The organism is Pseudomonas deceptionensis (assembly GCF_900106095.1).
In the GTDB taxonomy this organism is placed as follows: Bacteria; Pseudomonadota; Gammaproteobacteria; order Pseudomonadales; family Pseudomonadaceae; genus Aquipseudomonas; species Aquipseudomonas deceptionensis.
The window spans coordinates 1567055-1624725 of record NZ_FNUD01000002.1 but is presented as its reverse complement, the minus strand read 5'-3'; the positions used below and the strand labels follow the sequence as shown (position 1 = coordinate 1624725).

Annotated in this window: 50 protein-coding genes and 1 pseudogene (2 of these 51 running past the window's edge); 24 read left to right on the top strand and 27 right to left on the bottom strand. The window is 60.0% G+C overall.

Annotated features, from left to right (window positions below; all coding sequences use genetic code 11):
• Positions 1-825, bottom strand: partial view of a cytochrome ubiquinol oxidase subunit I gene (locus tag BLW11_RS07390; protein ID WP_048359307.1) — the 5' portion only. 615 nt of this gene lie to the left of the window's left edge; the window shows 825 of its 1440 coding nt (coding positions 1-825); it begins with the start codon at positions 823-825; its stop codon lies beyond the left edge, outside the window.
• 405 nt (positions 826-1230) lie between these two features.
• Between BLW11_RS07390 and BLW11_RS07385 the strand changes: the two genes are divergently transcribed.
• Positions 1231-2460 (top strand): MFS transporter, encoded by a 1230-nt coding sequence (locus BLW11_RS07385; RefSeq protein WP_048359308.1) that lies wholly within the window; start codon positions 1231-1233, stop codon positions 2458-2460.
• 105 nt (positions 2461-2565) lie between these two features.
• Here the strand turns inward: BLW11_RS07385 and BLW11_RS07380 are convergent, their stop codons facing one another.
• Positions 2566-3003, bottom strand: coding sequence for a DUF4879 domain-containing protein (locus BLW11_RS07380; protein WP_048359309.1), 438 nt, complete (start codon positions 3001-3003; stop codon positions 2566-2568).
• A 210-nt stretch (positions 3004-3213) separates the two neighbouring features.
• Here BLW11_RS07380 and BLW11_RS07375 point away from each other — a divergent pair, with 210 nt between their 5' ends.
• Both BLW11_RS07375 and trmA read left to right on the top strand, forming a co-directional pair.
• The gene (locus tag BLW11_RS07375; protein ID WP_048359310.1) at positions 3214-4509 is read left to right on the top strand and encodes an NCS2 family permease; all 1296 of its coding nucleotides are present in this window, start codon (positions 3214-3216) and stop codon (positions 4507-4509) included.
• Complete coding sequence (gene trmA, locus BLW11_RS07370; RefSeq protein ID WP_048359311.1) at positions 4506-5594, top strand: tRNA (uridine(54)-C5)-methyltransferase TrmA; 1089 nt, start codon at positions 4506-4508, stop codon at positions 5592-5594. The genes BLW11_RS07375 and trmA overlap by 4 nt, the downstream gene beginning before the upstream one ends.
• Positions 5595-5707: 113 nt before the next feature.
• On the opposite strand, the gene BLW11_RS07365 is transcribed toward trmA, so the two are convergent.
• The 9 genes from BLW11_RS07365 to quiC form a co-directional block, all read right to left on the bottom strand.
• The gene (locus BLW11_RS07365) at positions 5708-7030 is read right to left on the bottom strand and encodes a TolC family outer membrane protein (RefSeq protein WP_048359312.1); all 1323 of its coding nucleotides are present in this window, start codon (positions 7028-7030) and stop codon (positions 5708-5710) included.
• Positions 7027-8355 carry an HlyD family type I secretion periplasmic adaptor subunit gene (locus BLW11_RS07360; protein WP_048359313.1) on the bottom strand — a complete coding sequence of 443 codons (1329 nt, stop codon included), beginning with the start codon at positions 8353-8355 and terminating at the stop codon, positions 7027-7029. Before BLW11_RS07360 ends, BLW11_RS07365 begins: the two co-directional genes overlap by 4 nt.
• Positions 8352-10097, bottom strand: coding sequence for a type I secretion system permease/ATPase (locus tag BLW11_RS07355; protein WP_048359314.1), 1746 nt, complete (start codon positions 10095-10097; stop codon positions 8352-8354). Before BLW11_RS07355 ends, BLW11_RS07360 begins: the two co-directional genes overlap by 4 nt.
• Before the next feature lie 72 nt (positions 10098-10169).
• On the bottom strand, positions 10170-10799 hold the full coding sequence (locus tag BLW11_RS07350) for a heme acquisition protein HasA (RefSeq protein WP_048359315.1): 630 nt from the start codon (positions 10797-10799) through the stop codon (positions 10170-10172).
• A 103-nt stretch (positions 10800-10902) separates the two neighbouring features.
• Complete coding sequence (locus BLW11_RS07345; protein WP_193790176.1) at positions 10903-13677, bottom strand: TonB-dependent receptor; 2775 nt, start codon at positions 13675-13677, stop codon at positions 10903-10905.
• 199 nt (positions 13678-13876) lie between these two features.
• Entirely contained in the window at positions 13877-14875 is a 999-nt protein-coding gene (locus BLW11_RS07340; protein WP_048359317.1) for a FecR family protein, read from the bottom strand.
• Positions 14876-14964: 89 nt separating this feature from the next.
• Positions 14965-15471: an RNA polymerase sigma factor gene (locus tag BLW11_RS07335; RefSeq protein ID WP_048359318.1), complete on the bottom strand. Its 507-nt coding sequence runs from the start codon at positions 15469-15471 to the stop codon at positions 14965-14967.
• Positions 15472-15573: 102 nt separating this feature from the next.
• Positions 15574-16251 (bottom strand): TetR/AcrR family transcriptional regulator, encoded by a 678-nt coding sequence (locus BLW11_RS07330; protein WP_048359319.1) that lies wholly within the window; start codon positions 16249-16251, stop codon positions 15574-15576.
• Between the two features lie 67 nt (positions 16252-16318).
• Positions 16319-18229, bottom strand: a complete 1911-nt coding sequence (gene quiC, locus BLW11_RS07325) for a 3-dehydroshikimate dehydratase QuiC (protein WP_048359320.1) — start codon at positions 18227-18229, stop codon at positions 16319-16321.
• Between the two features lie 244 nt (positions 18230-18473).
• Between quiC and BLW11_RS07320 the strand changes: the two genes are divergently transcribed.
• The 3 genes and pseudogenes from BLW11_RS07320 to BLW11_RS07310 all read left to right on the top strand — a co-directional run.
• Positions 18474-19802 (top strand): MFS transporter, encoded by a 1329-nt coding sequence (locus BLW11_RS07320; protein WP_048359321.1) that lies wholly within the window; start codon positions 18474-18476, stop codon positions 19800-19802.
• Positions 19803-19865: 63 nt separating this feature from the next.
• Positions 19866-20750, top strand: a complete 885-nt coding sequence (locus BLW11_RS07315) for a DMT family transporter (protein WP_048359322.1) — start codon at positions 19866-19868, stop codon at positions 20748-20750.
• 392 nt (positions 20751-21142) lie between these two features.
• Positions 21143-21244: pseudogene (locus BLW11_RS07310) on the top strand (short-chain dehydrogenase); the annotation flags it as partial.
• A 204-nt stretch (positions 21245-21448) separates the two neighbouring features.
• On the opposite strand, the gene pcaG reads toward BLW11_RS07310, so the two are convergent.
• The 3 genes from pcaG to pcaQ form a co-directional block, all read right to left on the bottom strand.
• Positions 21449-22054: a protocatechuate 3,4-dioxygenase subunit alpha gene (gene pcaG, locus BLW11_RS07305; protein ID WP_048359323.1), complete on the bottom strand. Its 606-nt coding sequence runs from the start codon at positions 22052-22054 to the stop codon at positions 21449-21451.
• Between the two features lie 11 nt (positions 22055-22065).
• On the bottom strand, positions 22066-22785 hold the full coding sequence (gene pcaH / locus BLW11_RS07300) for a protocatechuate 3,4-dioxygenase subunit beta (RefSeq protein ID WP_048359324.1): 720 nt from the start codon (positions 22783-22785) through the stop codon (positions 22066-22068).
• A gap of 97 nt (positions 22786-22882) precedes the next feature.
• Positions 22883-23812, bottom strand: a complete 930-nt coding sequence (gene pcaQ, locus BLW11_RS07295; RefSeq protein WP_048359325.1) for a pca operon transcription factor PcaQ — start codon at positions 23810-23812, stop codon at positions 22883-22885.
• Positions 23813-24097: 285 nt separating this feature from the next.
• On the opposite strand from pcaQ, the gene ypfJ reads away from it, so the two are divergent.
• Positions 24098-24991 (top strand): KPN_02809 family neutral zinc metallopeptidase, encoded by an 894-nt coding sequence (gene ypfJ, locus BLW11_RS07290; RefSeq protein ID WP_048359326.1) that lies wholly within the window; start codon positions 24098-24100, stop codon positions 24989-24991.
• A 112-nt stretch (positions 24992-25103) separates the two neighbouring features.
• Here ypfJ and BLW11_RS07285 read toward each other — a convergent pair whose 3' ends face one another.
• The 3 genes from BLW11_RS07285 to BLW11_RS07275 all read right to left on the bottom strand — a co-directional run bounded on the left by BLW11_RS07285 (position 25104) and on the right by BLW11_RS07275 (position 27214).
• Complete coding sequence (locus BLW11_RS07285) at positions 25104-25694, bottom strand: HAD family hydrolase (protein WP_048359327.1); 591 nt, start codon at positions 25692-25694, stop codon at positions 25104-25106.
• On the bottom strand, positions 25691-26560 hold the full coding sequence (gene tesB, locus BLW11_RS07280; protein WP_048359328.1) for an acyl-CoA thioesterase II: 870 nt from the start codon (positions 26558-26560) through the stop codon (positions 25691-25693). Before tesB ends, BLW11_RS07285 begins: the two co-directional genes overlap by 4 nt.
• Before the next feature lie 84 nt (positions 26561-26644).
• Positions 26645-27214 (bottom strand): GNAT family N-acetyltransferase, encoded by a 570-nt coding sequence (locus BLW11_RS07275; protein ID WP_048359329.1) that lies wholly within the window; start codon positions 27212-27214, stop codon positions 26645-26647.
• A 90-nt stretch (positions 27215-27304) separates the two neighbouring features.
• On the opposite strand from BLW11_RS07275, the gene BLW11_RS07270 reads away from it, so the two are divergent.
• Together BLW11_RS07270 and BLW11_RS07265 are read left to right on the top strand one after the other, a co-directional pair.
• On the top strand, positions 27305-28225 hold the full coding sequence (locus tag BLW11_RS07270; RefSeq protein WP_048359330.1) for a histone deacetylase family protein: 921 nt from the start codon (positions 27305-27307) through the stop codon (positions 28223-28225).
• Between the two features lie 281 nt (positions 28226-28506).
• On the top strand, positions 28507-29748 hold the full coding sequence (locus BLW11_RS07265; RefSeq protein WP_048359331.1) for a TIGR03862 family flavoprotein: 1242 nt from the start codon (positions 28507-28509) through the stop codon (positions 29746-29748).
• Positions 29749-29848: 100 nt separating this feature from the next.
• On the opposite strand, the gene rhlE1 is transcribed toward BLW11_RS07265, so the two are convergent.
• From rhlE1 to BLW11_RS07245, 4 genes are all read right to left on the bottom strand, one after another.
• Positions 29849-31186, bottom strand: a complete 1338-nt coding sequence (gene rhlE1, locus BLW11_RS07260) for an RNA helicase RhlE1 (protein WP_048359332.1) — start codon at positions 31184-31186, stop codon at positions 29849-29851.
• 67 nt (positions 31187-31253) lie between these two features.
• Positions 31254-32144, bottom strand: coding sequence for a drug/metabolite exporter YedA (yedA, locus tag BLW11_RS07255; protein WP_048359333.1), 891 nt, complete (start codon positions 32142-32144; stop codon positions 31254-31256).
• A gap of 161 nt (positions 32145-32305) precedes the next feature.
• Positions 32306-32917, bottom strand: coding sequence for a 3'-5' exonuclease (locus BLW11_RS07250; RefSeq protein ID WP_048359334.1), 612 nt, complete (start codon positions 32915-32917; stop codon positions 32306-32308).
• Between the two features lie 29 nt (positions 32918-32946).
• Positions 32947-33423, bottom strand: a complete 477-nt coding sequence (locus tag BLW11_RS07245) for an NYN domain-containing protein (protein ID WP_048359335.1) — start codon at positions 33421-33423, stop codon at positions 32947-32949.
• A 209-nt stretch (positions 33424-33632) separates the two neighbouring features.
• On the opposite strand from BLW11_RS07245, the gene BLW11_RS07240 reads away from it, so the two are divergent.
• The 8 genes from BLW11_RS07240 (at position 33633) to BLW11_RS07205 (ending at position 41997) form a co-directional block, all read left to right on the top strand.
• Positions 33633-34292, top strand: a complete 660-nt coding sequence (locus BLW11_RS07240) for a YciC family protein (protein ID WP_048359336.1) — start codon at positions 33633-33635, stop codon at positions 34290-34292.
• Between the two features lie 89 nt (positions 34293-34381).
• On the top strand, positions 34382-35464 hold the full coding sequence (locus tag BLW11_RS07235; RefSeq protein WP_048359337.1) for an endonuclease/exonuclease/phosphatase family protein: 1083 nt from the start codon (positions 34382-34384) through the stop codon (positions 35462-35464).
• 240 nt (positions 35465-35704) lie between these two features.
• A complete protein-coding gene (locus BLW11_RS07230) occupies positions 35705-36391 on the top strand; it encodes a GntR family transcriptional regulator (protein WP_048359338.1) in 687 nt (228 codons plus the stop codon).
• Positions 36392-36413: 22 nt separating this feature from the next.
• Positions 36414-37091: a DUF2848 domain-containing protein gene (locus tag BLW11_RS07225; RefSeq protein WP_048359339.1), complete on the top strand. Its 678-nt coding sequence runs from the start codon at positions 36414-36416 to the stop codon at positions 37089-37091.
• 7 nt (positions 37092-37098) lie between these two features.
• Positions 37099-38439: an amidase gene (locus BLW11_RS07220; RefSeq protein ID WP_048359340.1), complete on the top strand. Its 1341-nt coding sequence runs from the start codon at positions 37099-37101 to the stop codon at positions 38437-38439.
• Between the two features lie 150 nt (positions 38440-38589).
• Positions 38590-39915 carry an MFS transporter gene (locus tag BLW11_RS07215; protein WP_082136238.1) on the top strand — a complete coding sequence of 442 codons (1326 nt, stop codon included), beginning with the start codon at positions 38590-38592 and terminating at the stop codon, positions 39913-39915.
• Between the two features lie 21 nt (positions 39916-39936).
• Positions 39937-40260, top strand: coding sequence for a LysR family transcriptional regulator (locus BLW11_RS07210; RefSeq protein WP_082136239.1), 324 nt, complete (start codon positions 39937-39939; stop codon positions 40258-40260).
• Positions 40261-40551: 291 nt separating this feature from the next.
• Positions 40552-41997, top strand: coding sequence for an aldehyde dehydrogenase family protein (locus tag BLW11_RS07205; RefSeq protein ID WP_048359342.1), 1446 nt, complete (start codon positions 40552-40554; stop codon positions 41995-41997).
• Positions 41998-42179: 182 nt separating this feature from the next.
• Here the strand turns inward: BLW11_RS07205 and hrpB are convergent, their stop codons facing one another.
• Positions 42180-44699, bottom strand: coding sequence for an ATP-dependent helicase HrpB (hrpB, locus tag BLW11_RS07200; protein ID WP_048359343.1), 2520 nt, complete (start codon positions 44697-44699; stop codon positions 42180-42182).
• 102 nt (positions 44700-44801) lie between these two features.
• Between hrpB and BLW11_RS07195 the strand changes: the two genes are divergently transcribed.
• Both BLW11_RS07195 and BLW11_RS07190 read left to right on the top strand, forming a co-directional pair.
• On the top strand, positions 44802-45221 hold the full coding sequence (locus tag BLW11_RS07195; RefSeq protein WP_048359344.1) for a hypothetical protein: 420 nt from the start codon (positions 44802-44804) through the stop codon (positions 45219-45221).
• A 22-nt stretch (positions 45222-45243) separates the two neighbouring features.
• Complete coding sequence (locus tag BLW11_RS07190) at positions 45244-46137, top strand: cation diffusion facilitator family transporter (RefSeq protein ID WP_048359345.1); 894 nt, start codon at positions 45244-45246, stop codon at positions 46135-46137.
• Here BLW11_RS07190 and BLW11_RS07185 read toward each other — a convergent pair.
• Positions 46127-47209, bottom strand: a complete 1083-nt coding sequence (locus BLW11_RS07185) for a DUF6515 family protein (protein ID WP_048359346.1) — start codon at positions 47207-47209, stop codon at positions 46127-46129. The two genes, BLW11_RS07190 and BLW11_RS07185, sit on opposite strands and share 11 nt — an antisense overlap.
• Positions 47210-47623: 414 nt before the next feature.
• On the opposite strand from BLW11_RS07185, the gene BLW11_RS07180 reads away from it, so the two are divergent.
• Together BLW11_RS07180 and BLW11_RS07175 are read left to right on the top strand one after the other, a co-directional pair.
• Positions 47624-48103 carry an Lrp/AsnC family transcriptional regulator gene (locus BLW11_RS07180; protein ID WP_019824171.1) on the top strand — a complete coding sequence of 160 codons (480 nt, stop codon included), beginning with the start codon at positions 47624-47626 and terminating at the stop codon, positions 48101-48103.
• Positions 48104-48310: 207 nt separating this feature from the next.
• Positions 48311-48520 (top strand): DUF2788 domain-containing protein, encoded by a 210-nt coding sequence (locus BLW11_RS07175; RefSeq protein ID WP_048359347.1) that lies wholly within the window; start codon positions 48311-48313, stop codon positions 48518-48520.
• Here the strand turns inward: BLW11_RS07175 and BLW11_RS07170 are convergent.
• The 4 genes from BLW11_RS07170 to BLW11_RS07155 form a co-directional block, all read right to left on the bottom strand.
• Positions 48515-49081 carry a pseudouridine synthase gene (locus BLW11_RS07170; RefSeq protein ID WP_162200689.1) on the bottom strand — a complete coding sequence of 189 codons (567 nt, stop codon included), beginning with the start codon at positions 49079-49081 and terminating at the stop codon, positions 48515-48517. The genes BLW11_RS07175 and BLW11_RS07170 overlap by 6 nt on opposite strands.
• A 144-nt stretch (positions 49082-49225) precedes the next feature.
• The gene (gene amn / locus BLW11_RS07165; RefSeq protein ID WP_162200685.1) at positions 49226-50698 is read right to left on the bottom strand and encodes an AMP nucleosidase; all 1473 of its coding nucleotides are present in this window, start codon (positions 50696-50698) and stop codon (positions 49226-49228) included.
• A 223-nt stretch (positions 50699-50921) separates the two neighbouring features.
• Positions 50922-52571: an acyl-CoA dehydrogenase family protein gene (locus BLW11_RS07160; protein WP_048359349.1), complete on the bottom strand. Its 1650-nt coding sequence runs from the start codon at positions 52569-52571 to the stop codon at positions 50922-50924.
• Positions 52572-52646: 75 nt separating this feature from the next.
• Complete coding sequence (locus BLW11_RS07155; protein WP_048359350.1) at positions 52647-55031, bottom strand: hybrid sensor histidine kinase/response regulator; 2385 nt, start codon at positions 55029-55031, stop codon at positions 52647-52649.
• 285 nt (positions 55032-55316) lie between these two features.
• Here BLW11_RS07155 and BLW11_RS07150 point away from each other — a divergent pair, with 285 nt between their 5' ends.
• The 3 genes in view from BLW11_RS07150 to hemL are tightly spaced (at most 30 nt apart) and all read left to right on the top strand, a layout consistent with a single transcriptional unit that may run on beyond the window.
• Complete coding sequence (locus tag BLW11_RS07150; RefSeq protein WP_048359351.1) at positions 55317-56114, top strand: hydroxymethylpyrimidine/phosphomethylpyrimidine kinase; 798 nt, start codon at positions 55317-55319, stop codon at positions 56112-56114.
• A 17-nt stretch (positions 56115-56131) separates the two neighbouring features.
• Entirely contained in the window at positions 56132-56755 is a 624-nt protein-coding gene (gene thiE / locus BLW11_RS07145; RefSeq protein WP_048359352.1) for a thiamine phosphate synthase, read from the top strand.
• 30 nt (positions 56756-56785) lie between these two features.
• A protein-coding gene (gene hemL, locus BLW11_RS07140; protein ID WP_048359353.1) for a glutamate-1-semialdehyde 2,1-aminomutase crosses the window boundary here: on the top strand, positions 56786-57671 show its 5' portion. The gene runs 398 nt beyond the window's last position; 886 of the gene's 1284 nt are visible here — the first part of the coding sequence; its start codon is at positions 56786-56788; the stop codon falls past the right edge of the window.

Here is a 57671-nt window from a genome sequence, read left to right as displayed (position 1 = left end):
GATGCCAAACAGAATCAGCGGCGTTGGCTCACCGGGTTTGTTTTCCCAGTGACCTTCCATGGCCGCGATTTTTGCCGGCTGATACTCAAGGGTATTCAAACCGTGGGCATCACCGATCAGCGCCTGCACCGGTGCGACCACCAGGGCCATCCACATTGCCATCGAGAACATGCGGCGAATGGCCGGCGTGTTACGACCGCGCAACAGATGCCATGCCGCCGAGGCACCGACAAAAAACGCCGTGGCTACAAAGGCCGCCGTGGCCATATGCGCCAGACGGTAAGGGAACGACGGGTTGAAAATCACCGCCAACCAGTCCACCGGAATCACCCGGCCATCAATGATTTCGAAGCCTTGCGGGGTTTGCATCCAGCTATTGGAGGCCAGGATCCAGAAGGTCGAAACCAGTGTCCCGAGGGCCACCATCGCGGTCGAGAAGAAGTGCATCCCGCGACCCACGCGGTTCCAGCCAAACAGCATGACGCCCAGAAAACCCGCCTCAAGGAAGAATGCGGTCAGTACTTCATAGGTCAGCAGCGGCCCGGTAACAGCACCGGCAAAGTCCGAGAACCTCGACCAGTTGGTACCGAACTGGTAGGCCATGACCAGGCCCGATACCACGCCCATACCGAAGTTGACGGCAAAAATCTTCGACCAAAAGTGGTACAGATCGCGGTAGGTATCGTCACGGGTTTTCAGCCACATGCCTTCGAGCACCATCAAATAACTGGCGAGACCGATGGTAATGGCGGGAAAAATGATGTGAAACGATATGGTAAACGCGAACTGAATTCGGGCGAGCTCGAGAGCATCCAAACCGAACATAAGTCTTCCTCTATCAGGTATCAGGTCGTTGAGGACACAAGCATCGCACCTGTATCCAACTACCCCGCAGGCCATGGCCACAGCGAATCGAGCTTCGCTCTTTTAACCACAACGCAAAGGGCTCTGGCCGGCTGGCCATCCAGAAAACCTCCTGGAGGTTTTGATCTGGATCAAGCATGGATGAAAGAGTAGTCCATTCCTGACACACGGCTAATGTGGTTTGTTGTCGCGTGACACGATGCCTCAGGCCTTGATATAGACCGTTGCAAGAACCGTAAGGATTCGCAGAAAACAGATTTTAAACAGGGGGTTTGGGGGGACCGGCAACCTTCATGTTTCGAGTCATTAATTGTTACAGAATAATGATAATCTCGCCCCCCCTGTCCTCGGCCACGATCCCTCCAAATGACCAGCCAGCCCCTCCTGCTACGGCATCACCGGCCATTTGTGGCCTTCTGGTTTGCCCGCATCTTCACCGCCAGTGCGTTTCAGATGCTGACCGTGGCCATTGGCTGGAACCTCTACCAGCTCACCGGCAATGTGATGGACCTGGGCTGGGTCGGTTTGATCGAGTTCGCACCGCGCCTGCTGTTCATGCTGCACACCGGGCATGTGGCCGACCGCTATGACCGGCGCCGGGTGGCGGCCCTGTGCCAGTCACTGCAGGCGATGATTGCCCTGATACTGGCCATCAGCAGCGCAAGCGATCACATCACCCGGGAAATGATCTTTATCCTGGCCTTTGTGCTGGGCGCCGCCCGCTCCTTCGAGATGCCCGCCACCCAAGCGCTGCTGCCTTCGATCGTGCCGGTTGAGCTGTTCCCGCGCGCAGTGGCGGCCGCACAAGCGGCGCAGCAGTCAGCCACCATCGTCGCGCCGGCGTTTGGCGGGTTGCTGTATGCGTTTGGCAGCGTGTGGGTGTATGGCCCGAGCGTGGCGCTGTATCTGATTGCCGCTCTGCTGATGAGCACCCTGCCTGCCCGTCAATTGCCGTTGAACAAGGGCAAGGCGACGCTGGACTCGTTGCTGGCAGGCATTCGCTTTATCCGCAGCCGCCCTGATGTCCTGGGGGCCATCTCCCTTGACCTGTTTGCGGTACTGCTGGGCGGCGCCACGGCGTTGCTGCCGGTGTTTGCCAAAGACATCCTGCTCACCGGCCCCTGGGGCCTGGGCATGTTGCGCTCGGCACCGGCGGTCGGTGCCTTGCTGATGTCGCTATGGCTGGCCAGGTTCCCGGTGGAGCGCAAGGTCGGACGCGTCATGTTCACCGCTGTGGGGCTATTCGGGGTCGCGACCATCGCGTTCGGTCTGTCGACCTCGTTCTGGTTTTCCATGGCGGTGCTGGTGGTACTCGGGGCGGCGGATATGATCAGCATGGTGATCCGCGCGTCATTCGTGCAGCTTGAGACGCCGGATGAAATGCGCGGCCGGGTCAGTGCGGTTAACGGTTTGTTTATCGGCGCGTCCAATCAACTGGGCGAATTCGAATCCGGCGCCACCGCCCATTGGCTGGGCACCGTGCCTGCTGTGGTACTGGGCGGGGTTGGCACGCTGGTCGTCACCGGGCTGTGGATAAAACTGTTCCCCGGCCTGGCCAATCGCGACCGGATGGTGGAAGAGCACAAAACCCTGTAGCCGCTGCCGCAGGCTGCGATAAGGGCCGAAGGACCTTCGCTCTTTAAAAAGCGCGGCCCCTGCGGGCCCGATCGCAGCCTGCGGCAGCGGCTACAGGTGTGAATCTCACTTTATATATAGTTGTGCACCCAACCGGTTGTGCGGTGGCACCAACGAGGTGTTACTGAACTCAAACCAGCCGCCGTCCTTGTTACCCAGGTCGAAGGTATAGAGGTGCCCCACGGTGGTGCCCGCACCGTTACAGGCCACCAGCCCCTCGCCCTGGTTGCAAACCGGGGCGCGCACTCCGTCCACTTCCTGGCCATCCAGGGTGACATTGGGCTGGCCGCCATAACCGCGTTCCAGCACGTAAACCTTGATCCCAGGGCCGTTATGGTCACACCGGGTTTGCTTGCGGCCGTCCGACACATCCTCTACGGCGCAGGTAACAGACGCCACTTTGAGTATCTCGACAGCGCTCAAAGGTAACGCGGGCGCAGCATTGGCAGCGGCACTGATCATTAAACCGACACAGACACAAACCGCTTTGATGGTGTTTTTCATAGAGCCCTCCGAAAACTGGCACGCAGTATGCCTTCTGTCTCAAGGTTACAAAACATGGCCCCGCCGGGTAACCAAAGCAGCCATATGTACGAGCTGCTGGTATGATGCGCGGCTTTTTCCGACAGACAGAAATTCTTCAGGCGATCCGCGTCTGTGCTTTGCTGTTGAAAACGATTTAATCACGGCGCATTTGGCGCCACGGGGACTGGCATGCTGGAAAGGCTGTTTCAACTCAAAGCACACAACACCAATGTGCGTACCGAGATTCTTGCGGGTATCACCACGTTCCTGGCGATGGCCTACATCCTGTTCGTAAACCCGAGCATCCTCGGCGAAACGGGCATGGACAAAGGCGCCGTGTTTGTCGCCACCTGCCTGGCGGCGGCCATCGGCTCGGCGACCATGGGCATCATCGCCAACTACCCGATTGCACTGGCACCGGGCATGGGCTTGAACGCCTTCTTCACCTACACCGTGGTGCTGCACATGGGCCACACCTGGCAAGTAGCCCTGGGTGCGGTGTTCATCTCGGCGGTGCTGTTCTTCCTGTTGTCGATCTTTCGTATACGCGAATGGATCATCAACAGCATCCCGCTGCCGCTGCGCTCGGCCATTGCCGCCGGTATCGGCCTGTTCCTGGCGCTGATCGCCCTGGGTAACGCCGGCATTGTGGTTGCCAACAAGGCGACCCTGGTGGGCATGGGCGACCTGGCCCAACCGAAAGTGATCCTGGCATCCCTGGGCTTTGCCCTGATTGTTGCCCTTGAGGCCCTGAAAATCCGCGGTGCGGTGCTGATCGGCATTCTGGCCGTGACCATTGCTTCGATCGCGCTCGGCGTAACCGAGTTCGGTGGCGTGATGTCGATGCCGCCTTCCCTGGCGCCGACCTTCCTGCAACTGGACATCAAAGGCGCACTGGACATTGGCCTGATCAGTGTGATCTTCGCCTTCCTGTTCGTTGACCTGTTTGACAACTCCGGCACCCTGATCGGCGTCGCCAAGCGCGCTGGCCTGATGGGCAAAGACGGGCACATGCCAAAAATGGGCCGCGCCCTGATCGCTGACAGCACCGCGGCCATGGCCGGTTCGCTGCTGGGCACCTCGACCACCACCAGCTACATCGAATCGGCAGCTGGCGTGAGCGCCGGTGGCCGTACCGGCCTGACCGCCATTGTGGTCGGCATCATGTTCCTGCTGGCGTTGTTCTTCTCGCCACTGGCTGCCAGCGTTCCGGCCTTCGCCACCGCGCCTGCACTGATGTTCGTAGCCGTATTGATGATGAGTGGCCTGGCCGAAATCGAGTGGGACGACATCACTGTTGCCGCACCGGTGGTCATCACCGCGCTGGCCATGCCGTTCACCTACTCCATCGCCAACGGCATCGCCTTCGGCTTTATTTCCTGGACCGTGATCAAGCTGCTGACGGGCCGCGTGCGCGAGCTCAACGCCCCGCTGATCATTCTGTCGGTTCTGTTCGTGGTCAAGCTGGGTTGGTTTAACGCATGAGTGCATTGCCGTTTGATTCTGCTACCTACGCCGTTGAGCTTGAGGCCAAGGCCAATCGTCTGCGCGAGCTGCTCGCGCCTTTCGATGCGCCCGAGCCTCAGGTGTTCGATTCGCCTCTGAAGCACTTCCGTCTGCGGACCGAGTTCCGCCTGTGGCGCGAAGGGGACGAGCGTCACTACGCCATGTTCGCGCAAGACGACAAGCGTACGCCGATCCTGATCGAAGAGTTCCCGATTGCCAGCCTGCGCATCAACCAATTGATGCCGCAACTCAAGGCGGCCTGGAAAGCCAGTGCCCCCCTGAGCCACAAGCTGTTCCAGGTGGAGTTCCAGACCACCCTGGCAGGCGAGGCGATGGTCACTCTGTGCTATCACCGCCCGCTGGACGAGCACTGGCAAAACGCTGCCGAGCAGCTGGCCAAAGACCTGGACATCAGCGTGATTGGCCGCTCCAAAGGCAAGCGCGTGGTGATCGGCCGCGATTACGTGGTCGAAAAGCTGGAAGTAGCGGGTCGTACCTTCACTTATCAACAGCCTGAAGGCGCATTCACCCAGCCAAACGGCACGGTCAACCAGAAGATGCTCAATTGGGCATACGAAGCGTTGGGCGAGCGTTCGGATGATTTGCTGGAGCTGTACTGCGGCAACGGCAACTTCACCCTGCCGCTGGCCACCCGTGTACGCAAGGTGCTGGCCACCGAAATCAGCAAGACATCGGTCTATGCTGCGCTGAACAACCTGCGCGACAACGCTGTGGATAACGTCACGCTGGTACGTTTGTCGGCCGAGGAACTGACCGAAGCCCTGAACGAAGTGCGTCCGTTCCGTCGCTTGCAGGGCATTGACCTGAAAAGCTACGACTTCGGCAGCGTTTTCGTCGACCCGCCACGTGCCGGGATGGACCCGGACACCTGCGAGCTGACCCGTCGTTTCGACAACATCCTGTATATCTCGTGCAACCCGCTGACATTGGCCGAGAACATCGCCCAACTGCACGACACTCACCGCATTGAGCGTTGCGCGGTGTTTGACCAGTTCCCGTGGACTCACCACATGGAATCGGGTGTGTTGCTGGTACGTCGGTAAGTCGCGCGCATCACTTTTGTAGCCACTGGCGCAGGTTGCGATAAGGGCCGAAGGACCTTCAAGGTTCTAGAACCCGGGACTGCTACGCAGTCCATCGCAGCCTGCGGCAGCGGCTACAGAGGGCTACGAAAATACCCCGCCACCTGCTGCAAATCGCCTTCATTCAATAATCCCGCGTAATACTTGAGCTGCACCCGTGCCAGCAAATACCCATAGCGCGCTTCAGCCAAATCCCGCTTGGCACTGAACAGCTGCTGTTCGGCATCCAGCACATCCAGATTGACCCGCTCGCCCCCACTCACGCTTTTCTGCGTCGCCTGCACCAGTGCACCGGCGGACTCTACCGCCATTTCATAAGCCCGCACCTTGGCCGCCGCACTGCTGTTGAGGTTGAACTGCTTACGCAGGTCCACCAGGGTGGTCGCCGTTTGCGCGTCCAGTTCAAACTGCGCCTGAGACAGTTGCCGCGCCGCCTGCCGGGTTGACGCCGACACCGAGCCCCCTGCAAACAACGGCACGCTGAGCTGAATGCCTACGCTGTTGGTGTCGTACTTCTGGTGGTAGGTACTTTCGGAGTCGGAACTGGTTTGCCGACTGCTCGCATACAGGCTGAGCCTGGGCAAATGCCCGGCGCGCTTGCGCTCCACTTCGTATTCGGCCGAGACCAGCGCATGATGCTGCGATGCCAGTTCCGGGTTATTGGCCAACGCCAGCTCGCGCCAACTTTCAAAACGCTGCGGCTCCAGGGGCAAGATCGCAAAATGTGGCGCCAACGGGGTGAGCTGCTCAATCTGCAACGGTTCTCCGAGCATCGCTTCGAGCTCACGCAGGGCAGCATCCTGATTGTCCCGGGCTTCAATTTCCTCGGCGACCGCCATGCTCAGGCGCGCCCGGGTTTCCAGCACATCGGTTCGAGTGCCCTCACCGCCCTTTAACAAACGCTGGTTGAGTTGTAAACGCTCGGCAAAAGCGCGCTTTTGCGCCCGGCTCAGTTCGATGCGTTCCTGAGCCAGCAATGCCTGACTGTAGGCACTGAGTACCCGCACCGCCACATACTGGCTTTTGCTGCGAAAGCGCTCATCGGCAAACAAGGCCTGCGCCGCACCCTGTCGGAATCGTGCGTAGGCTTCGTAGTCCAGCAGAGGTTGCTGCAAGGTCAGGGTCGCCGCATAGCTGCGGTAATCGCGATCCGTGCGAGTGCTGGCCTGGGTAACTTCGGACTCGTTGCGCGAGTTGTTGTAGTTCCATGACAGGGTTGGCAATAACGCCGAGCGGCCCAGCGCACGATTCTCCTCCCCGGCCGCCCGCTCTTCGATGGCCGCTTGAAAGGTCGGATCATTGCGGATCGCCAGATCGTAGGCCTCAAGTAAACCCAACGCCTGAGCCGGGCCCGCCAACAGCGCGCATATCAGCCATGCATATCGACGCACGCTCATTCCTCCACCAAGGCCATGTGGGTGCGGTCTAGCAACGGTTTGAACAGGTAATTGAGCATCGAGCGCTCGCCCGTGCGCACAAATGCCTCGACCGGCATGCCGGGGCGAATCTGCAACCCGGCCAGTTGGGCCATGCCCTGCTCGCTGACCTGGGCACGCAACGTGTAATACGGCTCGTCGGTGCGCTCATCAACCTGACGGTCCGCCGACACCAGCATCACTTCGCCTGCCACACGGGGTGTCGTGCTCTGGCTAAAGGCCGAGAACATCAGCTCCACCGGCAACCCGGCGTGAACCTTGTCCGCCAGCTCAACCGGCACTCGGGCTTCGACCAGCAGCGGCTCGCCCTGGGGCACGATTTCCATCAGGGCCTGACCGGGTTTGATCACCCCGCCTTCGGTGTACACGTCCAGCCCGACCACAATCCCGGCCACCGGGGCACGCAACTGGCTGTTGGCCAACTCAAACTCGGCGGACGCCAGCCGGTTGCGCAGGTCTTCCGTGCGGATGCGAGTGTCGGCCAGTTGAGTGCGGACTTCTTTCTGGTATTCCTCAGCCAGTTGCCGAATTTTCAGACGCATCTCCAGCACTTGGCGCTGCAACTGGCCGATGCGGCCGTAATCTTCGCTGATGGAGCCCAGGATCTGGGCGTACACCCGCTCGGTGTCCAGCAAGCGATTGCGCGGGATATAACCCTCACGGGCCAGCTCCCGCAGACCTTGCAGTTGCTCGGTCAGCGCCGTGCGCTGCAAGACTTTATTGGCTTGGGAGTCACGCACCCCACGCAACTGCGCCTCGGCGCCTGCAATGCTTTCATCGATGCCTTGTTGATCCAGCAGCAAGGCCTGACGTCGGCTGTCGAACAGTTGGCGTTGCAACACCAGGTTGGACGCCACCTCAGGCTCCGTCGCCAGCGCCGTCAACTCTGTCGCAAAGCTGACCCCCTGTGCGCCATCGCGCTCGGCATTAAGCCGCGCCTCACTGGCCAGCGATCCATAAAACTGACTGCGTAACGACTGGGCCTGCCCCAGAAGCGGAGTTTCTTTCAAACGGATCAACACCTGACCTGCCTCCACTTTGTCGCCGTCACGCACGTCGATCCGCTCAACAATCCCGCCACTGGGGTGCTGCACCACTTTGCGATGGCCCGAAACCATCACCTTGCCCGACACGGCGACCCCTTTATCCAAAGGCGCCAACGCCGCCCAGCCGAGAAACCCGAGAAAGCCACCGAGCATAAGCAGCCAGCCCAGACGCGAGTAACGGGTGTCGTCCAGTTGCAGCACATTGCTGTCCCCGAGGGACTTGGCGTTCGACTGCTTCATGCCTTGCCCGCTTCTGCCGTGCCGAGCCGATAGCTCACATTCATCGCGGGCCTGGGCGCCGCAGGTTTCGCCGCAGCGGGTGCGCTGAGCACCTTGGCCGTTGGGCCAAAGGCCTGGAGTTGGCCTTCGCGCAGAATCAACAATTGGTCGGTAAGGGTCAGCACATTGGGTTTGTGGGTAATCAAGATCAGTGTTCGCTTGTGCTGTTTGAGCTGGGCAATCGCCTGCAGCAAGGCCTGCTCCCCGGCTTCATCGAGGTTGGAGTTGGGTTCATCGAGCACAATCACCGCCGGCAAACCGTATAGTGCCCGCGCAAGACCGATGCGCTGCTTCTGCCCGCCAGACAGCCCCGCGCCGCCTTCGCCAAGGCGGGTTTCGTACCCCTCGGGCAGTTGCAGAATCAGTTGATGCACGCCTGCCAGTTGCGCAGCGGCCAGTACCTTGTCAGCGTCTACCTCGGTAAAGCGTGCGATGTTTTGCGCAATGGTCCCGGCAAACAGCTGAATGTCCTGGGGTAAATAGCCCAGGTGCGGGCCAAGCTGATGTTTGTCCCACTGCGACAGCTCCGCCCCGTCCAGCCGGACCTTGCCCGCCAGCGGCTGCCATACACCGATCAGCAGCCGGGCCAGGGTTGACTTGCCACACCCCGAAGGGCCAATCACCCCCAGCACTTGCCCGGCTGGCAGCGTAAAACTCAGGTTGGCCAACGTGGCGCGACGGGTGCCGGGTGCGCAGGCGCTCAGTTGCTCCACCGACAACTCGCCCTGTGGCGCCGGCAATGCCATGCGCACCGGGCGCGGCGGATGGGCCTGCAACAAAGCTTCGAGACGTTGATAGGCCAACCGCGCCGAAGCCCATTGCTTCCACACACCAATCAACTGATCGATGGGACTCAATACGCGGCCCATCAGGATGGAGCCGGCGATCATCATCCCGGCAGTGATTTGCCCTTGTACCGCCAGCAAGGCGCCGAGCCCCAGCACCAGCGACTGCAGGGCCAGGCGTACACCTTTTGACCAGGCGCTGACCGTGGCGGTTTTTTCACTGGCCAAATTTTGCTGCGCCAAAAAGGCCGTGTGCTGCGCCAGCCACCCCTCGCGCAAGGTATCGAGCATGCCCATTGCCTCGATGGCCTCGGCATTGCGCAAATGCGCGCTGGCTTGGCGGGTCGCTTCTACCGACAACTCGCTGGCAGCTTTAAGGGGCGCTTGCGAAACGCGCTGATTGACCCATGCCAACATCATCAACAGCACCGCCCCGCCCAGCGCCAGCAGCCCCAGCCACGGGCTGAACATAAAAATCACAAACAGATACACCGGAAACCACGGGGCATCGAAAAACGCGAACAACGCATTACCGGTCGCGAATTGACGCAGGCTGGTGAGGTCATTCAACGCCTGCCCGGCCGCCGGGCTGCCGGTGCGCAATTGCGCCTCGAAAGCAGCGTCGTAGACACGCTGATTCAAGCGCATATCCATCTGCGTGCCGAGGCGGATCACCACCTGGCTACGCACCCATTCCAACGCGCCCATCAGGCCAAAGAGGCCGAGGATCATCAGCGTCAGCATCAACAGGGTCATTTCATTGCCTGACGCCAACACCCGGTCGTACACCTGCAGCATGTACAACGCCGGAGCCAGCATCAGTAAATTGATCACGGCCGAGAACAGGCCAATATTGAAAAAAGCGCGTTTGTAGGCCGTCAAGGCAGCCAGCATCTCGTTGGCTTTGGGCCGGGTCATGAGGTCGTTCCGTGAAGTTGAAATAGCCCTGTAGCCGCTGCCGCAGGCTGCGGCTACAGGGAGCAGCAGGTGTTACGCCGCCAGTGCCCAGTCCTGAGCCACTTCCTGCACGCCCACCAGGCTGATATCAGCCGCCAGCGGTGCATCGGCGTGAGCCAGGCCCGCAGCGGCCAGCTGGTCGAAGGTCGAATCAACGGACAGGTTGAACTCGCTCAGCAGGTTGTTGAGCACGCCTTCCAGACCCGATACGTCGCCTTTCATCAGGCCGTAGATCACGTCCTGAACAGCGTTGCCAGCACGGCCAGCATCGCTGGCGGCGGACAGGTCGAGGCCGTTGAAGGAAGCGGTGTAGTCGCCCAGCGTAAAGTCGCTGCCCTTACCACCGCCGAGCACTTCACCCAACTGCACATTATCCAGGCTGCCCCACAGGAAGTGGTTCATGTTGTCGCCCGCAGACAGCTTAGGGTTGAACACATAATTCAAACCGTTATCCATGTCGCTTTCAGCCACAAAGGCGTAGGTCGAACCGTTAGCGCCCTGAGTTGCATATTGCTCGCCCGTCATTGCGCGGCCGCCGGTGTTGAAACCACCGGTATGGGCGGTGCCATGATCGGCGGTACGGAAACCCGTAGACCATTCAGTCAAAACGTCATGAACAGAGAAAGCGCCCGCAGCAGAGTTATAAGTTACAGAAATAGTCATGATTTACTTTCTTCCATTGATAGTTTCGGTGACAACTTGCACACACCTGTGTGCTTTTGCCCAGTACGAGCAAACTCTCTTAACAGTGTACGAGTCACTGCTTTTAAAATTTGTATTCGAGCATCCCACTTAATGTTCTGCCCCGGGCCAGGCTTAAATTATTAGCATCACCCATAGCAACGAAGTAGGCTTCATCCGTTGCGTTCTCCAACACCATGGTTAGATTTACATCATCCGTCGGCCAGTAACTGGCATACAGGTCATACACACTGTATTTGGGCCATGTCGCCTGTTCGATATTGTAGTAATTATGCGCATTCATATCAGCACCGTTGCCACGGCTGTAGCGCAAACGAATACCTGTGTCCAGTCGGCGTTCAAGAAATCGTGCTCCGACAGTCATTGAGCCTCGGTCAGCAGGCATATAGGCTGCACTGCCCATTACTCCGCCACAACTCACTTTACCGTTGGCAACCGGATCATCCATAAACTCGTATTCCCTGGCCTTCCGCAAACCTTTAGTGCCATCAGGTCGTGTGTAACTCTCATATTTAGAACTCAGGGTTTTACCTGATTTTTTCGCACCCCCCATATAATAGTTACTTGAGCAAAACTCATTACTGCCGATCATGTGGGTATAGCTCAAGTTGGTGTACACACGCCCCATGTCATAATTCAGCTGGTACTCCATTCCGCGAAAACGCGTGCCATTCAAGTTATTAACGTATGCCAGGTCTCCAAAATTAGCGGCACCTGAAGTTTCCGGCAATGCGATACCATATTGCATAAACGAAAAGTTCTTTATCTTGTTATCAAAATAAGAAACTTTCATGCCCAGCCGGTCATTATTAAAAAACAACGACTCTTTGAAAATATTGAAGCCCACTTCCCAGTCTCTGGATTCCTCTGCCTTGAGGAAGGGGTTGGGAAACACTCGCTCAGGGGCATTGCCGCCATGGGGGCGACCGGTCATCAATACTTCTGTCACTGCCGGTGGACGCCAACCCTTACCCCAGCGGGCATATAACTGAAGCCAATCCACGCCCGGCTTGATCGCAATACCGAAAGTCGGTGAAAACTTGCCGCTCTCTTGGTCCAGGTCATACGTGTCTTCGACGCGTTTGGCCGGGTCCAGATTGGCCACCGGCACACCATTTTCATGCCGAATTATTTCTTGACGGTAGAGAGTCATCCCCGTCTTTCCTTCAAGGCGATAACGGTCATACCGCAAGCCGCCATTGAGGGTCAACCAGCCGTCGTAATCGTATTCCAGATTGCTGAACAGGCTGGCCATGGTGCGTTTGCCAGAAGGGTCGGCACCATCAACATAAGGTTTGACCACCTCACTCAAGGCCGCCACTTTATTGGTCTTGGGCTTGAAGGTGTCCTGGTACATCTCCAGGCCATAATTCCAGCTCAACAGACCGAAGGAATCGAAGTTGAAGCGCGAGGTGTTCTCGCCTTGGACTCCCCAGGTATCCGTGCGAAAAAAATCTTTGTAGGGATCGTAGTTATTGCGCACTTCGCTTGTTTGATGCCCGGCATTGGAACGCACCAGCTCAGTACTGACGTAATACACCTTGCTCTTGAAGTCGATCAGTTCGCTGTCGGGGTTGTAGCTGTAATCCAGCGCGTAGTTGCCGGTGCCAAGGTTGTTTTTACTGTGCCTTCTGTACTCATAGTCCGTCTCGTTGTTGATCGCGTAGGTCCATGAGTCATTGCTGTCGCTGTCGGTATTCAGATAACTCAATTGCACACGTTGATCGTTGGGCAGATTGAGACCGAACTTGACCATCTGCGAGCGTGTCACGCTGCCCGAATCACCCACCTCATTGTTCAGCCAGTTGTTCCAGGCTTCGCGGCGGCTTTTTTTGACACGGATCTCATCGCCCAGGTTATCGGCGTTTTGCCGCCCGCTGCGGTAGTTGCCGAAATGCCGTTCGCTGTAGGCAAACAAGGCATCCCCAATCTCGTTGCCGATGGCGAACACCCCGCCACCATTGAAGTAAGTACCGTTACCCAGCTCTCCAATGCCGCTACCCGCCCGGACACGCCCGCCGAACTCTTTGCCTTCTTTCAAAAAATCACTGACTTCCAGGGTTTTGAAGGTGGCGATCCCCCCCAGCACCGCCGCCCCCCCCATGCCTGACTGAGTACCTTTATCGATTTCGATACTGGAGATCATTTCCGGATCAATCAGCATTACACCGTTGCGATGCTGATGGCCGTTGACGTTGAAGTTCTGGCGCATGCCATCAACGTTCATGTTGACCCGGCCATAGTCCTGAACACCCCGGATGTTGACCGACAAGCCAGGGTCACGCTGATCGACAGCGGTGTAGACGCCCGGGGTTTCCTCCAGCATGTCGGCTGCGTGACGCGGGGCGCGCTTGTTGATTTGCTCGCTGGTAATCACGGATACCGCTTCAGGCGTCTGGTACACCCAATCCCCGCTATTGCCTTCGCTGGCCGTTACCGAGGTAGTGCCCAACGCCAGTGCGCCATTATGTTCGCCACTGACCCGGGTCAGGGTGACCTGACGCTCGCCGGTAAAGCGGTACTCCACCGGGTTGCTGCCCAATAAACGGGCCAGGCCTTCCTGTACGCCGAAGTCGCCGTTGAGGGCTATGGACTTCAGGCCTTGCAGCATCTGGCTGTCGAACAGCACTTGAAGGCCGGCCTGTTCAGCGAAAATCAGCACCGCCTTGTCCAGCGGCTGAGCCGGAATATGGAAGGCGATAAACTCTTGCTGAACGGCGCTGCTGACTTTTTCGGCGGCATGCACCGGCGCTTGCGACGCGAACATGGCAACGATTGCGACATGAACAGCAAAGGCTAACCGACTCGCGGATTGCACCCCTTTGCGCTGACTACCCATCATTTTTATTTTCCCCAGGCTGCACGAACTGCTTTGCGAATGAATCTCAATAGCAAGACGTGCAGACAACGGAAAGTCAGTAAGGGTTTTTGCGATTAATTTTCAAAAAGGGGGTGGAGAGTCGTGGGATCGAGAAAACGGGGGCTCTGGCCCCCTTCGCAGCTTTCGGCAGCGACTACAGGTTCGTGCCGGGTAATCGTCAGTACATCAGGCTGATGCCCGCCAGTTCTATGCGCTGTATATGCAGTTCCCGGGTGAGGGTTTGCAAGGCACTGTCGAGCAGTTCAAGGCGGAATACGCCGCTGACCTGTCGGCTGGCCAGGGCCGGGTTTGCCAGTACGATCTGGCCGGGACGGTAGCGGTTGAGTTGCTCGACCACCTGCCCCAGTGGCTGACGATCAAATACCAACATCCCGCGGCGCCAGCTGGTGGCTGCGCTCAGGTCAAAGCCGGGCAATGCCTGTATACCGTGTTCCGCGCTGTAACGAACGCTGTGGCCTTCTTCGAGGGTGTGCTGCGCTGTGCCCTGGGCCGGCGGGGCTTGCAAGCTGACCGCAACGCTATGCTGCAACACGCCGACCCACGCCTGCTCACTGCTTTCACGACCGACCACAAACTGCGTACCCAGCGCACGGGTTCGCCCGCCCGCGCTTTGCACGACAAATGGCCGGGTTTCGGCCTCCCCCATCGGCGCCACATCAAACACCGCCGAGCCTGCCAGCAAGCTGACCCGGCGCTCGTCGGTGTCGTAGTCGATGCTGATTGCACTGGAGGCGTCCAGCTCTACCGAGCTGCCATCGTCAAGCTGCACAGTGCGCAACTCTCCTACACCCGTGCGGTAGTCGGACTGCATATGCAGCAGCACTGTCGGCCCGCTGATCCAGCCAACGGCCAGCACCAGCGACAGTCCCGCCGCACGCCCGACCCAACGCAGCGGGCGCCGGCGGCGGGTGACCGGTGCGGGACGGGGCGCCGCCGGGGGCAGGCGATGCGTCAAGGGCCTGGCCTCCAGCGCCAACTCCCCCAACGCTGCCCAGGTCTGCTCGGCAAAACGCAACGCCGGGGCATGGCGCTCATCGGCTGCCAGCCACTGGTCCAGTTGCGCCCGGGCGTCTTCGCTCAACGCACCCGCGTGCAGACGCACCGCCCACTCGGCGGCCGCTTCAGTAATGATCTGCTGTTCGGGGCCTTGGCTCATCAGGTGTGAATCTCTATTTCTCGTTATATATAAGCAGTGACGTCTTGCTGACCGAAACTCAGTAAGCCATTTATCTACAAATATGAAAGTTAATTCCCGGGCTCTTGTAGGCGCTGCATGACATAGGCCAAGGCTTTCGACAGATGTTTCTGCACTGAGCTGTCAGATATTTCAAGGTGGCGCGCGACCTGAGCATGGGTCATACCCTCGATGCGGTTGAGGCGGAAAATCTCCTGAGTGCGTTCCGGTAATTCGGACAATGCCTGTTTTAAAGCCATGCGCTGTTGTTCAGCCATCGCCTGGGCCTCCAGCCCTGCCAGTTCATCTTCGATTTCCGCCAGCGCTTCGTGGGTGACCGAGTCGGTCTTGCGTCGGGTTTCCTGGCGAATGTGATCGACCAGCAGGTTGCCAGCGATGCGATAGAGATAGCCCGGAGTGTTGTCGATGTGCTCCTTGCGCCCACGCTCGGCCATGCGCAGAAAACTTTCCTGCACCAGATCTGCGGCCAGCTGAGGGTCTCGCACCTTGCGCGCCAGGTACCCGCGCAGGGTACCGGCATGCTTGAGGAACAAGCCTTTGAGATCCATATCCGACAAACCGACTCCCTGAGCATGAAGGAAAGGGGCGGCTATCTTACTTTTTGTCGAGAATGATTTTCAATTGGTATTGGATTTCATTTCCAGAAATATGCCGCCGGCTCAGGCCTGCAAATAGCGCAACACCGCGTCACACATCATCTCGCGCTGACGCTGCTTGACCTGCAGATCGGAAAAGTCGACCTGGAAAATCTCACCCAGCGTGTACCGGTTCGACACTCGATAAAAACAGAATGAACTGACCAGTAAGTGGACATCCAACGGGTTCAGGCCCCCACGGAACACCTTCTGTTCAACACCGCGTCGCAGGATGTTTTCCAGGGCATGCACAATCGTGTCGTTCATGGCCTTGATGCCTTCCGAACGCTTGATGTACTCACCTTTGTGGATATTTTCGATGCTGACAATGCGCACAAAGTCCGCGTTCATGTCGTGGTGGTCGAAGGTGAACTCAACCAGCCGCCGAATGGCCTCTACCGGCTCAAGTTGATCCAGGTTCAAGCGACCTTCGATGCTGCGGATTTCGCCGTACAACTTCTCCAGCACCTCGACGTAGAGCTGCTCCTTGCTGGTGAAGTAGTAATAGATCATGCGCTTGGAGGTCTTGGTGCGCTCGGCGATAGCGTCTACCCGTGCTCCCGACAACCCTTGTTCCACGAACTCGACAATCGCTTCTTGCAGGATATTTTCCCGCGTCTTTTCGGGGTTGTTCTTACGGCTCTTACGCGGTTCGACGACCGGGGCCGTGGCACCGGTGTCGACTTCTGGAGTGTTGGTCATTTCAGGCTCACGGCCATGTTGGAATGCCCGCGATTATGGGGCGCCCTGCTCTATGAAGGAAGTCGCCCTAAAGCTTTGCCTGACGCACCGCGCCACTGCGCGACTTGGCCATAGCAGCCAGACGCACCGGTACGTTTGCAGCGCCATAGCCGGCATAGCCACTTTTGCGTTGCAGAAGCTCGAAGAAAAAACGCCCTTCAAAGGCTTCCGTATACACATGGAACAGCTCGCCACCCTGCGCATCCCGGTCATACAGCACGTTGAAATAGGCCAGTTCGCTCAAGAACTCATCATCAAAATCGAACCGCGCGGCCAAGTCATCGTAGTAATTGAGCGGGATATCCAGCAGCGGCACCCCTGCGGCTTTTGCCCGGCTGACTTCTGCGAACAAGTCGTCACACTCAAAGGCAATATGGTGCACGCCTGAGCCGCGATAACTCGACAAGGCGTGTGAGATGGCGGTATTTCTATTTTCAGAGATATTTAACGGCAAGCGAATCGAGCTACAGCGGCTACGCAACGCGCGGCTTTTTACCAGGCCATAAGGGTCGGGCAGCACCACTTCGTCATCGGCCTCGAAATCCAGCAGGCTTTTATAGAACAGTACCCAGCTGTCGAGGCTATCGGCGGGCAATGCCATGGCCATATGGTCGATGCGCTTGAGCCCGCCCTGAGCTGACGGGGTGGGCGTGATGTTGAAGTCCGACTCATACAGCGGCTTGCCGGCAGCGTCTTTGTCCACCAGATAAATCAGGCTGCCATCCGGTGCGCGCACCGCCGCCAGCTCAAGCTCATTGGGGCCGACCAGCCCACGATAGGGCTGACCCTTGTAAGCCACGGCACGGGCCAGAGCGCTGGTGCTGTCCTGCACACGAACTGCGGTTGCGCACAACGATGGGCCGTGAGCCTCAAAAAAGTTATGCGCGAACGAATAGGGTTCAGCATTGAGAATCAGGTTGATGTCGCCCTGGCGCAGCAAGCTCACGTTCTTCGAACGATGCTGCCCGGCCTTGCTGAATCCCAGGCGTTCGAGCCAGTGAGTCAGCTGCGCGCCCTGACTTTCGTCCACGGCGAATTCGAGGAACTCGATGCCGTCGTACTGACTGGCTTCAGGCGGCGCAAACAGGGGTTCAAGCGTCGCGACCGGGGCAGCTTGCTGGATAAGCCGCTCGCGGGTTTTTTCTTCGAGGTACAACAACGAACGCAAGCCATCGGCCGCATTGGCGCGCGGCGGAGCAGCCCGAAAACCGTCATTGAAGATTTCCAGCGACAAGGGGCCTGTGTAGCCACTTTGTATGATCGGCGCCAAAAAGCCCGGCAGATCAAACTCGCCCTGGCCTGGGAAACAACGGAAATGACGGCTCCACTCCAGAACATCCATGGCCAGAATCGGTGCGTCTGCCATTTGTACAAAAAAGATCTTGTCGCCGGGAATCTGCGCAATGGCGCCTGGATCGCCCTTGAGCGACAGGGTGTGGAAGCTGTCGAGCAATACGCCAAGATTCGGGTGGTCGATCTGGCGCACCAAATCCCAGACCTGTTGCCAGGTATTCACGTGACGGCCCCAGGCCAGCGCTTCGTAACCGATGCGCAGGTTGCGCGCCCCCGCACGTTCGGCGAGCAGGCTCAGGTCATCCAGCAGAATCTGCCGATCACCTACCGAGTCGGGCGCGGCGTTACTGCACACCAGCACCAGATCGGTGCCCAGCTCGTGCATCAAGTCGAATTTGCGCTCAGCGCGGTCCAGGTTGCGTGCCAGCCGGTCACGGCGGCAGCCTTCAAAGTCACGAAACGGCTGAAACAGGCTGATGGCCAACCCCAGGTCGGCACACATCTGGCGCACTTCACGCGGGCTGCCGTCGTAGTAAAGCAGGTCGTTTTCAAAGATCTCGACCCCGTCAAAACCCGCCGCCGCAATGGCGTCCAGCTTCTCTGGCAGGGTGCCGCTCAAGGAAACAGTGGCGATCGAACGCTTCATTTAAAACTCCCAGGATTGGTGCAGACTGCAGACGACGGCATTTCTTAATGGCTTGATTATTAAGGGCGCCCTATTATTGAGCAATCAATCTGTACCAACTGGTTAGTTTTGCGTGCGATTATCGAACACTATGCCTTCTCCTGAATTGACGATTTTTTATCCACTCGCCACCATCAAACCCGAATCACTTGCGTCAAATGCACCACGACACCACATAACAATTCCAAGAAACGGGTAAAAAACCATGGTCCCCTCTCAAACTGCACGCACCAAGCCTGCCCACGCTCCGAATGCGGGTATCGGTGACAAGATTCGCGGCACCATGGCGGCAGGCAAAACCCGTTGGGGCATGCTCGCACTGGTGTTTTTCGCCACCACACTGAACTTCATCGACCGCGCTGCCCTAGGGGTGATGCAACCGATTCTGGCCAAGGAAATGAGCTGGACGGCGATGGATTACGCCAACATCAACTTCTGGTTCCAGGTGGGCTACGCCATTGGCTTCGTGCTGCAAGGCCGCCTGATTGACAGGGTCGGGGTCAAGCGCGTGTTCTTCTGTGCCGTGCTGTTGTGGAGCCTGGCCACCGGCGCCCACGGCCTGGCCACCTCGGCTGCGGGCTTCATGATTTGCCGCTTTATCCTCGGCTTGACCGAAGCCGCCAACTACCCGGCCTGCGTGAAAACCACGCGGCTGTGGTTCCCTGCCAGTGAGCGGGCGGTGGCCAGCGGGATCTTCAACGCCGGGACCAACGTCGGCGCCATGTTCACGCCCATGCTGTTGCCATTGGTGCTGCATGTATGGGGCTGGCAGGCAGCATTTCTGGGGATGGCGGCACTGGGCGGTATTTGGCTGATCTTCTGGGGTTTGAAGTACTACAACCCTGAAGAACACCCGACCGTGACCAAGGAAGAACTGGCATACATCCAGCAAGAGAAAGAGCCTGAGCAAACCACCGTTTCATTCGCCACCATCATCAAGATGCGCGGTACCTGGGCTTTCGCCTTGTCCTACGCCATGACCGCGCCGGTGTTCTGGTTCTACCTGTACTGGTTGCCACCGTTCCTGAACCAGCAATACAACCTGGGCATCAGCGTGACCCAGATGGGTATCCCGCTGATCATCATCTACATCACCGCCGATTTCGGCAGCATCGGGGGCGGGATTCTGTCTTCAGTCCTGATCAAGCGCGGCATGGCTGCGGTCAAGGCGCGGCTGGTGTCGATGCTGTTGTGCGCCATCAGCATTATCGGCGTGGTCATGGCTGCCGGCTCCAGCGAGCTGTGGGTCGCCGTGGGCGCCATCGCTCTGGCACTCGGCGCGCATCAGGCCTGGACTGCCAACGTGTGGAGCATGGTGATGGACTACACACCCAAACACATGATGGGCACCGTGTTCGGCTTTGGCGGGATGTGCGCAGCCATTGGCGGGATGTTTATGACCCAGTTTGTGGGCTATGTGCTGACCGTCACGAACAACAATTACACCCTGTTGTTCACGATGATTCCTGCGATGTACTTCATTGCGTTAGTGTGGATGTACTTCATGGCTCCGCGAAAAATCCCGCAGGTCTAAGCAACCTCCTGGGCCAAGCAAGGCGCTGAAATCTCTGCACTCAGCCACACAGTGAGGTACTCGATGACATTGCCCACCCCCCTCTCGGGGGTTAACCACCCCCTGAAGGGTATCTTGCTGATTGTGGCCGCCACGGCGCTGTTCTCCAGCCACGATGCGCTGTCCAAATACCTCAGCGGCTTCTACCCGGTGGTGATGGTGGTGTGGGCACGCTATCTGGTGCATACCCTGCTGATGGCGGGAATCTTTCTGCCGCAGTCAGGGCTACGGGTATTACGTAGCAAACGGCCTCTTCTTCAAGTTCTGCGGGCAATTTGCCTGCTGGGTTCGGGGCTGTTTTTTACCTATGGGTTGCTGTTTATTCCTCTGGCCGAAAACACGGCGGTTAACTTTCTGGCGCCGCTGCTGGTGGCAGCGCTGTCCGGGCCCTTGCTGGGCGAGACGGTGACTCGCGGGCAGTGGCTGGCCGTGGTGTGCGGGTTTATCGGGGTGGTGATCATCATTCACCCGGGGGGCGAACTGTTCACGCCTGCGGTGTTGTTGCCGATGGCGGCGGCGCTGTGTTTCAGCTGCTACCAGATCCTCACCCGCAAGCTCAGCGTGTATGACAGCCCCACCACCAGTAACTTCTTTGCCGGGCTGTTCAATGTACTGGTCATGAGTGCGCTGGTGCCCTTCTTCTGGCAAACGCCGACACTGGCCCACGGCCTGCAAATGCTGGCACTGGGCAGCTTGGGCATGACGGCGCACTTGCTGCTCACGCAATCGTTTCGCTTCGCGGCACCGGCATTGCTGGCGCCGTTCAGCTATTGCCAGATCGTGTTTTCCGGGGTGTTGGGGTGGTTACTTTTCGACCATACGCCTGACCTGGCGAGCCGGGTCGGCATCGTCATCATTTGTGTCAGCGGCCTGGCGGCGGCGTGGCAGCAGCGGCGCGCACGGGCCTGAACCATGTGGGAGCGAGCCTGCTCGCGAATGGCCTTCGCGAGCAGGCTCGCTCCCACTGGATTTTCCGCATCGAGACAGCCCCACCGGTTTTACTGATGTTTCCCACAGGTTTGCCAATTGCTGGGGCGGCGGGGCGACGCCTATAGTCAGCGCTCGCCCAAACAGGCGGCCGGGTTTGGCGACCTGGAATTACCTCAATGTACTGCGTAATTGCTATATATGGCTGAGCGTGTATTTTGCTCGCTGAGCTTTATGGCAGCTGTGCGTGGGAGATCTTAGGATCTGCCGGGTTTCTTGAGGTTTCCGGTTCGCCAACCCGCGCACAGCGGCCACCCGCTCTCGTTTGGCGACGAAATAAGGTGGCTAAAACCTGAACTTCAAGAGATTTACCCATGAATAACTCACCGTATATCCCCCTCACCGCCATCGACTGCCTTATCCCCGCCTTGCTGATCGACCGCAACGCGCCGCTGGATGTATTACACGCCAACGCCCGGGTATTGGGCTGGCGACTGCAGCCGAGCTCGTAGCCGCTGCCGAGGTACGAAGGCTGCGATCGAGCGCGAAGCGTTCGTAAACTCAGAGAACGCGGTTTTTCAGGTAATAACGCGCTCACCCATATACGACCGCTTCGCGCTCGATCGCAGCCTCGCTCCGCGAGTCAGCGGCTACACAGTTTACGCTGGTTTCTCGTGCGCTTAAAAGTCGAAGAACACCGTCTCACCTTCGCCCTGAATGCGGATATCAAACTTGTAGGCCGTTTTGCCATTCACTTCGCAGCGCTGGGCGATCAGGGTTTCTCGGCGCTGTGGCTGCTCGATCAGGTTGAGCACCGGGCACTTGGCGTTCGCCTCTGGCTCGTCGCTGAAGTACAGCCGGGTCTGCAAGTGGATATTGATGCCACGGGCAAACAGCGACACGTTGATGTGCGGCGCCATTGGCACACCGCCAGCGTTATTGACCACGCCCGGTTTGATGGTGCTCAGCGTCCACTCACCCGCATCGAAGGTGGTCGCGGTACGGCCGAAACTGTTGAAGGCTTTTTCTGAATCAAAATCTTCGTCGTACACCCCTTCATGGTTGGCTTGCCACAGCTCCAGAAAGGAGTCGCGCACCAGATGGCCATTGCCGTCATAGACGTTGCCAAACAGCACAATATGCTCGCCCGCAGCGTCAGGCTTGGCCATCTCGCTCCAGATTTCTTCAGGTCGCGACGGGTTGCCGGCCGCAGCCAGCGCCAAGCCGATATGCACATAGGGGCCAGCGGTTTGCGATGGGGTTTCCGGTAGCAGTTCGATAGGCATGACGGGGCTCCTCAGCAGTTTTCGAAGTGAGTCTTGCGCTGACCGCGCAGCACGATGTCAAAACGATACGCCAGACAATCCATCGGATTGGCCGCGCCCATGTCCAACCGGGCAATCAGGCTTTGCACGGCATCAGGGTTGGCAATCGATTTGACGATCGGGCACATCGGGATCATCGGATCGCCTTCGAAATACAGCTGGGTAATCAGCCGCGTGGCAATCGAGGGGCCACTGATAGAAACGTGAATATGCGCCGGGCGCCAGTCGTTTGGCCTGTTACGCCAAGGGTAGGGCCCAGGCTTTACCGTGCGGAAACTGTAATGGCCTTCGCTGTCCGTCAGGGTGCGGCCCACCCCGCCAAAGTTTGGGTCCAGCGGCGCCAGGTAGCGGTCGTTCTTGTGGCGATAACGGCCACCGGCATTGGCTTGCCAGAGTTCAACCAGGGTGTGAGGAATCGGCTTGCCGTACTGATCGCGCACCCGACCCGCCAGGATGATCCGCTCACCGATCGGCAAACCACCGTTGTTGAAATTGAGCAGCAGGTCGTTGTCGAACTTACCGAATTTCAGGTGGGAAAAGTCAGGGCCACTGGTTTCACTGACCGATTGCGGGATGCTCACCAGCGCCTGGCGCGGGGAGCGGGCAATGGAGGTTTTGTAATCGGGGGTCAGGGCTTTGGGGTGCCAGTTGCGGTCACGGATGACAAAGCGCCGGCTGTCTGCATCAGACATGTCGATCTCCTGTTGTTTTTATAGGGCTGGCGCCCAGTTTCAAACAACACGAGGTGAAGGACTACTGAAAAGGCCGGGGCCAACCATAACCATTTGGTTATGGATAAACCTCCTCACAATACGCCTGGCCCAACTCACGCAGCACAGCGACACACCCCTGCGCAGCCACCGACATGGGGACGTGGGCATTACTGCAAATCCCGATTGAGCCGCCCGGCTCACGCTGACCCAGGTCGACCTCTTGAAGCTCGCCACTGGCCAGGTCCAGGCGCACGGCGTCCAGCGGCGCAATCCATACCGCGTCGTTGCTCAGCACGTAACGCCGGCTCAGGGTGATCGACAACGTTTCAAGGCGTTGGCGGGACTGGCTGATGCCGCACTGCACAAACAGGCTGTCGGCAAAGGCGCGAATGGTGGTGTTGGCCAGCGGCAGTACCAGCGGGTAGTTTTGCAGCAGGTTGCGGTCCAGCGGGACTTGAGTCAGGGGATGACCCGCGCGCACCACCAGGGTCATGGACTCGCTGTAAAGGTGTTCAAAATTCATACCCTGAATTTCCGGGCTGTCAGTCATGCGGCCAACTACCAGATCGACATCGCCTACCCGCAATTGCGACAACAGATACGCGCTGGGCCCGGTCACCACACTCACCACTAGCGACGAATGCCGTGCATGCAGGCGCTTTACCAGTTCGGGGATAAGCAGGCTTTCCACCGTCGACAGCACACCGAGACGCACTGTGCCCCCCACATACTCGCCGCCGCGCAAGGCATTGACCCCTTCGCGTAACGCCTGCACCGAAGGCGTTGCATACCGCAGGAAGGCCACACCGGCCTCGGTCAGACTGATCCCGCTTTTACTGCGCACAAACAGGCTGACCGTCAGCAGTTCCTCAAGCTCCTTGAGGGTTTTGGACATCGCGGGCTGACTCACCGCCAGCACATCCGCCGCCCGCGCCAGACTGCCCTGGCGTGCCATTTCCAGAAAGCACACAAGGTGGCGGTACTTGATGCGGGTATCAATGTTCACAGGGCTAACAACTCCGGGGCGGGGATCGGCGTGCCGTATTCAACCACTTCAGTCCGAGGCCCGGAACTGAATTAAGGCGTTCAGGTCTTTTTAACGGGATACAAAAGCTCTCAACACTGTCGAGAGCTTTTGGAAATAGTGTCTGCAGTGCTGACACTAACGCCTCATCCCTGCTTTTGTGAATGCCATACTCTTTTGTCGCCCCAGAAGCGTCTGACAGCCGGACTGGCGATGTCGCGGCTCAGCAACAACACTTGAACACAGGATTTATCAGAGGATTACCCCATGCTTTGGAAAAAAGGCCGACGTAGCGACAATGTCGAAGACGTGCGCGATCAAAGCACGGGTGGTGGTGGCGGAATGCGCATCGGGGGCGGCAAGGGGCTGAGCCTGATGGCCGTGGTGGTGATTGTGGGCATCGGTCTGTTGACCGGGCAGGACCCCATGCAAATCCTCGGGCAACTCAGTGGCCAGCTCACCGATCAATCTTCACCCCAGGTCACTCAGCAAGCCGGGCACACGCCGCCCACCAACGACCAGCAAGCAGAGTTTGTACGGGCGGTTCTGGGGGATACCGAAGACACCTGGCGCCAGATTTTTCAGCAGGCGGGCCGCACCTACAAAGACCCGACGCTGGTGCTGTTTCGCGGCCAGGTGAACTCCGCCTGCGGCTTTGCGTCGGCCGCCAGCGGGCCGTTTTACTGCCCGGCAGACCAGAAGGTCTATCTGGACATGAGTTTCTTCCAGGAGATGACTCAGCGCTTTAAGGCGGGGGGCGATTTTGCTCAAGCCTATGTGATTGCCCATGAAGTTGGGCACCACGTGCAAACCCTGCTGGGTGTGTCGTCGAAAATGCAGATGGCCCGCCAACAGGGCAAGCGCATGGAAGGCGATGGCGGGCTGCTGGTGCGCCAAGAACTGCAAGCTGACTGCCTGGCCGGCGTTTGGGCCAACCATGCGCAAAAACGCCTGAACTGGCTGGAGCCCGGTGACATTGAGAACGCCCTGGCGGCGGCCAATGCCATTGGCGATGATCGCCTGCAGCAGCAAAGTCAGGGCCGCGTGGTTCCCGACTCCTTTACCCACGGCACTTCGGCGCAGCGGGTCAAGTGGTTCAAGGTCGGTTTCGCTCAAGGCAATATCAACCAGTGCGACACTTTTTCGGCTGCACGGCTTTAACCACCCGAGATCCTGTGGGAGCGAGCCTGCTCGCGATGCAGACGACGCGGTTTATCCGAATGATCGCGGTGATGCCTTCGCGAGCGGGCTCGTTCCCACGGGCTACGTTCCGTTACCCGAGCAACTGGCGCAGCTCAAAGCAGTCTTTGGCATGCCAGTCGGTCAGGTCCGGCCACGGGTTTTCAGGCACGTTAACCAGTACGGTTTTACTACCCGCCGCGCGGCCGCAGTCCAGGTCAAAACGATAATCCCCCACCATCACCATCCTTGATGGCTCTACCGCCCACGCCCGGGCCAATTGCAGCAGGCCGTCCGGGTCTGGCTTGTGCGCTGCATTGTCGCGACCCAGCACATCGTGGGCTTCAAAATACTGGGCAATGCCTATCGCCTTGAGCGTGATATGCGCCAGTTCCTGGGCATTGCGGGTCAGGATGCCCAGGCGCACGCCCCTGTCGGCCAGCTCACGCACCAACTCGACAGCGCCTGGCGCCGGGGTTGAAGCCAGCGCCAGCTCGCGCTCGTGCTCAAGCAACCAGGCATGTTTGGCGGCTGACACATCGGCCGGCAAGCTGGCGAGGTGGGTCAAGATGTCTGCCTGCGCGGGAATCTCCAGATACTCACGAATAAAATCGAAGTCATGTACGGCGACCGTCAAGGTGCCATCCATGTCGAAAACCCAGTGCTTTATATCCTTGAGAGTCATGCCCAGTCCTTGCGATGGCGAATCAAGCCTTCCTGTGTGACCGACGCGACCAGTTTGCCCGCGCGGTTGTAGACGCTGCCACGGGAGAACCCGCGCGAGTTGCCGGCCCACGGGCTGTCCATGGCGTACAGCAACCAGTCATCGGCACGCAGGTCGGCGTGGAACCACAGCGCGTGGTCGAGGCTGGCGACCTGCATATCCTTTTGCCACACGCCTTTGCCGTGGGGCAGCAACGAGGTGGTCAGCAGGCCAAAGTCCGACGCGTAGGCCAGCAGGTATTTGTGCAGCGCCGGCGAGTCGGGCAGCGTGCCATCTGCACGGAACCACACGTATTTGATCGGGTCGGTGACTTGGGGGTTGAACGGGTCTTCGCCCACCACCGGCCTGAACTCGATGGGCTTGGCGCACAGCAACTTTTCACGCATCGATTCAGGAATCAAGTGCGCACGCTGGCGAATCATGTCGAGTTCCGAAGGCAGATTCTCCGGCCCTACAACGTCGGGCATCGGGTTCTGATGTTCAAAACCACCCTCGTCGTATTGAAACGAAGCGCTGCTGGTGAAAATCGGCTTGCCCTTCTGAATCGCGGTCACCCGGCGCGTGCTGAAGCTGCCGCCGTCACGCACCCGGTCAACCTGATACACCACGGGCAGGCTGGCATCGCCCGGACGCAAAAAGTAGCCATGCATCGAGTGCACATGGCGGGCGTCTTCAACCGTCTGGCTCATGGCCGACAACGATTGCCCGAGCACCTGACCACCAAACAGCTGGCGAAAACCCAAGTCCTGGCTGCTGCCGCGAAAAAGGTTCTCTTCGATCGGTTCCAGGGTCAGCAAATTGACCAGATCATCCAACACTTGGCTCATCGAGATTCTCCTCACACAAAGCAATACCGTCGTAATCTTCGTTACGCAGGTCAAAATTTTCGGCTTGCGCCGCTCTACACCTGCTTAGCCGTGCAGGGTTTCCAGCCACTGTGCCCGCGTAATGCGGTACAGCGCATGGGACCTCAGGGGGTGGCCCTGAGGTAGCCTTGGATGCTCAAAGTCGCCGTCCAGATCACGCTGCATGCCGATGGCCTGCATCACTTTTTGCGACGGCAGGTTCAGTTGGCTCGTAAACGACACCACCTGATCCAGGGCCAGCCGGTCAAAGGCACAGCGCAACGCCGCCCAGGCCGCCTCGCTGGCATAACCCAGGCCCCAGTGTTCGGGCGCCAGGCGCCAGCCGATTTCAACCGCCGGGGCGAACGAGGCTTCAAGCGTGACATTCATCAACCCGGTAAAACCGATAAAGGCACCTGTGTCCTTGCGCTCCAGAGCCCAAAGCCCGTAGCCGTATTCGGCAAAGTGACCGCGTATCCGGCCAATCAGCGCTGCACTTTCAAGACGGCTCAAGGGGGCAGGAAAATGACGCATCACCTGAGGGTCGGCACACATTGCCGCGAACTCGGGCAAATCTGTGTCGCGCCAGGGGCGTAAGTGCAAACGGGCACTTTCGAGCTCTTGAATCTGCTCCATCAGTCCTCTCCGATTTGTTACCGGGCTTTTCACATGTTGTAAGTGTACAGCGCTGGTAATATCCAGCGCTCGTTCCGACGTGAAATCCCTATGCCTGTACCGTTGATTTACCACGATGACTACAGCCCGCAGTTCCCGGCCGAGCATCGCTTCCCGATGGACAAGTTCCGTCTGCTGCGCGACCACCTGGTCGAGTCCGGGTTGACCCGCGATGCGGACCTGTTGCGCCCCGAACTGTGCCCTGTGGATATCCTTGCGCTGGCCCATGACCGTGCCTATATCGAACGCTATATGGCCGGCGAACTGGCCCGCGAGGATCAACGCCGCCTGGGCTTGCCCTGGAGCGAAGCACTGGCACGGCGAACCGTTCGCGCGGTGGGCGGGTCGCTGCTGGCCGCCGAGCAGGCGCTGGAGCACGGGCTTGCCTGCCACCTGGCCGGCGGCACCCATCACGCGCACTACGATCACCCGGCAGGCTTTTGCATCTTCAATGACCTGGCGATCATCAGCCGCTACATGCTGGAAAGTGGCCGGGTAAACCGGGTGCTGATTTTCGACTGCGATGTGCATCAAGGTGATGGCACGGCACGAATCCTTGAACATACGCCCGATGCGATTACCGTTTCCCTGCACTGCGAAAAGAACTTTCCGGCGCGCAAAGCGCAAAGTGACTGGGACATCGGCCTGCCCATGGGTATGGGCGATGCCGAGTATTTGCAAGTGGTCGACGAGGCGCTCAATTACCTGCTGCCGCTGTATCAGCCGGACCTTGTGCTGTATGACGCCGGGGTCGATGTGCACAAGGACGATGCCCTGGGCTACTTGAAGTTGACCGATGCAGGCGTTGGCGCCCGTGACGAGAGCGTGATGCGCCACTGTCTGGGCCGCGATATTCCAGTGGTCGGGGTGATTGGTGGCGGTTACAGCAAAGACCGCAAGGCCCTGGCGCGCCGGCACGGGATTCTGCATCACAGTGCGCAGAAGGTCTGGCTGTCATCGGGTTGTCATTAAGCTGTGATTTTTTACCCACAATGCCTGTGGAACTGCCTGTGGATAACCTGAGTGAAAGCCCTTGCAGGCCACGGGGTGTATAGCTCTCAGGATGCTGTATGTTTTTCGTACAGCGCAAGCCGATTAAATCCTGTAGCCGCTGCCGCAGGCTGCGATAAGGTCCGAAGGGCCTTCAAAGAGCGGGGCCGCTTCGCAGCCCATCGCCGCCTGCGGCAGCGGCTACAGGGTTTGGCACAGTCAGGTAGAATGCGCAGCTTATTTCGCCGATTTGCAGCCCTGCCATGACTGACTCCACTCCCTCCCCTTCCCGTCACGTCGCCATTATTGGCGGGGGCCCGGCCGGCTTGATGGCCGCCGAAGTGTTGAGCCAGGCAGGCGTTCGGGTTGATCTGTATGACGGCATGCCCTCGGTGGGCCGCAAGTTTTTGCTGGCCGGGGTCGGCGGCATGAATATCACCCACTCCGAAGCCTACCCGGCATTCCTGTCGCGCTACGCCGAGCGCGCGCCGCATATGGCGCCCCTGCTGCGCGCCTTCGATGCCGATGCGTTGTGCCAGTGGATTCACGAACTGGGTATCGAAACCTTTGTCGGCAGCTCGGGCCGGGTGTTCCCTACCGATATGAAAGCTGCGCCCCTGCTGCGCGCCTGGCTAAAACGTTTGCGCGAATCCGGCGTAGTTATCCACACCCGCCATCGCTGGCTGGGCTGGCAAGCCGATGGCCAGCTGCGCATCGACAGCCCGGAAGGCGAAAAACAGTTAAAGCCTGACGCAGTGTTGCTGGCACTGGGCGGCGGCAGTTGGGCCCGTCTGGGCTCGGACGGCGCGTGGATGCCATTGCTGGCCGAGCGTGGCGTCGAACTGGCGCCGTTGCAGCCGAGCAATTGCGGGTTTGATGTGGCGGGCTGGAGCGAGGTGCTGCGCAGCAAGTTTGCCGGCGCGCCCCTCAAGAACATCGCCATTGCCCTGGAGCACAGCACGCCGCGCTTGGGCGAGTGCGTGATTACCGCCAGCGGGATTGAAGGGAGTTTGATTTACGCCTGGTCGGCGCCGATTCGTGAAGCGATCAATCAACAGGGTGAAGCGACGATCTTGATCGATCTGCTGCCAAACAAGCCTGTGGATAAAGTTCAGGCCGCACTGGCCAAGCCGCGTGGCTCGCGCTCGATGAGCAAGCATTTGCACAGCCAGTTGGGGCTTGATGGCGTGAAAGCCGCTTTATTGCGCGAGTTGGCGCCAGCCGAACACTTCAACGACCCGGCGCAATTGGCCAAGGCCATCAAGGCGCTGGCACTGAAGCTGATCAAGGCCCGCCCGCTGGACGAGGCCATCAGCAGCGCCGGTGGGGTGAAGTTTGAGGCTGTGGATGAAAACCTGATGCTTAAAGCTTTGCCGGGGGTGTTCTGTGCGGGCGAAATGCTTGATTGGGAAGCCCCCACCGGCGGCTACTTGCTCACAGGCTGTTTTGCCAGTGGCCGCGCCGCAGGGTTGGGGGTTTTAAGCTGGCTGAAAGCGCAGCACTGATCCTGGCCAGGGGGCCAGTGGGAGCGAGCCTGCTCGCGAAGGCTGTTCGCGAGCAGGCTCGCTCCCACAGTTTTAAGTTGCGCCAGGGTCGGCGTCGACCTTAAGGCTTGCGCTTGCGCGGACCGGTGTTGAACACAGGCACTTTACGCACAGGCTTGACCGATGGCTCGACCGGTGCCGCTTCGCCGCTATCCACCCACTTGCCCAGGTTGCGCTTGCCGCCACCGCCTGAGGTCTTAGGTTTTTTTGGCTTCTTCGGCTTTTTGATCACCTGACCCGAGGCATCTGTCTCGGGCACACGGTGCTCCGGCTCGAAGTCTTGCTCTTCGTGGCGCGGCAAGGTCTGACGGGTGAGCATCTCGATTGCCGACAACATGTTCACTTCGTCAGCACAGACAAACGAAATCGCTTCGCCCTTCTGCCCGGCACGGCCGGTACGACCAATGCGGTGAATGTAGTCTTCAGCCACGATCGGCATGTCGAAGTTGATCACCAGCGGCAGGTCTTCGATATCCAGACCACGGGCGGCAACATCGGTCGCCACCAGGATCTGTACTTCGCTGGCCTTGAAACGGTCCAGAGCACGTTGACGCGTGGCTTGGGGCTTGTCGCCATGAATGCCGTCCGCGTTAATGCCCAAGCCTTGCAGCTTGCCCACCAGCTCATCCACACCGTTGCGGGTCTTGGCGAATACCAGCACCTGTTTCCAGTGCTGGGTGCGCAGCAAGTGCAAAAACAGCTCTGGCTTGCGCTTTTTGTCGACCGGGATGATCCATTGTTTGACGCTGCTGGCGGCCACGTTACGCGGGCTGACTTCGATGCTCAGCGGGTTGTCGAGCATCTGCTCGGCCAACAGCCGAATCGCGTCAGAAAAGGTCGCCGAAAACAGCAGGGTTTGGCGCTTTTTCGGTAAGACTCGATAGATATCACGCAGCTCTTCGGTGAAACCGAGGTCAAGCATGCGGTCAGCTTCGTCAAGAATCAGGGTTTGCAGTTGTGTGAACTTGATCGCCTTCTGACGATACAGATCGAGCAAACGACCCGGCGTGGCAACCAGGACATCAACCCCTTTGCGCATTTTCATCATTTGCGGGTTGATGCTGACCCCGCCGTACACCGCATAGGTGCTCAACGGCAGGTGCTCGGCGTACTGGCGGATGCTCTCGTGAACCTGTTCGGCCAGTTCGCGGGTCGGCACCAGTACCAGTGCACGCACCATGTTACTGGCGACTTTCGGGCCTTCCATGGTCAGCGATTGCAGCAACGGCAGCGCGAAGCCGCCGGTTTTGCCGGTGCCGGTCTGGGCTGCTGCCATCAGGTCGCGGCCAGCCAGTACTGCGGGGATCGCTTGGGCCTGAACCGGGGTTGGGGTCTTGTAGCCGAGCGTCTCAAGGGCGCGCAGCAAGGGTTCGATCAGGCCAAGGGTGGCGAATGTCATGGGGATACCGTCGAAAAAGGTCTGCGCAGGGGTGCATAAGTTGCAATGGCGCGCAGTTTACCCTAATTCACACGGGTTTCTGCTTGCGCCACTGCGGCAAACCGATCAACACCACGGCGCTGATGATGACCGCCATCGCCAGGCACTCTTCAAAACCGATGCTCTCGCCTGCGAATGCAATGCCCAGCATTACCGCAACGGCCGGGTTGACGTAGGCGTAGCTGGTGGCTGCGGCCGGACGCACGTTTTTCAGCAGATACATATAGGCGCTGAAAGCGATGATCGAGCCGAAGAACACCAGATAGATCAGCGCGCCCCAGCCAGCGGCGGTCGGCATTTGAGTCATGCGTTCGCCACTGAGCAGGCTGGCTGCCAGCAGCATGGCTCCGGCGGTGAGCATTTCGGCAGCACTGGCCATTGGCCCGGCCGGAAGCGGCAGGTGACGACTCCATACCGATCCAAACGCCCAGGCGGCGGCGGCAAAAATGACCATCGCGGCGCCGATTGGGCTGGCTTGCAGGTTGGAGCCCAGGTTGAGCATGCCGATGCCGACCAGCCCCAAGGCGATGCCCGCCCATTCGAGGCGGGTGTTGCGTGCACCCCAGAAGTAGCCGAACAGCAAGGTGAACAACGGCACGGTGGCCACCGCCAGCGCGGCGACGCCGGAGGCCACACCCGAATGCTCGGCCAGGGTCACGCCACCATTGCCGCAGGCCAGCAACAAAAAGCCGATCATGGCGGCCGAACGCCACTGCACGGCAGTGGGTGCGGGGGCACCACGCCAGCGCATAAAGGCATACATCAAACTGCCCGCGATGAGAAACCGCACCCCGGCCATCATCAACGGCGGCCAGGATTCAATGCCAATGCGGATGGCCAGATAGGTCGAGCCCCAAATCACGTACAAGGCAAAAAAAGCACCGATCAGTTGTAGCGGAAAACGACGTGCGGCAGGCATGAAGGCAGCTCAAGGGCAAAGGCAGGGGACTGGCGAGTTTAGACAAGGAGGGACGAAATAATAAGTAACAGAACGCACCAAAAGGGGCCGTACACTTTTTGTTGAAGAGCAAAAGCCCCTCACCCTCACCCTCTCCCTCCGGGAGAGGGTGAGGGCCTCTGTCAAAACCCGCGATAACGCTTCAGATGCTCGTTGACCTTCGCCGCCGGGACTTTTTGCAAACCACACAGCAGGTCGTGATTGAGCTCTTTCAAGCCGTGCTTCTGACGCAGTTGCTGGGCCAGATAGGCGGTCAGGTTAGCCGCCATTTCCGCATCGGCCATGGCCCGGTGAGCCTGCCCTGTGTGGGGCAAATCGGCAAAGGTCGTCAGAGTGCCCAGCTTGTGGTTGGGCGCCGCCGGCATCAGGCGTCGCGCCAGCAGCAAGGAACAGGCGAAGTTCTGCAAACGGGTGCGCTTGATGCGGCCCATTTCGAAGTCCCAGAATTTTTGGTCAAAGGCCGCGTTGTGGGCCAGCAACGGTGTGATGCCGACGAACTCGTTAACCTCGTTCATCACTTGCTCGGCCGAAGGCGCGGTGCGCAGCATGGCGTTGCTGATGCCGGTCAATTGCTCAATAAACCCCGGTACGCGAACGCCCGCGTTCATCAGGCTTTGATAACGCTCGACAATATGCCCGCGCTCAAGAATCACCACTGCAATTTCGGTGGCCCGGCAACTGCTGCTCGGGGAGATGCCGGTGGTTTCAAAGTCAATAACCGCGATGCGTTCCAAACCTGGTCAATCCTGTAAAAAGTGGGGGGTTACTTGAGCAGCAAATTGCCTTCAATCGGCACGTAACGGCTGGCAGCGCGAATCAGTGAGTTGGCAGTCAGGCCGGGCACGCCATAGGCCACGGTTTCAACCCCGTGCTTGCTGGCAATGCGTTCGAGCAACAGGTCGAAATCGCCATCACCCGAAGCCAGCACCACTTCGTCCACATTGGCAGCAACGTCCATGATGTCGATGGTGATGCCCACGTCCCAGTCGCCCTTGGCCGAGCCATCGCTGCGCTGGATATAGGGTTTGAGTTTTACCGTGAAGCCGAGGTTGCGCAGGATCTGCTGAAACTGCTGCTGTTTGCTGTCACCCCGGTCGATTGCGTAGGCGTAGGCCTCGACGATCTCACCGCGTTTGGTGATATCAGCCCACAGGGCGGCGTAATTGAAATGGCAGCCATAGGCCTGGCGAACCGTGTAGTAGAGGTTCTGCACATCCGCGAAGACCGCAATTTTTTTCACCGGCAAACCTCATGATGCCCGGGCAAGCGGGCAAGCGACTGAAAAACAAGGCCGCAGTATGCCAGCCTGTCGAGGGTTTGCGCGGATAAACCGCCCGGCGTTCATCGACGCCTCGCCGGGCGGCGTAAAAAGCCTCGTCGTTAACATTTATTCATAACCGCCTCTCATCGGTTAAAGTGGCGCATCGCTTTTAACGCCGACAACTGCCAATGAATCCGCTGACTGTTATTCGTGACTCCCTGTACTTCTTCCAGCGCAATCTGAGCCAGATCGTAATGCTGTGCTTGCCGCTGGTCATCCTTGAGGCGGTGTTGCAGCACATCGTTGATAACGCCGTGGGCCCCGATCCGTCGCCAGGTTATGGCTTGATCGTCGGGTTGCTCCTGTACCCGGTGTACACCGCGGCCCTGATCCTGTTTCTCGATGCCCGCAGCCGGGGCGAAAGCCCGCGCAACCGTGACCTGCTGGCGATGGCCCTCAACCTGTGGCCCCGGTTCGCCCTGCTCTCGGCAATCAGTACATTGCTGATCGTGCTCGGGCTGTCGATGTTTTTTATCCCCGGTATTTTCCTGACCGTCGTACTGGCCTTTTCGGAGTACCGGTTGGTATTGCGCGGCGACGCTCCCTTGGCGGCCATGAAAGCGAGCTTCACCCTGAGCCGGGGTCATTTCTGGCGGATTTTCGTTTGCATACTGGCCGTATTGGGGCCACTGATGCTGCTCAAGGAGTTCAGCTACTCTCTGTTCGTCAAAGAGGACAACACGCTGCTCTCACTGGTACTGGACAGTGCCAACAGCTTTTTGCAGTTGTTTGTCTCTGTAGTTCTTTTCCGTTTATTTATGTTGCTTAGCGAAAAATCCGACAAGTAAAAACAACTAATCCTAAACGCAGAACCTTGGGGTGCCGAGCTGCCGTCGAGTATGCTCGGTCACTCTTTGTAACGTCATAAGTCGAGCCCATGCCACGTTTCCTGCGCCGCACCGTCAAAGGTTTGCTGTTGATCTCAGCGCTGCTGGCATGCCTGATTTACAGCGTTACGTGGCGCCCCAATGCCAAAGAAGTCCTGACTCTCACCTGCCCGATCACGGCCCCCGTGCTGGTACCCGGCCAGGCGCTCAAGATCATGACGTGGAACATTCAGTACCTGGCCGGCAAGCGCTATGTGTTCTGGTACAACCTGGCTGACGGCAGCGGCCCCGACACCCGCCCTACACGGGATGACATGGCCTTCAGCCTTGATGAAGTGTCACGGGTCATTCGTGACGAGCGCCCTGATCTGGTGCTGCTGCAAGAGGTCGACAACAACGCCAAGGCCAGCGCCTACCAGGATCAATTGGCCCTGTTGCAAGAGCGCCTGATCGACCTTTACCCGTGCAGTACACAAGCGTTTACCTGGAAGGCGGACTTTGTGCCCGACCGGCATATTTTCGGCAGCGTCGGACGCACACTGGTCACCCTCAGCCGCTACCAGATCGAACACGCCGAGCGACTGCAATTGCCCGTGGCCGAGGCCAACTTCATCAGCCGCCAGTTCCAGCCCAAGCCTGCACTGCTGGTCAACTACCTGCCGCTCAACGACGGCGGGCAACTGGCGGCGATCAATACGCAACTCGATGCCCCCGCCCTGAACAACAGCAACCTGCGCCAGCAAATGAAGGCCGTGGCGGCCCTGGCCGACAGGCTCGAAAGCCAGGGCACGCCGTGGGTGATCGGGGGGGATTTCAATTTACTGCCCATAGGCCAGTTCTTGCGCTTGCCCGCCCCCGTGCGGCTGGGCTACTCACCGGACAGCGAGTTGCACCTGCTCTGGGAAAAGTACCCGATGATCCCCAGCAACCCTGAAGCCACCGGCATCGACCGCGAATTGTGGCTGACCCACTTCCCCAACGCCCAGGGCACCGAAGAGCCCGACCGCACCCTCGACTACCTCTTCTACAGCCCGAAACTGCAGCGCATTGAAGGTTATGTGCGCCAGGAAGACACCCTGACCATCTCGGATCACTTGCCGGTACTCGGACGGTTTTTGTTGCCCGCGGACTGAATCTCCCCCTGCAACCCGACTGCCTGACATTGCTACCACGCCCGCACATCGATAGGGCACACCGGTACAAAACCGGGCACAAAGGTAACAAGTAACAACCTGCCCAAACCTCCCCTGCACAGCGCCGATTACCTGTACCCCTTGCCAATCAAGGCTTGGCTCCCGTTCGCCAGACGATGGCACAGGCTTTGCTTTAGTCTGAAAAGCATCTGATATATCAGACGCTTTTCAGGAGTGAGCATGTCCGAACCTATCGATTTCTCCAGCAGCCGCCAGACCGCGACTGCTCCTAAAAGCGCAGCCCAGCTGCGCGAGCTGGCCTATGCGCAAATCAAGCAGCGCATCATCAGTTGCGAGTACCGCCCCGGCGATGCAATCAACGAAGCGCAACTGACCGCAGCACTGGGCATTGGCCGAACGCCGATCCATCAGGCGCTGCACCGCCTGGAAGTAGAAGGCATGGTCACGATCATGCCGCGCAAGGGCGTGATGGTGACGGCCCTGTCGCTCAACGATGTACTCGACATGATCGAAGTCCGCGTGAGCAACGAACAGCTCTGCGTAAAGCTTGCCGTAGAGCGGGCACACGACGCGGACATTCAGGCCATGCGCGACATCCTGGATCAGACCCCCGCCTTGCTGGCCAAGCGCGATGTGACCGGTTTGATGTCACTGGACCTGCAATTTCACATGTCGATTTCCGCTGCCGCGCACAACCGCGTGCTGGCCGAGTTGCTGCGCAACCTTCACGAAAAACAGGCGCGATTCTGGTACCTGACCCTGTCGGAAAACCACCACAGCGAACGCATCTACCACGAACACCTGCAAATCCTTGAGGCGCTGGAACAACGGGATGGCAACGCTGCCATCGCGGCCATCCATCACCACATCGACGATTTCCGCCGCGCCATCATGCGCACGCTTTAATCACTCACCGCGAGAGCTTCCCATGACTCAATTGACCTTCCACGTCGTCGGCCAAGGCGACCACCACGCCAGCATCAAACACCTGATCATCGCGGGCTGGGCGGGGCGCAACAGCGAAGCAGTGGAGCACCATATTGCTGAACTCGAAGCGCTGGGCGTGCGCCGCCCGACTCAGATCCCGTGCTTCTACCGGGTTTCGGCCAGCCTGTTGAACAACGCCGAAAGCATTCAGGTACCGGGCAAGGATTCATCCGGCGAGACCGAGTTCGTGCTGATCCCCAGCGAGCAAGGGTTGCTGATCGGTCTGGGCTCGGATCACACCGACCGCAAGGTGGAAAGCTATGACGTCACCGTGTCCAAGCAGATGTGCGACAAGCCCATTGCACAGCAGGTGTGGCGCTACACCGAAGTTCAGGAACATTGGGATGAGCTGGTGATGCGCACCTGGCGCGTGCGTGACGGCGTGCGTGCGCTGTACCAACAGGGCCCTGTGACCAACCTGCTGGCCCCGGACACCCTGCTGGCAAAACTCAACAGCAAGGGCTCGCTGCCTGCGGACACTGCGATGTTCTGCGGCACGCAATCGGTGATCGGCGAGCTGGGTTATGGCGAAGCCTTTGAAATGGAACTGTTCGACCCTGTCCTCAACCGCAGCCTGCGTCACCAGTACGGTGTCGAACCACTGCCTGTCGCCGAGTAAGCACACGATGAACACTATTGCCGAGTTCGCCCAAGCACTGGCTGAGGGCCGTACCACCAGTGAAGCGCTGGTCACCCAGGCGCTGAGCCGCATTGAAGCCCACCGCGCAGCCGGCGGGGTTGCCTATATCAGCGTTGACGCCGACAGCGCCCGGCTGGCGGCACGGGCCAGCGATCTGGCACGCGCCAGCGGCTATGTACCCTCGCCGCTGGCCGGGTTGCCGGTGTCCATCAAGGATTTGTTCGACGTGAACGGGCAAGTGACTGCAGCAGGCTCCCGGTTACTGGCCGATGCACCGCCCGCCCGCCACGATGCGCTGGTGGTCGAGCGCCTGAGGGCGGCCGGCGCGATTTTGCTGGGCCGAACCAACATGAGCGAGTTCGCCTTTTCCGGGCTGGGCCTGAACCCCCACTTCGGCACGCCACTGACGCCTTGTGCGCCCGACCGTATCGCTGGCGGCTCGAGCTCCGGCGCAGCGGTGAGTGTGGCACTGGGCATGGCCGTCGCCGGGCTCGGCACCGACACCGGCGGCTCGATCCGTATCCCGGCAGCGTTTTGCAACCTGACCGGCTTCAAACCCAGCGCCAGCCGCGTCCCCATGGCCGGTTCCTTCCCCCTGGCCGCCAGCCTGGATTCGGTAGGCGCACTGACACGCAGCGTCGCCGACTGCATCCTGCTCGACCAGATCCTCAGCGCCGAGCAGCTGGATACCCGCGCCGCACCGCTGGCCGGGCTGCGCCTGGCCGTCACCCGGGACCTGGTCCTCGAACAGCTCGATGCCGACGTGGCAACGGCCTTCGAACGCTCCCTGAACCTGCTCGCCAAGGCCGGTGCCTGCATACGCTGGTTCGATTTTCCGGAACTGCACGAGCTGTCGCGCATCAATGCGGCGGGCGGCCTGACCGCTGCCGAAGCCTGGCAGGGCCATCGGCAGTGGCTTGAGGGTGATGACAGCCACCGCTATGACGTGCGCGTCGCTCAACGCATTCGTCGCGGCGCGGCCATCAGTGCAGCCGACTACCTGGACGTGCGAAACGAACGCCAACGCCTGATCAGCGTGGCACGTGAGCGTCTGGGCGATGCGGATGCCTGGCTGCTGCCCAGTGTTGCGGTGGTTGCGCCGAAGCTGGCAGACCTGGCGCAAGACGCCGCGTTCTTCGCTACCAATGGCTTGGTGTTGCGCAATACCAGCGTCATCAACTTTCTTGACGGCTGCGCCCTGAGCCTGCCGTGCCAGCGCGGCGACGAGTTGCCGGTAGGGCTGTCGATTGCAGGCCTCCATGGGCAGGACGCCCGCGTGCTGCAAGTGTCTCGCGCTATCGAGGCCCTGTTGCGAGAACACACGTGATGCTCTGGCACTGACCTGAGGGCAGGCCCGACCTGCCCTGCTTCACCTGACTGAACCGACAAAAAATGACACGGCGGACCATCGTGCGCCCCCACTCGCCTGCCAATCGGCTTGCGCGCTCTGTTGCGCAACGAATTGACGAGAAAACTTATGAACCGAAGCAACCCAAGTTCAACCATGGAGCTGGACCACGCGCCGATGGCAGACGACGTGGCGATGGTCTACCGCAAGATCGCGTGGCGCCTGTTGCCGTTTCTGGTGTTTCTCTTCGTACTGGCCTGGATCGACCGGGTCAACGTGGGCTTTGCCAAACTGTCCATGCTCCAGGACCTGGGCTTCAGCGAAGCCGTTTACGGGCTGGGGGCCGGGATATTCTTTATCGGTTACTTCTTCTTTGAAGTGCCCAGCAACCTGCTTCTGGAGAAAATCGGCGCCCGCCGCACTCTGGCGCGCATCACCATCATGTGGGGCCTGACGTCCATCGCCATGGCTTACGTCGAAAGCGCCTGGTCGTTCTACGTGTTGCGGTTTCTGCTGGGGGCCTTTGAAGCAGGCTTCTTCCCGGGTGTGGTGCTGTACCTCACCTACTGGTTCCCGGCGGCGCAGCGGGCAAAGATCAATGGCATGTTCATGACCTCCTTCGCGATTGCCGGCGTGATCGGCGGCCCGCTGGCCGGGTTCATCATGAGCCGCATGGTCGGGGTCGGCAGCCTGGCCAACTGGCAATGGCTGTTCATCCTCGAAGGTATCCCCTCGGTGATCGCAGGCTTCCTGGTGCTGCGCTATCTCCCGGAAAAACCGGCCAATGCCAAGTGGCTGAGCCCCGAACAGCGCAAGATGGTCAGCGACACGATTGCACGCGAAGACAAGTTGCCGGGCAAACACAGCGACCTGCGCTCACTGATTCGTTACCCCAAGCTATGGTTATGCGCGCTGGTGTACTTTTGCCTGGTCAGTGGCAACGCGACCATTGCGTTCTGGACCCCGTCTGTCATTCAGTCGCTGGGCGTCACAGACACCATGAACATCGGGCTGCTGGCCTCAATCCCTTTCATACTGGGCACTGTGGCCATGCTGTGGAACGGCTTTCACTCTGACAAAACGGCCGAGCGCCGACTTCACTGCGCGATGGCTGCCCTGATCGCCGGCCTGGGGCTGATCTGCACCGGCCTGTTTATCGGCAACGCCGTGATGGCACTGATCGCCCTGACGGTTGCGGCCATGGGCATCCTCGCCGCCTTCCCCGTGTTCTGGTCGATCCCCGGCGCATTTCTGGCCGGCACCGCCGCCGCGGGCGGTATCGCCTTGATCAACTGCATCGGCAACCTCGCAGGCTTTGTTGCGCCTTACATGATCGGCTGGCTGAAAACCCTCACCGGCAGCCTGGCCGCAGGCCTGTATCTGGTCGCAGCCTTTGAGTTGCTCGCAGGCTTGTTGCTGCTGCTGTGTTTCAAAGGGATCAAGGTCAACAAGTAACACCCGCAGAGGGCATGGACCATGACTGGATTGAACAAGGACGCTGAATTGCCAACCCCATCGCTGGTGCCACTGCATGCACTCTGGTTTTTTGAAGCCGTGGCTCGCCAAAAAAGCTTTACCAAGGCGAGCCGCGTGCTGGCGGTCACGCAAAGTGCCGTCAGCAAGCAAGTCCGGAACCTGGAGAACAGCCTGGGCCTTGAGCTCTTTGAGCGGCGCGGCACAGAAGTGACGCTCACTGAAGCCGGCACGGTGTTGCTGGCATGTGTTCAACCGATGCTGCTGTCGCTGAACCAGACCGTGCAGGCACTTGCCCGGGCAACACCGAAAAACGCCCCTGAATGACCTCAATTCTGACGCCTCCCATCCCCCCGAAGAAGCCTGTTTTTCCCCCTCGTTTCGGCCTGCCCGCTCAATTGCGCCTGCTTTTTATTTAAGTCATACTACGTCATACAACTACAAAAAACGCTTAATGCTTCTCTACGAACCTCCACAGAAGACGGGTATTTTCATGGACTTCGAAAGTCAACGCGTTAAACAGATCTCCTCTTCCCCCAGCATGGCAATTGCCATGCGCACCAAGGAGCTCGACATTGTCGGCATGAGCCTTGGCGAACCCGTATGTGGAGCAATCTCATGACTGATTCAAAGCGTTTCAACAATTTCATTGGCGGCGAGTGGGTCGCAGCCACAGGTTACAGCTCAAACATCAACCCCTCGGACCTGTCCGACGTGATCGGTGAATACGCCCAGGCGGATGTCGCCCAGGTCCAGGCTGCGATTGATGCGGCTCGGGCAGCGTTCCCGGCATGGTCGACTTCGGGTATTCAGGCCCGTTGCGATGCGCTGGACAAGGTCGGCAGCGAAATCCTCGCCCGCAAGGATGAACTGGGCACCCTGCTGGCACGCGAAGAAGGCAAGACCCTGCCTGAAGCGATCGGTGAAGTGAGCCGTGCCGGTAATATCTTCAAGTTTTTCGCCGGTGAATGCCTGCGCCTGTCGGGTGATTACCTGCCCTCGGTCCGCCCGGGCGTACACGTAGAAGTCACCCGTGAAGCCCTGGGTGTGGTGGGGCTGATCACCCCCTGGAACTTCCCCATTGCCATCCCGGCCTGGAAGATTGCCCCGGCCCTGGCCTATGGCAACTGCGTGGTCTTCAAGCCTGCCGATCTGGTACCGGGCTGCGCCTGGGCTCTGGCCGAAATCATCTCCCGCGCCGGCTTCCCGGCGGGCGTGTTCAACCTGGTGATGGGCAGTGGCCGCGTGGTCGGTGAAGCCATCGTCAATAGCCCGAAAGTGGACGGTGTCAGCTTTACCGGCTCGGTGGGTGTCGGACGCCAGATCGCGATCAACTGCGTGTCACGCCAGGCCAAAGTCCAGCTGGAAATGGGCGGCAAGAACCCGCAGGTCATCCTCGACGATGCCGATCTCAAGCAAGCGGTCGAGCTGGCGGTACAGAGCGCGTTCTACTCCACGGGCCAGCGGTGCACCGCCTCAAGTCGCCTGATTGTCACCGCAGGCATTCACGACAAGTTCGTCGAAGCCATGGCCGAGCGCATGCGTTCGATCAAGGTCGGCCACGCCTTGCAGGCGGGGATCGATATCGGCCCGGTCGTGTCCCGCGCTCAGCTCGACCAGGACCTTGGCTACATCGACATTGCCCGGAACGAAGGCGCTCGACTGGTGACCGGCGGCAACCTGGTGACGTGCGACACCGAGGGTTATTTCCTCGCCCCCGCGCTGTTTGCCGACAGCACCGCCAACATGCGCATCAGCCGCGAAGAAGTCTTCGGCCCGGTAGCCAATATCATCAAGGTTGCAGACTACGAAGCAGCCCTGGCCATGGCCAATGACACCGAATTCGGGCTGTCGGCGGGTATCGCCACGACCTCGCTCAAATACGCCAATCACTTCAAGCGCCACTCCCAGGCCGGAATGGTGATGGTCAACCTGCCTACCGCAGGCGTCGATTACCACGTGCCATTCGGCGGGCGTAAAGGTTCGTCCTATGGCTCCCGCGAGCAGGGCCGTTACGCGCAGGAGTTCTACACCGTGGTCAAAACCAGCTACGTCGGGTCTTGAAGCGCTGATACCCGGACCTGGAACTGTAGCCGCTGAGGAGCGCAGCGAGGCTGCGTCCGATTGCGAAGCGATCGTAAAACCTGAATGCGCGATCTCACTGAAACACCGCGCCGCCTGGTTTTACGACGGCTTCGCCGCCGCACGCAGCCTCGCTCCTTCGGCAGCGGCTACGGGTTTTTGCCCTACACCTTGCGCGGCTTGATCCGGGCCGTGGCTTCGGCCACCAGCGGATCATCGGGCCAGTAATGCTTGGGGTAGCGCCCCTTGAGGTCTTTTTTCACTTCGGCGTAGGTGCTGCGCCAGAAGTTGGCCAGATCTTGTGTCACTTGCACCGGGCGCCTTGCCGGCGACAACAGGTGCAGCTTGACCACTTGCCGCCCGCCCGCGATGCGCGGGGTATCCGCCAGGCCAAACAGTTCTTGCAATCGCACCGCCAGAATCGGCGGGTGCTCGCTGTAGTCCAGACGTACCGATGAGCCCGACGGCACCTTGATGTGATGCGGGGCCAGTTCGTCGAGACGCTGGGGCAGCGGCCATTTCAACACGTTATGCACAATGCTCGACAAGTCGAGGTTGGCAAAATGGCTCAGCCGAGAGACGCGCCCCAGGTATGGCGCCAGCCATTCCTCAAGCCCGGCCAGCAACGCAGCATCGCTGACGTCCGGCCATTCGCTTTGGCCCTGGGCCTGCAAATCAAGCTGACGCAACAATCCCACCCGCGCCTGCCATTGACGCAGTTCGGGTGTCCACGGCAGCAGCTCCAGCCCCTTGCGCCGCACCAGATTGATCAGCGCTTGCGTACGCGCCGCTTCGTCCAGCCCGGTCAATGGCTCACGGCTGAGCACCAGTTCGCCCACCTTGCGCTGGCGCTCGGCACGCAACACGCCTTCGCGTTCATCCCAATCCAGTTGATCCACAACGCGGACCTGTTCACTCAACACACCGTCCAGCAACGCGGGATCGAATTCGGCAGCCAGGTAGATCCGTTCTTCACGCTGCCCCTGACGGCTGCCTAGGTCAGCAATGACCAGCCAGGGCTGTTTCATCAAGCCATCAACCTCGCTAAAGAGCGCGGCCCGGCCATTGGCCAGCCGATACTCCGCACCGCCGGGCTTGCGTTGCTGAGCGATGCGGTCGGGGTAGGCCAGCGCCAGCAAGCAGCCCAGCCAGCGCGGGTGATCGGGGTCGGTGACCGGTTGCGTGGCCTTGCCGCGCAAATAGCCCCGATATTGCCGGGCCAGTTGTTTGGCGCGCTGCACACCACCCTGCCCGCCCCGGGCTGCGCGACTTTCGCCCGAAAGCAAGGCCAAACGGCTGTGCACATCCGCCCCGGCACCGCGCAGGATGTCACGCTCACCCAACAGCGCCGCCACGTCGCACGCCATGTCGGCCAGGCCCAGGTCGTGCCCGCGGATCAGCAGATGGGCGATACGCGGATGCGCCGGCAATTCGGCCATGGCTTCGCCGTGAGGGGTGAGCGTTTGCCCGTGCAAGGCCCCCAGGCGCTCAAGCAATTGCCGGGCCTGTGCATAACTTGCGCCGGGCGGAGCGTCGAGCCAGATCAGTTGCTCCGGCGTTACGCCCCAGCGGGCCAGTTGCAGCGCCACACCGGCCAGATCGGCCTGGAGGATTTCCGCGCTGCCATAAGCCGCCAGCTGCGCGTGCTGGTCTTCGGACCACAACCGGTAACACACACCGGGCTCCAGCCGCCCGGCCCGACCGGCGCGCTGGGTGGCGCTGGCACGGGAGATGCGCTGGGTGTCGAGACGGGTCATGCCGCTACCCGGGTCAAAACGCGGCACCCGTGCCAGCCCGGCGTCAATCACCACTCGCACACCGTCGATGGTCAGGCTGGTCTCGGCAATGTTGGTCGCCAGCACCACTTTGCGCAGGCCCACGGGCGCAGGCTCGATAGCCGCACGCTGGGCCGCCAGGTCCAGTTCGCCATGCAACGGGCACAGCAAAATATCGCTGCGCGAGCCCAGGGCGTCAGCCAGTTGCTGATTGACCCGGCGAATCTCCGCCTGCCCGGGCAAGAACACCAGCAGGCTACCGCTTTCATCGCTGATGGCATCGAGGACAGTCTGCACAACCCGCGGCTCGATAAACTCACCGGGCACAAATGGCCGCCCCCAACGCATGGCAACCGGGTACATGCGCCCTTCGCTGCGCAGGATCGGCGCATCATCGAGCACGCTGGACAGTCGCTCGCCTTCAAGGGTGGCGGACATCAGCAGGATTTTCAGCGGTTGCTCGTCACGAAACAGCTCTCGGCCATTGAGGCTCAAGGCCAACGCCAGATCGGCATCCAGACTACGCTCATGGAACTCGTCAAAAATCAGCAAGCCCACGCCTTCCAGCGCCGGGTCGTGCTGCAAGCGACGGGTAAGGATGCCTTCGGTCACCACTTCAATGCGGGTATTGGGGCCCACTTTGCTGTCCAGCCGAATCCGATAGCCTACGGTTTCGCCGACTTTTTCACCCAGTTCACTGGCCAAACGCTCTGCCGCCGCACGGGCAGCGAGACGCCGGGGTTCGAGCATAAGGATCTTCTGACCGGCGAGCCACGGCTCGTTGAGCAGGGCCAGCGGCACACGGGTGGTTTTACCGGCGCCGGGCGGTGCTTCAAGGACGGCTTCGTGGCGTTCGGCCAAAGCCAGACGCAGCGCAGGTAAAACTTCATCAATCGGCAAAGAAATCATGGTGGCTCCAGAACAGAGCGGCGAGTATAACGGCGAACAGTTGGGCATTAAGCGCAGTCTTAATGTTTGAACCCGTCCTTTAAGTGTCTTTGAGGTTTTTGTATGCGTATGCCTTCCCGTGTCATCGGTGGAGTCGTGGTTGCGGCCCTGCTCACCCAATTGACTGCCTGCGGCAGTATTTTCTTCCCCGACCGTCGTGGCCAGATCGACGGCAAGATCGACCCGATGATTGTCGTGCTCGATGCCGTGGGCCTGCTGTTTTATGTGATCCCGGGCCTGATCGCATTCGGCGTCGACTTCGCCACCGGCGCGATTTACTTCCCGCCAGGCAAAACGGCACAAATCGCCCCGGAAAAACTGCGCGAAGCCATCGGCGCAGATGGCAAGGTCGATAACGCCAAGCTACAGGCCATTCTCGAAAGCGAGTTGGGCCGCAGCTTCCCGCTGAACGACCCGCGCCTGATCCAGCACAAGGGCAGCGCTCAGCAATTGGCCATGTACGGTTTGCAGCCAGCCGCTTGATAGCGCGATATAAGGACCGTTTATGACCTCCAGCCCGGAACACGCCCGCCTGTTACGCCTTGCCACCCGCGCGTCGGTGGCGGTGGCGAGCCTGTTGATTGTGACCAAAGCCATCGCCTGGTGGCTCAGTGGCTCGATCAGCATGCTCGCCGGGCTGACCGATTCGCTGCTCGATGGCGTGACCTCGTTCCTCAACTTGCTGGCGGTGCATTACGCCCTGCGCCCGGCCGATGACGATCATCGTTATGGCCACGGCAAGGCCGAATCGCTGGCGGGTATGGCGCAAGCGCTGTTTATCGGTGTGAGTGCGGTGTTGATTGCCTTTCAGGCCTTCGAACGCCTGAAAAACCCCGAGCCTATGGGCGCACCGTGGATCGGGATTGGCGTGATCGTGTTTTCGCTGATCATGACCGCCGCGTTGCTGGTGCTGCAACACCGGGTGGTCAAGGCCACGGGCTCCAACGCAGTACGCGCGGACTCGCTGCATTACCGTTCAGACTTGATGCTCAATGGCAGCATTCTGGTTGCACTGGTGCTGGCCAGCGTGGGCTTCCCGCAGCTGGATGCATGGTTTGGTCTGGGGATTGCGGTGTATATCCTCTGGAGCGCCATCCAGATCGCCCGTGAGAGTTTTGCCGTGTTGATGGACCAGGAGTTACCGGGCGACGTCAGCGAGAACATGCTGAAGTTGGCCTGTAGCGTACCCGGCGTTCTGGGTGCTCACGACTTTCGCACACGCATCTCGGGCAATATCTGGTTTGTGCAGTTCCACCTTGAGCTGCCGGGCGAGCTGACCCTGTCCGCTGCCCATGCCCTCTGTGACCAGGCCGCCGATGCGATTGAAAAGGTCTACCCCCGGGCCGAAGTGCTGGTGCATGCCGACCCGACGGAGGTGGTCAAATCCCTCAATAGGTGACCTGATACCCGCGACTGCTCAGGCAACTGCCCTGGGCCTGCCGGTAGGCTTGCACCACAGCCGGCGACGGCGCATAGGTCGCTTTGGCCGGGTCAAAGCCGCTTTGACTGACAGCCCAGCGGTAGCACTCGTAGCCATCCTGATTGACTTGCTCAGGGCTCTGGCCATTCACCGGGTAAGCCACAACGTCATAGCCGTTGCTCACGGGCTGCGGAGCGGCTGGTGGGGGTTGAACCACGATGTAGTCCTGAGTCGCGGGCTGGTACTGGTAATACGCACCCGCTGCCAGGAACAGCAGCGTGCTGCCGATCCACAATTCCTGCGCATAATCTGGCAAGTACCCTACGCGAATCCCATACGGTGGCCGAACCACGACGTAAGGCGGGCCTTGCGGGCGATACCAATAGCCGCCTGAAAAGAAGTAGTTCTGGCCGCGATAAGGCACTTGCCAGTGCTTGTCGGGGAACCGGTCGACCATATACCCGGGGCGGTATTGCGGCCCCGAGCCCCAGCCATTGCCGTGCCCGGACGGACGACCGGCCCAGTTCTGGTCGCGGGGATGACTGCTGTTGTTTGAGGCACCAGGGTAGTAGCCGGGCCTCGGGTTTGAATCACCGGTATGCCAATTTTGATTGCCACCCTGGTTTGACCCTCCGGTATGCCAACTCTGATTCCCGCCAGGATTCGGGCTATGGGTCTGCTGCACGGCATTGGGACGAGGCTGGATCGGCAGGTTATTGGCAGGCGGGGCAGAGTGGCCTTGGCCCTGGCCGTGGGTCTCCTGCTGTGGACGGGCCTGCCACTGCCCGGCTTGCTGCTCGCCACGCCCCTGATTGGGCGAGTTGTGCTGTTCACGGGGCTGATTGCCCTGATTACCTTGCCCCCGGCCCTGCTCATGCTCGGGGCGCGCCTGGTTGTTGGCGCCTTGCTCCTGATGGCCCCGTTGCTGGCCGTTATTGCCGTGGGGTGGCTGATTATTGTCGTTACCTCGCGAGTCATCGGCCAGCACCTGGCCGCTGACACTCACACAGAGCACGCCAACTGTAGCCAAACGCCAGATGCGCAATTTCATGCTGTTTCTCACTGAGGGATAGGTCTTACTTGTAAGACTGGAAATTTGGAGGCCGGTTCTGCGAAAGGCTAACAGTTGCGCAGTTTTATTTCGGGCAATAAAAAAGGGCGACCCGTCGGTCGCCCTTTGAATTTTTTCGTCCTGGCTCAACACTTGTGATGTTGGCTCACCTCGCTCCGTCTTCTGGACAGTGCGTAGCCCGGGGGCCGGGGCAACCCTGTGGGGTTGGCGGCCGCGGCTGGCCTGATTCGGCGGGCCGCAGTGGACTCTATGTCCGGGCAGTGATTCTGGTATTAAGAATAGGCCTGTGGCCGCGGCAGCCGATTGCGAAGATTGCTCAATAAAACATTACTTGCGCAATTTTTGCCTTAAGGTGGATACTTTCACGCAATAGTTATGACAAAGGGTAACTTCGTGAGCAAACTCGATCGGTATGACCTAAGCATTTTGGCGGAATTGCAGCGTGACGCACGCATCTCGAACCAGGAACTGGCCGAGCGCATAGGCCTGTCGCCGTCACCTTGCTCACGGCGTGTTAAACAGCTTGAGGATGACGGCTACATCAGCCGGCAGGTGGCCCTCCTCGACCGCAAGCTGCTGGGTTTAAGCCTGACGGCCTACGTGCTGATCGGCATGGACCGACACACGCCTGAGCGTTTCGAGAATTTCGAAGCCTGTATCCGCAACCTGCCGCAAGTGCTGGAGTGCAGCCTGGTCACGGGCATGGACGCGGACTATCAGTTGAAAGTAGTGGTCGCCGACATGGATCACTATCAAAAACTGCTGCTGGGCGAGCTGACCCGCATCGAAGGTGTCACCAGCGTGCGCTCCAGTTTTGTGCTCAACCAGGTACTCAACAGCACCGAGTTGCCGCTGACTCATTTGCGCACTTGATCCGAGCACCTGTAGCCGCTGCCGCAGGCTGCGACAAGGGCCGAAGGACCTTCGCTCCTGATCCAGAACCGGAGGTTGCTACGCAACCCATCGCAGCCTGCGGCAGCGGCTACAGAAGTTCGCGTACACCCTCCAGATCAATATCCGCTTCGGCACCATGACGTATACTCCTACGGCTTTTTCCCACGATGATGCCGGAGAACACTGATGGATCCTGCCGTACTAGAAGAATGGATGATGACGATTTTGGTCAGCGTGCTGATCATTTTCATGGCCTTTATCGTCTGGGATCTGGCCAAGAAGTCCAAGGCCGGGCGCTTTGGCTCGTTCATCCTGTTTTTCGTACTGGGCCTGGGCGTGGCCGCATTCATCATCAAAAGCGTGGTCATCGCACTGATCGAATCCGGCTCGCTATAGGCGCGCTGGGACTTCCTTGTATTGCCCCTGCTCCAGCCCTTCAATCGTCCAGTCGCCAATCCGTACGCGCACCAGACGCAAGGTCGGCAACCCCACCGCAGCGGTCATGCGCCGCACCTGACGATTGCGCCCTTCGCGAATCACCAGTTCGAGCCACGCCGTCGGCACGCTTTTACGAAAGCGCACCGGGGGGTTGCGCGGCCATAGCTGCGGTTCTTCGAGGGCACGGGCTTCGGCGGGCAGGGTCTTGCCGTCATTGAGCTCTACGCCGTCCCGCAACTGCTGCAATTGCTCCGGGGTGGGCTCGCCTTCCACTTGCACCCAATACGTCTTGGGCAACTTGTGCTTGGGATCGGCAATGCGTGCCTGTAGCTGGCCATCATTGGTCAGCAGCAGCAAACCTTCACTGTCCCGATCCAGTCGCCCGGCCGGATAAATCCCGGGGATGGGGATAAAGTCCTTGAGCGTCGCCCGCCCGCCTTCGTCGCTGAACTGGGTCAGCACATCGAACGGTTTATTGAACAAAAACAGCTTGGGATCAGCAGGCGGCGCTTTGGCCACGCGGCGAGTGGCAGCCTGAGGGCTGGTGCTTTTGGGTGCCGGGCGGCGTGGGGCGGGACGAACAGGACGGGACATGGCAAAAAGGACATCTAACGATCAGGGGGTGTAATGCTAGTGCCCTGATCGCTAAATGACCATCGTCTATCAACGGAACGGCGGCTCGTCAAAGCTGCGCAGTTTGCGCGAGTGCAGGGAATTGAGCTGGCTGCGCATCAAGTCCACGGCGGCGAGGCCGATTTTCAGATGCTGGCTCACGGCCCGTTCGTAGAACGCGTTGGCTGATCCCGGCAGTTTGATCTCACTGTGGAGCGGTTTGTCCGACACACACAGCAAGGTGCCGTAAGGGACTCGCAAGCGATAACCCTGGGCGGCGATAGTGCCGCTTTCCATGTCCACGGCCACCGCACGGGACAGGTTGATCAGCGGACGCTCCTGGGCCCAGCGCAGTTCCCAGTTACGGTCGTCATAGGTCAGCACGGTGCCGGTGCGCAGACGTTTTTTCAGTTCGTCGCCACGCTCGCCAGTGACTTGAGCGGCGGCTTCCTGCAACGCCAGTTGCACCTCGGCCAGGGCCGGGATCGGGATATTGGGCGGCACCACACGGTCGAGAATCCCGTCGCGGCGCATATAGGCGTGGGCCAATACGTAGTCGCCAATGGTCTGCGACTGGCGCAGACCGCCGCAGTGACCAATCATCAGCCAGCAATGCGGACGCAGCACCGCCAGGTGATCGGTGATGTTTTTGGCGTTGGACGGGCCAACGCCGATGTTCACCAGGGTCACGCCGTGGCCATCGTTGGCCTGCAAGTGATACGCCGGCATCTGATAGCGATGCCACACCACGCCGGCCGCAATCGCCTGCGCTTCGCCGTAGTCCATGGCCTTTTCGATAATGACGTTGCCCGGCAGCACCATGCGCACAAAGCGCGGGTTATCGCGCAGTTGCTCAAGGCCATGGAGGATGAACTGGTCAACATAGCGATGGTAGTTGGTCAGCAGGATCCACGGCTGCACATGGCGCCAGTCGCTGCCGGTGTAGTGCACCAGGCGGCGCAGCGAGAAGTCGACCCGTGCGGCGTCGAACAGCGCCAGTGGCAGGGGATCGGTGTTTGCCCAGTCGTACAGACCATCGGCGATGCCATCAGTGGCCGCCGACAGGTCAGTACTCGGGAAAACCCGTGCCAGGGCTGCCGCCGTAACGCCGGAGCCGGCCAGTTCATCGCCCTGCTCGACCACATAGGGGTAAGGAATATTTTGCTGGCTGACGCCCACTTCGACTTCAACCGTGAAGTCGCGCATCAAGGGCACCAGCTGTTCCAGCAGGTAGTTACGGAACGCGGCGGGATGGGTCACGGTGACGCTGTAAGTGCCCGGCAACTGGACCTTGGCGTACGCCCGGGTCAGGGTCGGAATTTCGCCGTTGATGCTGTTGGTCAGCCGCAGCTCCGGGTAACGGAACAGGGCGCGTTCCTCGGCGCTGGGCTCGACTCTATCCTTGAGGTAACGCTTGAGTGCCTGGCTCAACGCCGTGGTTGCGCGCTCGTGCAAGGCTGCGAGCCGCTCGACGGCCTCTTCAGCGGTGGAAACGACAATAAAAGCTTCGGTCACGATAAGCATCCTGTCTTCTGAACGGGCAGGCCATTATCTTGCCTGTATCGAGAGGTAAAGGCACGAGCCAATCCGCTCCATCTAGCCCTGTAGCCGCTGAGGAGCACAGCGAGGCTGCGTCCGATTGCGCAGCGATCGTAAAGCCTGAGTTCGCGGCATTCCCGACAAACAGTGGAGCCTGATTTTGCGATGACTGCGTCATCGATCGCAGCCTCGCTACGCGCCTCAGCGGCTACATGAATTTGGGGGTGGATCGGGCAACAATGGCCGCCACATTCAAGCCCCGGGGCAACGTGCCGTAGACCCGGCCGCTGCCTTGCAGGCGGCTGGCGATAAAGGCGTCGCTGACGTCGCTGTTACCCGCCTCCAGCAGCAGTTTTGCCTGCAGGCCCAAGGCGATGTCTTCGGTCAGCTGCCGGGCGCGGTATTGAATGTCATCGGTGTCGCCGAAGGCGGTCTTGAGCCCGGCAATGTGTTGCGCCAAACGGCTGTCGCCATGCCCGTCACCCAGCTCGGCGAACAAGGCATCCAGCACGCCCGGCTCTTTGGAGAGGGCGCGCAGTACGTCCAGGCATTGAACGTTACCCGAACCTTCCCACGTGGAGTTCACCGGTGCTTCGCGATAAAGACGCGGCAGGATGCTGTCTTCGACATACCCCGCACCGCCCATGCATTCGGCCGCCTCATTGATCATGGCCGGGGCCCGCTTGCAGATCCAGTACTTGCCCACCGCCGTCACCAGCCGTGAAAACCTGGCCTCTTGCGGGTCGTCCAGATGGTCCAGCGCCCGGCCCATGCGCAGGCTCAAGGCCAGCGCGGCTTCGCTCTCCAGAGCCAGGTCTGCCAATACGTTTTGCATCAACGGCTGATCTGCCAGCACCCGCCCGCCTACCAGGCGATGGGCGCAATGATGGCTGGCCTGGGTCAACGCCTGACGCATCAAAGCGCTGGAGCCGACCATGCAATCGAAGCGGGTCATGGCAACCATTTCAATAATCGTCGGCACGCCGCGCCCTTCTTCGCCAATCATCCAGGCCAGCGCCCCACGGAACTCGACTTCGCTGGAGGCGTTGGAGTGGTTGCCCAGTTTGTTTTTCAGACGCTGGATATAGAACTCATTGCGGCTGCCGTCCGGGCGATGGCGCGGCAGTAAAAAGCAGCTCAGGCCCTTGTCGGTTTGCGCCAGGGTCAGGAAGCCGTCACACATCGGGGCCGAGCAAAACCATTTGTGGCCCAGCAGCTCATAGGCCTGCCCCGCCCCCTTGGCCCCCACCGGATACGCCCGCGTGGTATTGGCCCGCACATCGGTGCCGCCCTGCTTTTCAGTCATGGCCATGCCGAGTGTGGCGCCGGCTTTTTGGCTGATCTCAACATTGCGCGGGTCGTACTCGGTGGCGAGGACTTTGGGCAGCCACACCCGGGCAATGTCCGGTTGCAGGCGCAAGGCCGGCACGCTGGCGAAGGTCATGGTCAAAGGGCAGCCACTGCCGGCTTCAGCCTGGGTGTGCAGGTAGGTCATGCTCGCGCGGGCCACATGGGCACCGGGTTGCGGGTCGGTCCAGGGCAAGGAGGGCAAGCCGTGTTCAATCGCCGTGCGCATCAGCTCGTGGTACGCCGGGTGAAACTCCACCAGATCGATCCGATGACCATAACGGTCATGGCTGACAAACTGCGGTTTGTTTTCATTGGCTAAAAAGCCCGCAGCCATCAACGGGCCACCCGCCAGCGCACCGTACCGATCGATCCGCGGCTGCGCCCAGCCCGCACCAAAATGCTGGCTCCACTGTTGCAGCGGCAGGTCGATGCGGTACAGGTTCACGCCGTCCAGAGACGGCGGCTGATTGGTCACTTCGTGGGTTTCAGCGTACTGATGCAGGTTCATTGCGCGGGCTCCTGTGGATCATGCCAATGGAGCCAGTGAAGCACGCATCTGTGCCTGAGCAAGTGGCATAGACGCCTAAAACTCGGCGTTTTTACCACTATGACCTGTCAACAGTCGCTGTACCAAGGCGTACTGCAGGTCTTCAAAACGCAGGGGCTTGAGCAAGTAATCGGTGATGCCATCGACCTGCTCACGGGCCTGCTGAGCCTCGGCTTCTGACCCGAACAGCGCCAGCACCGGTAACTGTGCACACGCGGCCAAGGTCAGTAACTGATTGCCCATCGACGTGCCGGCCACCCTCTCCAACGGACACGCCAGCAACACCGCGTCCACCCGCTCACGGCGCAGGGCCTCTATGGCCGCCTGCCCCGTGTCAACACTGAGCACGCGGTAACCCAGCCGGAGCAACATGCCACGTACGGCCACGGGATTGCTGGCCGTGTCTTCGACCAGCAAAACGACGCACTCGCCCGGGGTTCGAGCGAGTGCAGGCGTCTGTGCCGGCTCCTGCGGCGAGGCCGCGGGCGGCGACTCAAGCTCCAGCAACAACTGAAACTGCGAGCCCTGCCCTGGCTGCGAATGATGGGTCAGACGCCCGCCAAGCAATTCCACCAGGCGCCGGCAAATCGCCAGACCGATGCCCAACCCGCCATAGCCGCGGGTCATGGAACCATCAACCTGGAAGAAGTGCTGATACAGCTCGGCTTCTTCCTGGTGAACGAAGCCGATGCCGCTGTCGATCACATTAAAAGCCAGCGCCCAGCGCCCAGACTCTGCAACTTTGCCGGTCACCCGCACAATCACGCCGCCTTCGCAGGTGAACTTGATGGCGTTATCCAGCAGGCACTCAAGGCACTGGCGAATTTTCTCGGCATCGCCTACCCAGTGATCGGGCAAGTTGCGTGCGATTTCATACGAAAACTCCAGACCCTTGCTGCGCGCCGCCGGGCCGAACTGATCGCTCAGGCCTTGCAACAGCTCATTCAGGCTAAAAGGCTGTGGGCGCGCTTTAAGTCGGCCCGCTTGCAGCTCGGTCAGGGCCAGGATGCCGTTGACCATGTGCATCATCTCGCGCGCCGAGCCCTCGGCAGTCTGGGTGTACTGCTCAAGCTCAGGGCCCATGTCCAGGGTTTTGATCAACTCCAGGGAGCCGATCACACCGTTCATGGGGGTGCGCAATTCATGGGTGACCGTCGCCAAAAACTCGTCTTTAAGCTGGTTGGTGCGGGCCAGTTGCTGGTTCATGGCGGCCAGCTTTTGCCCGGACTCCTGCAGCGTGCGCGCCTGCAAGTCCCGCATGGCATTGATGCGATCGGCAAGAGCCAGCGACAGCAGCCCCACCTCAATTGCCGAGCCGATCTGGCTGGCGTACATAGTCAGGAACACGTTTGGCAGATAGCCCAGCACCATCAGCGTATTGACCAGACCACCCAGCAAAAAGGCCGACCAGGCGATCACAAAGTAGCGTGCAACCCGCAAGCCACGGACCCAGGCCACGACGCCGGCAGTAAAGATGGTGACGATAAACGCCAACGCCAGCCCTGTCGCCAGGCGCAACGACACGGCATAGCTGGTGGTCAGTGCGAGCACCATCACCAGGGCGCCCACGGCCATCAGCAGCATCAGGGCCCGGTCCAGCCAGCGGCTGTGGGAGGCGGTGTGCAGGAAAGAGCGGGCAAACTGACAACCGAAAAACGCCGACGCGCCAATCAGGAACGGTGTGGACGCATTGGCCCACCACGGGTTGTCCGGCCAGAAGTACTGCACCGCTGCACCATTGACCGACAGCTGGTACAGGCCAAAAGAGGCGATATAGAAGATGTAATAGAGGTAACTGGTGTCACGCACACTGAGGTAAATGAACAGGTTGTAAACCAGCATGCCCAGCAACACGCCATAAATCAGGCCCAGGATGTAAATCCGTATGGGCTGTTCTTCGAGGTAGGCCTGGGCGGACCAGAGCGTGAGCGGTGCCTGAACCGAGCCCTGACTGGCCAGGCGCAAGTACGCAGTCTGGCTTTGCTCCGGGCTGAAGTTGAGTTCAAACAGGTAATTGTTTTCTTTGATCGGGCGGCTGCCAAAGGGCAACGCGTCCCCCGTGCGCTCCACCAGCCGGTAGTTGCCAGCGGTATCCGGCAGGTACAGCTCGATGGAATCAAGCGGCGGGTAAGCCAATTCCAGCAGCCAGGTGCGATGAGCTGTCGGGTCTTGCGGCTGGTAATGCAGATCAACCTTGATCCAGAAGGCCGAGTGCGAGTAGCCCTCGTTCAACGTGTCTTTGGTGTGCGGCTTGAACAGCCCGGCGCGTGCCGTGACATCCGCCAGAGTCGCTTTTCCACCGACGTCTTCAAAGACTTGCATCACACGGCCCAAGGGCAGGCTTTGTGTGGTTTCGTCAAAAGAGACTGCGCTGGCCAGCATCGGTAGCCAGCCCAACAACATCATCAACAAATAGCGCATACAGCCCCAACGTAGCCCACCCGATGACGTGCGCATCCCATATTCCCTTTGAGACGACGTCGACCGAATGACCGGTTATTAATTTGCAGGCACTTTAACATAGCCATTAATGGCACATACACAGTATGCGAAAAATCAATAGAAAGGCTCTATCTCGGGCCTTACAGAGAACATTACAGGTCTAGACAAGGCCATCTATCACGCTGACCAAAGACTTGCGACCACTCTATAAGTGAACACGGACCAAGCGCCCCAAAAAACCGTTTGGTGGTAAGCTCGCGCACCATGAATATCTACAGTTCTCGCCCCGTTGTCCTCTGTCTCTCCGGCCATGACCCCAGTGGTGGTGCCGGCTTGCAGGCAGATATCGAAGCCCTGCTGGCTCAAGGTTGTCACGCCGCTCCCGTGGTGACCGCCCTGACTGTGCAGAACACCGTCAATGTCCGCGATTTCCGCGTGCTGGACCGTGAGTGGGTGCTGGCGCAGGCCGATGCCGTGCTTAGCGACTCCACCGTTGCGGCGGTCAAGCTGGGCATGCTTGGCTCACTGGAAATGGTCGACACCGTGGTCGAACTGCTTCAGGCCCACCCGCATCTGCCGATGGTCTGCGACCCCGTGTTGCGCGCAGGCGGTGGCGGACGACTGGGCAAGGACGAAGTGGGCTACGCCATGCGCGAACGCCTGCTGCCACTGGCCACCATTGCCACCCCCAACCTTCCCGAAGCCCGCATTTTGGCCGAACTGCCCGATGGCAGCGCCGATGAGTGCGCAGAAAAACTGCTGCCTTTTTGCCAGCACCTGCTGATCACCGGCGGTCACGGTGATGAGCACGAAGTCCATAACCGCCTGTACAGCCGCGACGGTAGCCGCCACACCTTTACCTGCTATCGCTTGCCCGGCAGCTATCACGGTTCGGGTTGCACTCTGGCCAGCACCCTGGCCGGGCGACTGGCCATCGGTGAAGAACTGGTCAGCGCCGTGCAAACCGCGCTCAACTACACGTGGCGCACCCTGCGCGATGCCGAGCAACTGGGGCAGGGGCAGTTTGTACCGCGCCGCTTGCCGCTGGACTTCTGCTCGTAACGAAAGAGGCACGACCCATGACACTGCGCGGCCTGTATGCAATCACTGACAGCCAACTGCTGGCCGGCAAGCTGCTGCCCTACGTTGAGGCCGCCCTCGATGGCGGCCTGACGCTGTTGCAATACCGCGACAAAAGCAACGACGACGCTCGTCGCCTTCGCGAAGCCGAGGCCTTGCGTGGTTTGTGCGAGCGTTACAAGGCGCACTTGATCATCAACGACGATGCCGAGCTGGCTGCGCGCCTGGGCGTAGGCGTACACCTGGGGCAAACCGATGGTCCGCTGACGCCGGCCCGGGCACTGCTCGGGCGCAATGCCATCATTGGTTCGACCTGCCACAGCCAGATTGAACTTGCCGAGCAAGCAGCCAAGGAAGGTGCGAGTTATGTTGCCTTTGGCCGCTTTTTCAATTCCAGCACCAAGCCCGGCGCCCCTACCGCGACCCTGGATGTGCTGGACCAGGCTCGCGCCCGGCTCAACGTGCCGATTTGTGTGATTGGCGGCATTACCCTGGACAACGCTGCGCCACTGGTCGCCCATGGCGCCGATTTGCTGGCAGTGGTGCACGGCCTGTTTGGCGCTGACAGTGCCCAGGAAGTCACCCGCCGCGCCAAGGCGTTCAACACCTTACTGTCTATTTAAATACCGAATCCTGATTCAGAGAGAGCCCCCATGTCTCGTTCCGAAACCCTGTTTGCCAATGCCCAAAAACACATCCCCGGTGGCGTGAACTCGCCCGTTCGTGCGTTCAAGAGCGTGGGCGGCACCCCGCTGTTCTTCAAGCACGCCGAAGGCGCCTACGTGACTGACGAAGACAACAAGCGTTATGTCGATTACGTCGGTTCGTGGGGGCCGATGATTCTGGGCCACAGCCATCCAGAAGTGCTGGATGCGGTGCGTGCACAACTGGAGCACGGCTTGTCGTATGGCGCTCCGACCGCCATGGAAACCGAAATGGCGGATCTGGTGTGCTCCATCGTGCCGTCGATGGAAATGGTGCGCATGGTCAGCTCCGGCACCGAAGCCACCATGAGCGCCATCCGCCTGGCCCGTGGTTTCACCGGCCGCGACAATATTCTCAAGTTTGAAGGTTGCTACCACGGCCACTCCGACAGCCTGCTGGTCAAGGCCGGTTCCGGCCTGCTGACCCAGGGCGTGCCGAGCTCGGCCGGGGTTCCGGCTGACTTCGCCAAACACACCCTGACCACCGCCTTCAATGACATCGACGCGGTTGAAAAGCTGCTGGGCGAAGTCGGCGACACCGTGGCCTGCATCATCGTCGAGCCGGTGGCCGGCAACATGAACTGCGTGCCGCCTGCGCCGGGCTTCCTGCAAGGGCTGCGCAGCCTGTGCGACAAGCACGGCGTGGTGCTGATTTTTGACGAAGTGATGACCGGCTTCCGTGTTGCCCTGGGTGGTGCTCAAGCCTATTACGGCGTGACCCCGGACCTGAGCACCTTCGGCAAGATCATCGGCGGCGGCATGCCGGTAGGCTGCTTCGGCGGCAAGCGCGAAATCATGCAGCACATCGCGCCACTGGGCCCGGTTTACCAGGCCG

Excerpts from the sequence above, each read along its gene's own strand:
- BLW11_RS07385 (WP_048359308.1), top strand. The coding sequence starts at position 1,231 with ATGACCAGCCAGCCCCTCCTGCTACGGCATCACCGGCCATTTGTGGCC.
- BLW11_RS07380 (WP_048359309.1), bottom strand. The coding sequence starts at position 3,003 with ATGAAAAACACCATCAAAGCGGTTTGTGTCTGTGTCGGTTTAATGATC.
- BLW11_RS07375 (WP_048359310.1), top strand. The coding sequence starts at position 3,214 with ATGCTGGAAAGGCTGTTTCAACTCAAAGCACACAACACCAATGTGCGT.
- trmA (WP_048359311.1), top strand. The coding sequence starts at position 4,506 with ATGAGTGCATTGCCGTTTGATTCTGCTACCTACGCCGTTGAGCTTGAG.
- BLW11_RS07365 (WP_048359312.1), bottom strand. The coding sequence starts at position 7,030 with ATGAGCGTGCGTCGATATGCATGGCTGATATGCGCGCTGTTGGCGGGC.
- BLW11_RS07360 (WP_048359313.1), bottom strand. The coding sequence starts at position 8,355 with ATGAAGCAGTCGAACGCCAAGTCCCTCGGGGACAGCAATGTGCTGCAA.
- BLW11_RS07355 (WP_048359314.1), bottom strand. The coding sequence starts at position 10,097 with ATGACCCGGCCCAAAGCCAACGAGATGCTGGCTGCCTTGACGGCCTAC.
- BLW11_RS07350 (WP_048359315.1), bottom strand. The coding sequence starts at position 10,799 with ATGACTATTTCTGTAACTTATAACTCTGCTGCGGGCGCTTTCTCTGTT.
- BLW11_RS07345 (WP_193790176.1), bottom strand. The coding sequence starts at position 13,677 with ATGGGTAGTCAGCGCAAAGGGGTGCAATCCGCGAGTCGGTTAGCCTTT.
- BLW11_RS07340 (WP_048359317.1), bottom strand. The coding sequence starts at position 14,875 with ATGAGCCAAGGCCCCGAACAGCAGATCATTACTGAAGCGGCCGCCGAG.
- BLW11_RS07330 (WP_048359319.1), bottom strand. The coding sequence starts at position 16,251 with ATGACCAACACTCCAGAAGTCGACACCGGTGCCACGGCCCCGGTCGTC.
- quiC (WP_048359320.1), bottom strand. The coding sequence starts at position 18,229 with ATGAAGCGTTCGATCGCCACTGTTTCCTTGAGCGGCACCCTGCCAGAG.
- BLW11_RS07320 (WP_048359321.1), top strand. The coding sequence starts at position 18,474 with ATGGTCCCCTCTCAAACTGCACGCACCAAGCCTGCCCACGCTCCGAAT.
- BLW11_RS07315 (WP_048359322.1), top strand. The coding sequence starts at position 19,866 with ATGACATTGCCCACCCCCCTCTCGGGGGTTAACCACCCCCTGAAGGGT.
- pcaG (WP_048359323.1), bottom strand. The coding sequence starts at position 22,054 with ATGCCTATCGAACTGCTACCGGAAACCCCATCGCAAACCGCTGGCCCC.
- pcaH (WP_048359324.1), bottom strand. The coding sequence starts at position 22,785 with ATGTCTGATGCAGACAGCCGGCGCTTTGTCATCCGTGACCGCAACTGG.
- ypfJ (WP_048359326.1), top strand. The coding sequence starts at position 24,098 with ATGCTTTGGAAAAAAGGCCGACGTAGCGACAATGTCGAAGACGTGCGC.
- BLW11_RS07285 (WP_048359327.1), bottom strand. The coding sequence starts at position 25,694 with ATGACTCTCAAGGATATAAAGCACTGGGTTTTCGACATGGATGGCACC.
- tesB (WP_048359328.1), bottom strand. The coding sequence starts at position 26,560 with ATGAGCCAAGTGTTGGATGATCTGGTCAATTTGCTGACCCTGGAACCG.
- BLW11_RS07275 (WP_048359329.1), bottom strand. The coding sequence starts at position 27,214 with ATGGAGCAGATTCAAGAGCTCGAAAGTGCCCGTTTGCACTTACGCCCC.
- BLW11_RS07270 (WP_048359330.1), top strand. The coding sequence starts at position 27,305 with ATGCCTGTACCGTTGATTTACCACGATGACTACAGCCCGCAGTTCCCG.
- BLW11_RS07265 (WP_048359331.1), top strand. The coding sequence starts at position 28,507 with ATGACTGACTCCACTCCCTCCCCTTCCCGTCACGTCGCCATTATTGGC.
- rhlE1 (WP_048359332.1), bottom strand. The coding sequence starts at position 31,186 with ATGACATTCGCCACCCTTGGCCTGATCGAACCCTTGCTGCGCGCCCTT.
- yedA (WP_048359333.1), bottom strand. The coding sequence starts at position 32,144 with ATGCCTGCCGCACGTCGTTTTCCGCTACAACTGATCGGTGCTTTTTTT.
- BLW11_RS07240 (WP_048359336.1), top strand. The coding sequence starts at position 33,633 with ATGAATCCGCTGACTGTTATTCGTGACTCCCTGTACTTCTTCCAGCGC.
- BLW11_RS07235 (WP_048359337.1), top strand. The coding sequence starts at position 34,382 with ATGCCACGTTTCCTGCGCCGCACCGTCAAAGGTTTGCTGTTGATCTCA.
- BLW11_RS07230 (WP_048359338.1), top strand. The coding sequence starts at position 35,705 with ATGTCCGAACCTATCGATTTCTCCAGCAGCCGCCAGACCGCGACTGCT.
- BLW11_RS07225 (WP_048359339.1), top strand. The coding sequence starts at position 36,414 with ATGACTCAATTGACCTTCCACGTCGTCGGCCAAGGCGACCACCACGCC.
- BLW11_RS07220 (WP_048359340.1), top strand. The coding sequence starts at position 37,099 with ATGAACACTATTGCCGAGTTCGCCCAAGCACTGGCTGAGGGCCGTACC.
- BLW11_RS07215 (WP_082136238.1), top strand. The coding sequence starts at position 38,590 with ATGAACCGAAGCAACCCAAGTTCAACCATGGAGCTGGACCACGCGCCG.
- BLW11_RS07210 (WP_082136239.1), top strand. The coding sequence starts at position 39,937 with ATGACTGGATTGAACAAGGACGCTGAATTGCCAACCCCATCGCTGGTG.
- BLW11_RS07205 (WP_048359342.1), top strand. The coding sequence starts at position 40,552 with ATGACTGATTCAAAGCGTTTCAACAATTTCATTGGCGGCGAGTGGGTC.
- hrpB (WP_048359343.1), bottom strand. The coding sequence starts at position 44,699 with ATGATTTCTTTGCCGATTGATGAAGTTTTACCTGCGCTGCGTCTGGCT.
- BLW11_RS07195 (WP_048359344.1), top strand. The coding sequence starts at position 44,802 with ATGCGTATGCCTTCCCGTGTCATCGGTGGAGTCGTGGTTGCGGCCCTG.
- BLW11_RS07190 (WP_048359345.1), top strand. The coding sequence starts at position 45,244 with ATGACCTCCAGCCCGGAACACGCCCGCCTGTTACGCCTTGCCACCCGC.
- BLW11_RS07185 (WP_048359346.1), bottom strand. The coding sequence starts at position 47,209 with ATGAAATTGCGCATCTGGCGTTTGGCTACAGTTGGCGTGCTCTGTGTG.
- BLW11_RS07175 (WP_048359347.1), top strand. The coding sequence starts at position 48,311 with ATGGATCCTGCCGTACTAGAAGAATGGATGATGACGATTTTGGTCAGC.
- amn (WP_162200685.1), bottom strand. The coding sequence starts at position 50,698 with ATGCTTATCGTGACCGAAGCTTTTATTGTCGTTTCCACCGCTGAAGAG.
- BLW11_RS07160 (WP_048359349.1), bottom strand. The coding sequence starts at position 52,571 with ATGAACCTGCATCAGTACGCTGAAACCCACGAAGTGACCAATCAGCCG.
- BLW11_RS07155 (WP_048359350.1), bottom strand. The coding sequence starts at position 55,031 with ATGCGCTATTTGTTGATGATGTTGTTGGGCTGGCTACCGATGCTGGCC.
- BLW11_RS07150 (WP_048359351.1), top strand. The coding sequence starts at position 55,317 with ATGAATATCTACAGTTCTCGCCCCGTTGTCCTCTGTCTCTCCGGCCAT.
- thiE (WP_048359352.1), top strand. The coding sequence starts at position 56,132 with ATGACACTGCGCGGCCTGTATGCAATCACTGACAGCCAACTGCTGGCC.